The organism is Mycobacterium sp. NGS49 (assembly GCF_059812565.1).
Genome location: NZ_JCALCX010000020.1, coordinates 57,672 through 115,342 on the forward strand (window position 1 = coordinate 57,672; position 57,671 = coordinate 115,342).

At 66.6% G+C, this 57,671-nt stretch carries 47 protein-coding genes and 1 pseudogene (2 of these 48 cut by a window edge); 23 read left to right on the top strand and 25 right to left on the bottom strand.

All coding sequences use genetic code 11. The features are described 5' to 3' along the window. Positions 1-447 carry the beginning of a radical SAM family heme chaperone HemW gene (gene hemW, locus AC5Y7D_RS20665; RefSeq protein ID WP_499927221.1) on the bottom strand. The gene continues 726 nt to the left of window position 1, outside the view, so only the first 447 of its 1,173 coding nucleotides appear in the window; its start codon is at positions 445-447; its stop codon lies off the left edge, out of view. A 365-nt stretch (positions 448-812) separates the two neighbouring features. Here hemW and AC5Y7D_RS20670 point away from each other — a divergent pair, with 365 nt between their 5' ends. From AC5Y7D_RS20670 to AC5Y7D_RS20685, 4 genes are all read left to right on the top strand, one after another. Then, positions 813-2,483: a nitrite/sulfite reductase gene (locus AC5Y7D_RS20670; RefSeq protein WP_499927223.1), complete on the top strand. Its 1,671-nt coding sequence runs from the start codon at positions 813-815 to the stop codon at positions 2,481-2,483. Continuing rightward, positions 2,480-3,220, top strand: a complete 741-nt coding sequence (locus AC5Y7D_RS20675; RefSeq protein WP_499927225.1) for a phosphoadenylyl-sulfate reductase — start codon at positions 2,480-2,482, stop codon at positions 3,218-3,220. The genes AC5Y7D_RS20670 and AC5Y7D_RS20675 overlap by 4 nt, the downstream gene beginning before the upstream one ends. After that, entirely contained in the window at positions 3,199-3,933 is a 735-nt protein-coding gene (locus AC5Y7D_RS20680; protein WP_499927227.1) for a sirohydrochlorin chelatase, read from the top strand. The genes AC5Y7D_RS20675 and AC5Y7D_RS20680 overlap by 22 nt, the downstream gene beginning before the upstream one ends. A 118-nt stretch (positions 3,934-4,051) precedes the next feature. Then, a complete protein-coding gene (locus tag AC5Y7D_RS20685; protein ID WP_499927228.1) occupies positions 4,052-4,288 on the top strand; it encodes a DUF6480 family protein in 237 nt (78 codons plus the stop codon). A gap of 1 nt (position 4,289) precedes the next feature. On the opposite strand, the gene AC5Y7D_RS20690 is transcribed toward AC5Y7D_RS20685, so the two are convergent. The 5 genes from AC5Y7D_RS20690 to AC5Y7D_RS20710 all read right to left on the bottom strand — a co-directional run bounded on the left by AC5Y7D_RS20690 (position 4,290) and on the right by AC5Y7D_RS20710 (position 8,620). Further along, positions 4,290-5,342 carry a sulfate/molybdate ABC transporter ATP-binding protein gene (locus tag AC5Y7D_RS20690; protein ID WP_499927230.1) on the bottom strand — a complete coding sequence of 351 codons (1,053 nt, stop codon included), beginning with the start codon at positions 5,340-5,342 and terminating at the stop codon, positions 4,290-4,292. A gap of 22 nt (positions 5,343-5,364) precedes the next feature. Further along, positions 5,365-6,177: a sulfate ABC transporter permease subunit CysW gene (cysW, locus tag AC5Y7D_RS20695; RefSeq protein WP_499927232.1), complete on the bottom strand. Its 813-nt coding sequence runs from the start codon at positions 6,175-6,177 to the stop codon at positions 5,365-5,367. Then, complete coding sequence (gene cysT, locus AC5Y7D_RS20700; RefSeq protein ID WP_499927234.1) at positions 6,174-7,043, bottom strand: sulfate ABC transporter permease subunit CysT; 870 nt, start codon at positions 7,041-7,043, stop codon at positions 6,174-6,176. Before cysT ends, cysW begins: the two co-directional genes overlap by 4 nt. Then, a complete protein-coding gene (locus AC5Y7D_RS20705) occupies positions 7,040-8,077 on the bottom strand; it encodes a sulfate ABC transporter substrate-binding protein (RefSeq protein ID WP_499927236.1) in 1,038 nt (345 codons plus the stop codon). Before AC5Y7D_RS20705 ends, cysT begins: the two co-directional genes overlap by 4 nt. A 348-nt stretch (positions 8,078-8,425) precedes the next feature. After that, entirely contained in the window at positions 8,426-8,620 is a 195-nt protein-coding gene (locus AC5Y7D_RS20710) for a hypothetical protein (protein WP_499927238.1), read from the bottom strand. A 254-nt stretch (positions 8,621-8,874) separates the two neighbouring features. Between AC5Y7D_RS20710 and AC5Y7D_RS20715 the strand changes: the two are divergent. Further along, positions 8,875-10,782, top strand: a pseudogene (locus AC5Y7D_RS20715) (glycoside hydrolase family 15 protein); the annotation flags it as partial. 2 nt (positions 10,783-10,784) lie between these two features. Here the strand turns inward: AC5Y7D_RS20715 and AC5Y7D_RS20720 are convergent. The 3 genes from AC5Y7D_RS20720 to lepA are packed head-to-tail and all read right to left on the bottom strand — an operon-like array spanning position 10,785 to position 14,272. After that, on the bottom strand, positions 10,785-11,537 hold the full coding sequence (locus tag AC5Y7D_RS20720; protein WP_499927240.1) for a sensor domain-containing protein: 753 nt from the start codon (positions 11,535-11,537) through the stop codon (positions 10,785-10,787). An 18-nt stretch (positions 11,538-11,555) separates the two neighbouring features. Continuing rightward, positions 11,556-12,296 (bottom strand): sensor domain-containing protein, encoded by a 741-nt coding sequence (locus tag AC5Y7D_RS20725; RefSeq protein ID WP_499927241.1) that lies wholly within the window; start codon positions 12,294-12,296, stop codon positions 11,556-11,558. Positions 12,297-12,298: 2 nt separating this feature from the next. Beyond that, a complete protein-coding gene (lepA, locus tag AC5Y7D_RS20730) occupies positions 12,299-14,272 on the bottom strand; it encodes a translation elongation factor 4 (RefSeq protein ID WP_499927243.1) in 1,974 nt (657 codons plus the stop codon). Between lepA and AC5Y7D_RS20735 the strand changes: the two genes are divergently transcribed. Beyond that, entirely contained in the window at positions 14,239-14,850 is a 612-nt protein-coding gene (locus tag AC5Y7D_RS20735) for a type II toxin-antitoxin system PemK/MazF family toxin (protein ID WP_499927245.1), read from the top strand. The genes lepA and AC5Y7D_RS20735 overlap by 34 nt on opposite strands. A gap of 99 nt (positions 14,851-14,949) precedes the next feature. Here the strand turns inward: AC5Y7D_RS20735 and AC5Y7D_RS20740 are convergent, their stop codons facing one another. After that, a complete protein-coding gene (locus AC5Y7D_RS20740) occupies positions 14,950-15,378 on the bottom strand; it encodes a CBS domain-containing protein (protein WP_499927247.1) in 429 nt (142 codons plus the stop codon). Positions 15,379-15,515: 137 nt separating this feature from the next. Here AC5Y7D_RS20740 and AC5Y7D_RS20745 point away from each other — a divergent pair, with 137 nt between their 5' ends. From AC5Y7D_RS20745 to AC5Y7D_RS20755, 3 genes are all read left to right on the top strand, one after another. Beyond that, entirely contained in the window at positions 15,516-16,358 is an 843-nt protein-coding gene (locus AC5Y7D_RS20745; protein ID WP_499927249.1) for a ribonuclease Z, read from the top strand. Positions 16,359-16,479: 121 nt separating this feature from the next. Beyond that, positions 16,480-16,791 carry a PE family protein gene (locus tag AC5Y7D_RS20750; RefSeq protein WP_499927251.1) on the top strand — a complete coding sequence of 104 codons (312 nt, stop codon included), beginning with the start codon at positions 16,480-16,482 and terminating at the stop codon, positions 16,789-16,791. Between the two features lie 152 nt (positions 16,792-16,943). Next, positions 16,944-17,297: a PE family protein gene (locus tag AC5Y7D_RS20755; protein ID WP_499927253.1), complete on the top strand. Its 354-nt coding sequence runs from the start codon at positions 16,944-16,946 to the stop codon at positions 17,295-17,297. A 7-nt stretch (positions 17,298-17,304) separates the two neighbouring features. Here the strand turns inward: AC5Y7D_RS20755 and AC5Y7D_RS20760 are convergent, their stop codons facing one another. Genes AC5Y7D_RS20760 through AC5Y7D_RS20770 form a run of 3 tightly spaced genes read right to left on the bottom strand, consistent with a single transcriptional unit; the run spans position 17,305 to position 20,824 of the window. Beyond that, positions 17,305-18,144, bottom strand: a complete 840-nt coding sequence (locus AC5Y7D_RS20760; protein WP_499927255.1) for a transglutaminase family protein — start codon at positions 18,142-18,144, stop codon at positions 17,305-17,307. Then, entirely contained in the window at positions 18,144-19,130 is a 987-nt protein-coding gene (locus AC5Y7D_RS20765; RefSeq protein WP_499927257.1) for an alpha-E domain-containing protein, read from the bottom strand. The genes AC5Y7D_RS20760 and AC5Y7D_RS20765 overlap by 1 nt, the downstream gene beginning before the upstream one ends. Beyond that, positions 19,130-20,824 (bottom strand): circularly permuted type 2 ATP-grasp protein, encoded by a 1,695-nt coding sequence (locus AC5Y7D_RS20770; protein ID WP_499927258.1) that lies wholly within the window; start codon positions 20,822-20,824, stop codon positions 19,130-19,132. Before AC5Y7D_RS20770 ends, AC5Y7D_RS20765 begins: the two co-directional genes overlap by 1 nt. 141 nt (positions 20,825-20,965) lie before the next feature. On the opposite strand from AC5Y7D_RS20770, the gene rpsT reads away from it, so the two are divergent. Next, positions 20,966-21,229, top strand: coding sequence for a 30S ribosomal protein S20 (gene rpsT / locus AC5Y7D_RS20775; protein WP_499927260.1), 264 nt, complete (start codon positions 20,966-20,968; stop codon positions 21,227-21,229). Positions 21,230-21,255: 26 nt separating this feature from the next. Here rpsT and holA read toward each other — a convergent pair whose 3' ends face one another. The 3 genes from holA to AC5Y7D_RS20790 are packed head-to-tail and all read right to left on the bottom strand — an operon-like array spanning position 21,256 to position 24,668. Next, positions 21,256-22,221: a DNA polymerase III subunit delta gene (gene holA, locus AC5Y7D_RS20780; protein WP_499927314.1), complete on the bottom strand. Its 966-nt coding sequence runs from the start codon at positions 22,219-22,221 to the stop codon at positions 21,256-21,258. 30 nt (positions 22,222-22,251) lie between these two features. Next, on the bottom strand, positions 22,252-23,820 hold the full coding sequence (locus AC5Y7D_RS20785) for a ComEC/Rec2 family competence protein (protein WP_499927262.1): 1,569 nt from the start codon (positions 23,818-23,820) through the stop codon (positions 22,252-22,254). A gap of 5 nt (positions 23,821-23,825) precedes the next feature. Beyond that, positions 23,826-24,668, bottom strand: coding sequence for a helix-hairpin-helix domain-containing protein (locus AC5Y7D_RS20790; protein WP_499927263.1), 843 nt, complete (start codon positions 24,666-24,668; stop codon positions 23,826-23,828). 141 nt (positions 24,669-24,809) lie between these two features. On the opposite strand from AC5Y7D_RS20790, the gene AC5Y7D_RS20795 reads away from it, so the two are divergent. The 5 genes from AC5Y7D_RS20795 to AC5Y7D_RS20815 all read left to right on the top strand — a co-directional run bounded on the left by AC5Y7D_RS20795 (position 24,810) and on the right by AC5Y7D_RS20815 (position 28,678). Then, the gene (locus AC5Y7D_RS20795; RefSeq protein ID WP_499927315.1) at positions 24,810-25,583 is read left to right on the top strand and encodes an SDR family NAD(P)-dependent oxidoreductase; all 774 of its coding nucleotides are present in this window, start codon (positions 24,810-24,812) and stop codon (positions 25,581-25,583) included. Between the two features lie 19 nt (positions 25,584-25,602). Then, the gene (locus AC5Y7D_RS20800; RefSeq protein ID WP_499927264.1) at positions 25,603-26,013 is read left to right on the top strand and encodes a phage holin family protein; all 411 of its coding nucleotides are present in this window, start codon (positions 25,603-25,605) and stop codon (positions 26,011-26,013) included. Next, positions 26,000-26,266, top strand: a complete 267-nt coding sequence (locus tag AC5Y7D_RS20805; RefSeq protein ID WP_499927266.1) for a DUF3618 domain-containing protein — start codon at positions 26,000-26,002, stop codon at positions 26,264-26,266. Before AC5Y7D_RS20800 ends, AC5Y7D_RS20805 begins: the two co-directional genes overlap by 14 nt. Positions 26,267-26,403: 137 nt before the next feature. Then, positions 26,404-27,561, top strand: coding sequence for an acyl-CoA dehydrogenase family protein (locus AC5Y7D_RS20810; RefSeq protein ID WP_499927268.1), 1,158 nt, complete (start codon positions 26,404-26,406; stop codon positions 27,559-27,561). A gap of 7 nt (positions 27,562-27,568) precedes the next feature. After that, positions 27,569-28,678: an acyl-CoA dehydrogenase family protein gene (locus tag AC5Y7D_RS20815; protein ID WP_499927270.1), complete on the top strand. Its 1,110-nt coding sequence runs from the start codon at positions 27,569-27,571 to the stop codon at positions 28,676-28,678. 89 nt (positions 28,679-28,767) lie between these two features. On the opposite strand, the gene AC5Y7D_RS20820 is transcribed toward AC5Y7D_RS20815, so the two are convergent. The 3 genes from AC5Y7D_RS20820 to AC5Y7D_RS20830 form a co-directional block, all read right to left on the bottom strand. Beyond that, positions 28,768-30,417 (bottom strand): PPE family protein, encoded by a 1,650-nt coding sequence (locus tag AC5Y7D_RS20820; RefSeq protein WP_499927317.1) that lies wholly within the window; start codon positions 30,415-30,417, stop codon positions 28,768-28,770. A 334-nt stretch (positions 30,418-30,751) separates the two neighbouring features. Then, positions 30,752-31,978: a GNAT family N-acetyltransferase gene (locus AC5Y7D_RS20825; protein WP_499927272.1), complete on the bottom strand. Its 1,227-nt coding sequence runs from the start codon at positions 31,976-31,978 to the stop codon at positions 30,752-30,754. 111 nt (positions 31,979-32,089) lie between these two features. Then, entirely contained in the window at positions 32,090-43,108 is an 11,019-nt protein-coding gene (locus AC5Y7D_RS20830; protein WP_499927274.1) for an SDR family NAD(P)-dependent oxidoreductase, read from the bottom strand. A 328-nt stretch (positions 43,109-43,436) separates the two neighbouring features. On the opposite strand from AC5Y7D_RS20830, the gene AC5Y7D_RS20835 reads away from it, so the two are divergent. The 7 genes from AC5Y7D_RS20835 to AC5Y7D_RS20865 all read left to right on the top strand — a co-directional run bounded on the left by AC5Y7D_RS20835 (position 43,437) and on the right by AC5Y7D_RS20865 (position 52,894). Then, positions 43,437-44,858 (top strand): condensation domain-containing protein, encoded by a 1,422-nt coding sequence (locus AC5Y7D_RS20835; protein WP_499927276.1) that lies wholly within the window; start codon positions 43,437-43,439, stop codon positions 44,856-44,858. A 150-nt stretch (positions 44,859-45,008) separates the two neighbouring features. Next, positions 45,009-47,990: an MMPL/RND family transporter gene (locus AC5Y7D_RS20840; protein WP_499927277.1), complete on the top strand. Its 2,982-nt coding sequence runs from the start codon at positions 45,009-45,011 to the stop codon at positions 47,988-47,990. Between the two features lie 71 nt (positions 47,991-48,061). After that, the gene (gene pe / locus AC5Y7D_RS20845; RefSeq protein ID WP_499927279.1) at positions 48,062-49,162 is read left to right on the top strand and encodes an acyltransferase PE; all 1,101 of its coding nucleotides are present in this window, start codon (positions 48,062-48,064) and stop codon (positions 49,160-49,162) included. 54 nt (positions 49,163-49,216) lie between these two features. Beyond that, entirely contained in the window at positions 49,217-50,269 is a 1,053-nt protein-coding gene (locus AC5Y7D_RS20850; protein ID WP_499927281.1) for an NAD(P)H-dependent amine dehydrogenase family protein, read from the top strand. Between the two features lie 216 nt (positions 50,270-50,485). Beyond that, on the top strand, positions 50,486-50,740 hold the full coding sequence (locus AC5Y7D_RS20855; RefSeq protein ID WP_499927319.1) for an MmpS family transport accessory protein: 255 nt from the start codon (positions 50,486-50,488) through the stop codon (positions 50,738-50,740). Positions 50,741-50,788: 48 nt separating this feature from the next. Next, the gene (locus tag AC5Y7D_RS20860; protein WP_499927283.1) at positions 50,789-50,968 is read left to right on the top strand and encodes a hypothetical protein; all 180 of its coding nucleotides are present in this window, start codon (positions 50,789-50,791) and stop codon (positions 50,966-50,968) included. A 399-nt stretch (positions 50,969-51,367) separates the two neighbouring features. Then, positions 51,368-52,894: a PecA family PE domain-processing aspartic protease gene (locus tag AC5Y7D_RS20865; protein ID WP_499927285.1), complete on the top strand. Its 1,527-nt coding sequence runs from the start codon at positions 51,368-51,370 to the stop codon at positions 52,892-52,894. A gap of 10 nt (positions 52,895-52,904) precedes the next feature. Here the strand turns inward: AC5Y7D_RS20865 and AC5Y7D_RS20870 are convergent, their stop codons facing one another. The 5 genes from AC5Y7D_RS20870 to nadD are packed head-to-tail and all read right to left on the bottom strand — an operon-like array spanning position 52,905 to position 56,196. Beyond that, positions 52,905-53,735: a DegV family protein gene (locus tag AC5Y7D_RS20870; protein WP_499927287.1), complete on the bottom strand. Its 831-nt coding sequence runs from the start codon at positions 53,733-53,735 to the stop codon at positions 52,905-52,907. Positions 53,736-53,737: 2 nt separating this feature from the next. After that, a complete protein-coding gene (gene octT / locus AC5Y7D_RS20875) occupies positions 53,738-54,484 on the bottom strand; it encodes a diglucosylglycerate octanoyltransferase (protein WP_499927289.1) in 747 nt (248 codons plus the stop codon). Then, positions 54,471-55,154, bottom strand: a complete 684-nt coding sequence (gene gpgP, locus AC5Y7D_RS20880; protein WP_499927290.1) for a glucosyl-3-phosphoglycerate phosphatase — start codon at positions 55,152-55,154, stop codon at positions 54,471-54,473. Before gpgP ends, octT begins: the two co-directional genes overlap by 14 nt. After that, positions 55,151-55,534: a ribosome silencing factor gene (rsfS, locus tag AC5Y7D_RS20885; protein ID WP_499927292.1), complete on the bottom strand. Its 384-nt coding sequence runs from the start codon at positions 55,532-55,534 to the stop codon at positions 55,151-55,153. Before rsfS ends, gpgP begins: the two co-directional genes overlap by 4 nt. Next, positions 55,531-56,196, bottom strand: a complete 666-nt coding sequence (gene nadD / locus AC5Y7D_RS20890) for a nicotinate-nucleotide adenylyltransferase (protein WP_499927294.1) — start codon at positions 56,194-56,196, stop codon at positions 55,531-55,533. The genes rsfS and nadD overlap by 4 nt, the downstream gene beginning before the upstream one ends. 215 nt (positions 56,197-56,411) lie before the next feature. Between nadD and AC5Y7D_RS20895 the strand changes: the two genes are divergently transcribed. Further along, complete coding sequence (locus tag AC5Y7D_RS20895; protein ID WP_499927320.1) at positions 56,412-57,404, top strand: class I SAM-dependent methyltransferase; 993 nt, start codon at positions 56,412-56,414, stop codon at positions 57,402-57,404. 77 nt (positions 57,405-57,481) lie between these two features. On the opposite strand, the gene AC5Y7D_RS20900 is transcribed toward AC5Y7D_RS20895, so the two are convergent. Beyond that, positions 57,482-57,671, bottom strand: partial view of a vWA domain-containing protein gene (locus tag AC5Y7D_RS20900; protein ID WP_499927296.1) — the end only. Its footprint extends 1,253 nt past the window's final position; the window shows 190 of its 1,443 coding nt (coding positions 1,254-1,443); its start codon lies beyond the right edge, outside the window — the gene reads right to left on this strand; the stop codon is at positions 57,482-57,484.

Below are 57,671 nucleotides of genomic sequence, written 5' to 3' on the forward strand. Positions count from 1 at the left end.
CAACAGCCGGGGCACCACCGACTGCATGCCCAGCGACACCCGCGTATATCCGGCCGCCCGGATCGCCTCGAAGAACTCCGGCCACGTCGACTCGGGGTTGGCTTCGGTGGTGATCTCGGCGCCGGGCGCCAGCGTGAAGTGGTCACGCACCATGTCCAGCAACGTCGTCAGGCGCGCACCGCCCAGTAGGGACGGAGTACCGCCGCCGACGAACACAGTGTCCACTGCCGGGCCGCCTAGCCGTTCGGCGGCCCGTTCCAGCTCGGAGCGCAGCGCCATCAGCCAGGCGTCCGGGTTGACACCGCCCAGTTCCGCCGGTGTGTAGGTGTTGAAGTCGCAGTAACCGCACCGGGTGATGCAGAACGGGACGTGCACGTAGAGGCCGAACGGTCGTCCGGGGGTGGGCTGGATGGCCGGCAGATCCACCGGCACCTCGACGGGAGCCATGCCAAATCTTGGCACGGCGGGCAGAGCCGGGTCGTTTCCCAGGCTGTTCCCGGCTTCGTTTACCGAATCACCCAGCTTCGGCCCGTAGTTTTAATCACTGTGAGAAGAAATTTGACCTGGTAGCGATGGCGCACGGGTTTCATGGCAGAATGGCAGCCGTGACCGTCGCCAAGTCGAACCTGCGAGTAGCACTGGTGGTGCGACGGCATATCGACCTCAAGCGCGTTTGCAGCTGTTGCTGTCTGCGTTGATGTCGTAGACCCAGCCCACCCGTACCACCCGCTGGCTGCCGGATCTGCGCCGCCGGAATCAACGGTGAGCTGCGCGCGTTCCAGTCGCCATCGTTCGCGAAGGAGAACTGCCCCATGACCACAGCACGCCCCGCAAAGGCACCCCGCAATGAGGGCCAGTGGGCGCTGGGCAATCGCGAGCCGCTGAACCCCAACGAGGAGATGAAGAAGGCCGGCGCGCCGCTCGAGGTGCGGGAACGCATCGAGAACGTCTACGCCAAGGGCGGATTCGACAGCATCGACAAGAGCGACCTGCGTGGGCGCTTCCGGTGGTGGGGTCTCTACACCCAACGCGAGCAGGGCTACGACGGCTCGTTCACCGGTGACGACAACGCGGATCTGCTCGAGGCCAAGTACTTCATGATGCGGGTGCGGTGCGACGGCGGGGCGATCTCGACGGCCGCCTTGCGCACGCTGGGCGAGATTTCGACCGAGTTCGCGCGCGACACCGCCGACATCTCGGACCGGGAGAACGTCCAGTACCACTGGATCCGGGTGGAGGACGTCCCGGAGATCTGGCGACGGCTGGATGAGGTGGGGCTGCACACGACGGAGGCCTGCGGTGACTGCCCCCGCGTGGTGCTGGGCTCGCCGCTGGCCGGCGAGTCGCTCGACGAGGTGATCGACCCGACCTGGGCCATCGACGAGATCGTCAAGCGCTACATCGGCAAACCCGAATACGCCGACCTGCCCCGCAAGTACAAGACCGCGATCTCGGGGCTGCAGGACGTCGCGCACGAGATCAACGACATCGCGTTCATCGGCGTCAACCACCCCGAGCACGGACCGGGCCTGGACCTGTGGGTCGGCGGTGGGCTGTCCACCAACCCGATGCTGGCCCAGCGGCTCGGTGTCTGGGTTCCGCTGCAGGAAGTGCCCGAGGTCTGGGAGGCCGTGACCTCGATCTTTCGGGACTACGGCTACCGGCGGCTGCGGGCCAAGGCGCGGCTGAAGTTCCTGGTCAAGGATTGGGGTGTAGAAAAGTTTCGGGAAATTCTCGAGACCGAATACCTCAAGCGCCCGTTGATCGACGGCCCGGCGCCCGACCCGATCGCGCATCCGATCGACCACGTCGGCGTGCAGCGCACGAAGAACGGACTCAATGCCATCGGGGCCGCGCCGATCGCCGGGCGGGTGTCCGGCACCATCCTCACCGCGGTCGCCGAGCTTGCCGGGCAGGCCGGCTCCGACCGGATCCGTTTCACCCCCTATCAGAAGCTGGTCATCCTCGACGTCCCCGACGAGAAGGTCGAGCAGACGGTTGCGGGGCTGGAAAACCTTGGCCTGCAAGTGCAGCCGTCGCAGTGGCGCCGGAACCTGATGGCATGCAGCGGAATCGAGTACTGCAAGTTGTCGTTCGCCGAAACCCGGGTGCGCGCACAGTCTTTGGTGCCGGAGCTGGAGAGCCGGCTGCAAGACACCAACTCCCGTCTGGATGTGCCGATCACCGTCAACATCAATGGCTGCCCCAACTCGTGTGCCCGTATTCAAATCGCCGACATCGGGTTCAAGGGCCAGATGGTCGACGACGGCGAAGGTGGATCGGTCGAGGGATTCCAGGTGCATCTGGGTGGCGGCCTCGGTCTGGACAGTGGGTTCGGACGGAAACTGCGTCAGCACAAGGTCACCAGCGAGGAGCTGGGTGACTACATCGAAAGGGTGACCCGCAACTTCCTCAAGCACCGCACCGAGGGCGAGCGCTTCGCGCAGTGGGCCGTCCGGGCCGAGGAGGACGACCTGCGATGAGTGAGGCGACCAAACCGACCGAAGAGGAGTTGCGGCGGTTGGCGGCGCGCGGCGCGGCCGAACTCGACGGTGCCGACGCCATCGAGCTGCTGCGGTGGACCGAAGAGAACTTCGGTGGCGTGAACGGGCCCCGCGGCTGGGCGACGTGCAACTACGTGGTGGCCTCCAACATGCAGGACGCCGTGCTGGTGGATATGGCGGCCAAGGTGCGACCCGGCGTGCCGGTGCTGTTCCTGGACACCGGTTATCACTTCGTGGAGACGATCGGCACCCGTGATGCGGTCGAATCCGTGTACGACATCCGCGTTGTCAACGTCAGCCCGGAGCATACGGTCGCCGAGCAGGACAAGTTGCTGGGCAAGGACCTGTTCGCCAGCGATCCCGGCGAATGCTGCCGATTGCGCAAAGTGGTCCCGCTCGGCAAGGCCTTGCGTGGTTACTCGGCGTGGGTGACGGGCATCCGCCGGGTGGAGGCACCGACCCGTGCCAACGCCCCGCTGGTGAGCTTCGACGAGGCGTTCAAGCTGGTGAAAATCAATCCACTGGCGGCGTGGTCGGACCAGGACATGCAGGACTACATCGACGAGCACGACGTGTTGGTGAATCCCCTTGTCTACGAAGGCTATCCGTCAATCGGATGCGCTCCGTGCACCGCCAAGCCGGTGGAGGGCGCCGACCCGCGCAGCGGTCGCTGGCAGGGCTTGGCCAAGACCGAATGCGGTTTGCACGCCTCGTGATCGCCCACCTGGTGCTGACCGCGCACGGCAGCGCGGACCCTCGCTCGGCGGCCAACGCGCGGGCCGTAGCGGGTCAGGTGGCGCGGCTGCGGCCGGGCCTGGATGTGCGGGTGGCCTTCTGTGAACACAATGCGCCGGGCCTGGTCGACGTGCTGAACGAATGCCCCGGCGTGGCCGTGGTCACTCCCCTGCTGCTGGCCGATGCCTACCACGCCCGCGTCGACATCCCGGGCCAGATCGGGCACAGCGATGCCGGTGACCGGGTGCGGCAAGCCGGCGTCCTAGGTGAGGACGACCGCCTGATCTCGGTGACCCGCGAGCGCGTGCAGGAGTCTGGGGTTTCCCTGCTCGACGACACCGTTGGTGTGCTGGTGGTGGCTATCGGGTCGTCCAACCCGGCGGCCAATGCCCGCACCGCGCAGGTGGCGCCCCGGCTGGCGGCCGGAACCCGTTGGGCCGCAGTCGCGACGGCGTTCGCCACCCACCGGGATCCTTCGATGGCCGAGCAGGTGCAACGGTTGCGCACGGCGGGAGCCCGCCGGGTGGTCATCGCGCCGTGGTTCCTGGCACCGGGACGCATACCGGACCGGGTGCAGCGCTTCGCCGCCGAGGCCGGCGTCGCCATGGCCGCCCCGCTGGGCGCACACCCACTGGTTGCGCAGACCGTGCTGGACCGCTTCGAGCGGGCCATGGCCGAGCGCGCCGCCGCCTGAGGGGCCGCCCAGCCTGCAAGGCTGCAGACAACGTGCGATTACACCCCGCCACAACACAGGCTCAACGAAGCACGGCGACGTCGGTGTGACGCGCGCGTGACCGGGTACCCGCGCACCCATGACGGCAACGCCACCCGATCCCGATCCCTCCCGAGTGCCGGGCCTGGAGCCGGGCGGAGGTGTCCCGCCCGGCTCGACACCCCCCGACTCGGCGCAGACTTCCGGCGTGTCCGACCCGCAACCACGCCCGCAGCGGGTGCTCACACCTGTGGTGCTGACCAGCATCATCGCTGTGATCGTGTTCGCGCTGATGTTCGTGGCGGTCGCGCTGTGGATGCTGGCCGGCATCCCCTAGATCACGCCGAGGTGAGCGTCGACTCCTCCCGAACCTCGTTGGCGATCGGTGGCACCCGGGTGGCGCGCACGTAGACCACATCACCCTCTTTCAGGGCGAGTGCCTCGGCGTCACCGCGGGTGATCTGGGCGGTGAACGGGCCACCGGAGGCAGCGCTGGTCAGCTCCACCCGGACCTCGAACCCCAATGTCACAACCCGGTCGACCGTGGCGCGAACGACGCCGATCGACTCCGCAGTCCCGTCACCGCCGGCAACCGCCATCTCGGGGTTGCGGCCCACCCGGATGTCGTGCGGGCGGACCAGGGCACCGTTCAGTGCCGACACCGCGCCCAGGAAGGACATGACGAAGGCGTTCTCGGGTGCGTCGTACACATCGGTCGGGGAGCCGATCTGCTCGATGCGGCCCTTGTTGAGTACGGCGATCCGATCGGCCACGTCCAGCGCCTCGGCCTGGTCGTGGGTCACCAGCACGGTCGTGACATGCACCTCGTCGTGCAGGCGCCGCAACCACGACCGCAGATCCTCGCGGACCTTGGCGTCCAGAGCGCCGAACGGCTCGTCCAGTAGCAGCACCTCAGGGTCGACCGCCAGCGCCCGGGCCAGCGCCATGCGCTGGCGTTGGCCACCGGACAGCTGGTTGGGATAGCGATTCTGAAACCCGCTGAGCCCCACCACCTCCAGTAGATGGTCGACCTTGTCGTTGATCTCGGCCTTCGGCCGCTTGCGGATCTTCAGCCCGAAGGCGACGTTGTTGCGCACGGTCAAGTGCTTGAACGCCGCGTAGTGCTGGAAGACGAAGCCGATGCCCCGGCGTTGCGGCGGCACCCGAGTGACATCGCGGCCGTTGATGGTGACGGTTCCCGAGTCCGGGTGGTCGAGACCGGCGATGGTGCGCAACAGCGTCGACTTGCCGGACCCACTCGGGCCCAGCAGCGCGGTCAGCGATCCCGCGGGCACCACGAAGTCCACATGGTCTAGTGCGACGAAGTCGCCGTAATGCTTGAAGGCGTCCCGCACCACGATCGCGTTCTTGCCCTGGTCGGTCCCGGTCATCTCTGAATCTCCTTGTTCCGGCCTACTTGCTTGCCTTCGCCCGACGGGCATCGAGCACCACTTGAACGATCAGCACCAACACGGCCACCCCCATCAGCAGCGTCGACAAGGCGTACGCGCCGTACTCCGAACCACGGTTGTAGCGGTCTGACACCAACAGCGTCAGCGTCTGCGACTGCCCGGGCAGGTTGGACGACACCATGATGACCGCGCCGTACTCGCCGAGGGTGCGCGCGATGGTCAACACGATGCCGTAGGTCAGCCCCCATCGGATGGACGGCAGCGTGATCCGCCAAAAGGTCTGCCACCAGCCCGAACCGAGTGTCGCGGCGGCTTGCTCCTGATCGGTTCCCAGCTCGTGCAACACCGGTTCGACCTCGCGCACCACGAACGGCAGGGTGACGAAGATACTGGCCAGCACGATCCCGGGAAGGCCGAAGATGATCTTGGCGCCCAGATCACGCTCGACGAAGCCCAGGGCGCCGGCACTGCCCCACAGCACGATCAAGGCCACGCCCACGATCACCGGCGACACCGCAAACGGCAGATCGATGACCGCCTGCAGAATGCCCTTGCCGCGGAAACGGTTGCGCGCGAGCACCAGTGCCGTCGGGATACCGAACACCACGTTCAGCGGTACTACGATCGCGACCACCAACAGGGACAGATTCAGTGCCGACACGGCCGCCGGGGTACTGACCCAGTCGTAGAACTGGCTCAGACCGGGCTGGAAGGTGCGCCACAGGATCAGCAGCACCGGAACAAGCAGCAGCACAGCGATGTATGCCAGCGCGGTGTATCGGAGCAGATAACGGACCGTGCGCGACGACGTCATTCCGACATCTCCTCACGCTTGGCCGCCCGCGCACCTATGATCCGCAGGACCAGCAGCACGATGAACGAGATCGACAGCAGCACAATGGATATCGCGGCGGCCCCGGTGCGGTCGTCGTTCTCGATCAGCGTCCGGATCCACTGCGACGACACTTCCGTCTTACCCGGAACCGCACCACCGATCAGCACCACCGAACCGAACTCGCCGATGGCGCGGGAAAAGGCCAGGCCCGCACCGGACAACAAGGCGGGCAACAACGACGGCAGCACGACGGCGGTGAAGATCTTCGGTCCGCTGGCTCCCAGTGACGCCGCGGCTTCCTCGGATTCCTTGTCTACCTCCAACAGCACCGGCTGAACGGCGCGCACCACGAACGGCAGCGTGACGAAGGCCAGCGCGACCCCGACGCCCCACTCCGTGTGCTGCAGGTGCAGGCCGACCGGGCTGTGGTTGCCGTACAGCGCAAGCATCACCAGGCTGGCGACGATGGTCGGCAAAGCAAAGGGCAGGTCGATTACCGCATCGACGATGCGCTTACCGAAGAAGTTGTCGCGCACCAGAACCCAGGCGATGAGCAGACCGAACACCGTGTTGAGCAGCGTCACCCCCGCGGAAATGGTCAGCGTCACCCGCAACGACTCCAGCGCCGCATTGGAGGTGACTGCGAGCCGGAAGGCATCCCAGCCACCGCCGACCGCCTGCCAGACGATGGCGGCCAGCGGCAGCAGCACGATCACCGACAGCCAGATGGTCGCCACGCCGACCCGCAGTGGGGTGCTGCCCGCGCGTCCCCCGGCGGGAAGCTGCGTGTCGGGCTCGAGCTCGGGCCGGATCGCCTCGGGATTGGGAGTTGTCGTCACGGTCATCCGGTGGCCTGCGTGTAGATCTTGGTGATGCTGCCCGAGTTCTTGTCGAACAGTTGCGGATCGACGGTCCCCCATCCGCCCAGGTCTGCGATGGTCCACAATTTCAGCGGGACCGGGAACTGATCCCTGAACGAGGCCGCGACGGACGGGTCGACTGGCCGGAAACCCGCCTTCGCCCACAGCGTTTGCGCTGCCGCCGTGTACTGGAAATTCTTGAATGCGACGGCTGCCGCGAGGTGAGTACTGTTGCTCAGCACAGCGATCGGGTTCTCGATCTTGAAGGTCTGTGGCGGCGTGACGTGTTCGACCGGCTTGCCCGCCCGCTCGGCGGCAATGGCCTCATTCTCATAGCTGATCAGAACATCTCCACTGCCCTGGACGAAAACGTCCGTCGCCTCTCGTCCCGAGCCCGGACGCATTTTGACGTGTTCCCTCACCAATCGGTTGACAAACTCGATGCCTGCCTCGCCGTGCCTGCCGCCTTCACTCTTGACCGCATACGGGGCCAATAAATTCCATTTCGCCGAACCGGAACTGAGCGGGCTGGGTGTCACCACCTCCACGCCCGATCGCAGCAGGTCATCCCAGTCCCGGATGTTCTTCGGATTTCCCTTGCGCACCATCAACGTCACCACCGAGCCGAACGGAATACCCTTGGTGGCGCCGGTATCCCAGTCCTTGGCGACCTTGCCGCCCTTGACCAGCCGGGTGATGTCCGGTTCGACCGAGAAATTCACCAGATCCGCCGGCTTACCCTCGGCTACGCCGCGGGACTGGTCCCCGGACGCGCCGAAGGAGGTGATGACCTGAATGCCCTTGCCTTCTGTTGAGGCGTTGAACGCCGGGATCACTTTGCTCCAGCCCGGTTCGGCGACCGAGTAGGCCACCAGCGTGATGCTCGACTTGGCATCGGCCAGTCCGCCACCGCCCACGACATCGCTGGGACCGCCGCTGCAGGCGGCAACGAGACCGGTGATCAGCACCAGCGCCGCAAACCGCCAGCTCCGGCTGGTGTCGAAGAAGCTCTGCGACATTGATGACCTTTCGGTACGGGACATAGGTAGCGGGGTCCCGTGGCTGCGGAAAGGCGTTTAGTCAGGAATGACGGAGATCACGAACTCCATACCAGACCGCGCACGGGTTTGGAGTCAGCGACAACAGCGGGCGTCGACCGCGGCACGACTGGCCACGGCGACGCGAGCGCAGCAGAGCGCCGCAGCCCGGCGCTGCAAGACGGTGGCTGCGGCGTGCATGTCGCGAAGCCTAACAGAGTTCTCCCAGCCGGCAATTCGGCGGGCGAGATCAGCGGGTGACCAGCCAGGTGACGATGACCAGGGCCAGGAGCGCCACCAGGACGAGTGTGACGTGCGAACGCGGCATGGTTATCCCGCGGTCTCATCGGAGCGGCGGACGCGACGCAGCAGTTGGATTCCCTTCCCGAGCAGCGCATCCAGCAACGTCGCCAGCAGGTACGCCAGTGCGAGTACCACCGGCATCACCGCCAGCGTCTGGAGCACGAACGGCAGCCCGGAGAGCCACAACTCAACGCCGTCCCACCAACTCAGGAACCCGTTCACCGTGACAACCCTAGTCCTGGCTCGCGGCGGCTCGCGTCCACGTAACACCTCGGTTGCAGTGGTGGACGCGAAGCGGGTCGACGGTCGATGATGTCGTGATGGTTCTGCACGCCGATACCGCTGATTCAGCTAACGACGACGTGGTCGCTCTGGTCGAGGAGTCCCCCACGGTCTCCAAGTCAACTGAACTTCAAGCGTTCGACCCCTCAATGCCCGTTGAAGTCGACTCGGCCGCCGCCTACCTGCCCAGTTCGTCGTCGCGCAACCCTTTTCCGCCGATCGCCGACTATGCCTTCTTGTCCGACTGGGAGACGACCTGTCTGATCTCGCCGGCCGGTTCGGTGGAGTGGCTGTGCGTGCCCCGGCCGGACTCCCCCAGCGTGTTCGGCGCCATCCTGGACCGCAGTGCCGGCCACTTCCGGCTGGGCCCGTACGGCGTCGCGGTGCCATCGGCGCGGCGCTACCTGCCGGGCAGTCTGATCATGGAGACCACCTGGCAGACCCATACCGGCTGGCTCATCGTGCGCGACGCGCTGGTGATGGGACCGTGGCACGACATCGAACGGCGTTCCCGGACGCACCGCCGCACCCCGATGGACTGGGACGCCGAACATATTCTGCTTCGGACAGTGCGCTGCGTCAGCGGCACCGTCGAACTGATGATGAGCTGCGAACCTGCCTTCGACTACCACCGCCTCGGCGCCACCTGGGAGTATTCGTCCAACGCGTACGGCGAAGCCATCGCCCGGGCCACCAAGCAACCCGACGCACATCCGACACTGCGGCTCACCACCAATCTGCGCATTGGGCTGGAGGGTCGCGAGGCGCGCGCCCGTACCCGGATGAAAGAGGGCGACGACGTGTTCGTCGCGTTGAGCTGGACCAAGCATCCGCCGCCGCAGACCTATCAAGAGGCGGCCGACAAGATGTGGCAGACCACCGAATGCTGGCGGCAGTGGATCAACATCGGCAACTTCCCGGACCACCCGTGGCGGGCCTACCTGCAGCGCAGCGCGCTGACCCTGAAGGGGTTGACGTACTCGCCGACCGGCGCGCTGCTGGCGGCCAGCACCACCTCGCTGCCCGAAACGCCACAAGGGGAACGCAACTGGGACTACCGCTACTCCTGGATCCGCGACTCGACGTTCGCCTTGTGGGGCCTCTACACCCTGGGCCTGGATCGCGAGGCCGACGACTTCTTCGCGTTCATCGCCGACGTGTCGGGCGCCAACAGCAACGAACGCCACCCTCTGCAGGTGATGTACGGGGTCGGTGGCGAACGCAGCCTGGTCGAAGAAGAACTCAATCACCTCTCCGGCTACGACCACGCGCGCCCGGTCCGGATCGGCAACGGCGCCTACGACCAGGTGCAACACGACATCTGGGGTTCGGTGCTCGACTCGTTCTACCTGCACGCCAGATCGCGCGAACAGGTCCCCGAGACACTGTGGCCGGTGCTGAAAAAGCAGGTCGAGGAGGCGATGAAGCACTGGCGGGAGCCCGACCGCGGGATCTGGGAGGTGCGTGGCGAGCCGCAGCACTTCACGTCGTCGAAGGTGATGTGCTGGGTGGCGCTGGACCGTGGGGCCAAGCTGGCCGAGAAGCAGGGCGAACTGAGCTACGCCCAGCAGTGGCACGAGATCGCCGACGAGATCAAGGCCGACATTCTCGAGCACGGCGTGGACGCCCGCGGTGTATTCACCCAGCGCTACGGCAGCGACGCTCTCGACGCCTCGCTGCTGCTGGTGGTGCTGACCCGGTTCCTGCCGCCGGACGACCCGCGGGTGCGCGCGACGGTGCTGGCCATCGCCGACGAACTCACCGAGGAGGGCCTGGTGCTGCGGTACCGCGTCGAGGAGACCGACGATGGGCTGTCCGGCGAAGAGGGCACGTTCACCATCTGCTCGTTCTGGCTGGTGTCTGCGTTGGTGGAGATCGGCGAGGTGGCTCGCGCCAAGCGGCTGTGCGAGAAGCTGTTGTCCTATGCCAGCCCGCTGCATCTCTACGCCGAGGAGATCGAGCCGCGCACCGGCCGGCACCTGGGCAACTTCCCTCAGGCGTTCACCCACCTGGCGCTGATCAACGCGGTGGTGCACGTGATCAGGGCCGAGGAGGAAGCCGACGGCTCGGGGGCGTTCCAGCCCGCCAACGCGCCGGTGTGAGGTCAGCTGCGCGCACTCACCTTGTCCATCATCGCGCGCGCGATGTCGATGGCGGTGGTGTTGATGTCCGCCGTGCCGGAGTCCGCCGGGCGCGGCACGCTGAAGAACGAGACCTCCACCTCGACAAGGCAATTCACCCTGACTCCGATGGCCCGCGCTTCGGGCCGGCGCCCGCCTGAGGCGCCGGTCGCCTGCACGTACACCGTCGACGCGAGCACGGAATTGTTCACCCGCACGTCGGCGACTTCGTCGGTGTAGCTGAGCGCCCCGCCCGAGATCTGCACGGTGGTGCCCTTACAGTTGTTCCACTGTTCGGTGAATTCGGCGAACAGCTCCGCAGCGTCGGCGGCGGTGGGCAATGCCACCACCGCCTCGGCCACGTCGATCACCTTTCCGGAACTGCCCGCGGCCCACCATGTCTCGCGAGCGACGTGCCGCACATCCGCGGGGTCGTACGCACTTCTGACCGTCATCGTCGTGACGCCGGCACAGTCGACGGGCGAGATCTCGCCGAAACCCGATTGCAGTTTCTCCCGACCGCCGAAGCGTGCCGGCAGGCTCGCGTCGCTCTTGAAAGGCTGATTGAGCATGCTGCTCAGAGCCGCGCCGTCGAGCAGCACCGCCTTGATGACTTCCCCGATCAGTGGATTGGGCTTCAGTCCCGGCGCGGGGCGGGCCGTGCCGCCGACGGCGCGCGTGCAACCCGCGACCATGATGGCGACCACCGCGATGACAACACACCAGCGGGATTTCATCGGAAGTCTTGCCGTCCGTCAGTTCGTGCCGGACAGCTTGCGCAACATCGCCTTGACGAGATCGGTTGCCCTACTCCCGGTTTGCACGTTCGGATAGACGTCGACGCCGACGTCGGCAATGACGTCGGACTCCAGACCTACCGCCCGTTCGACCAGGGCTGGCCGAGTCTGGTTCGTGTCCCACGTCTCCAGGGTGGCCCAGAGCACACCTGCGTGGAATTCAACGTGCGTTACCTTCGAAAACCACTGGCTCTTACTGGAGTCCAGGGTGCGCATGGTGACCGTGGTGCCCGCGCACTGCTGCCACTGCGCGACGAAGGAGGTGAACAGGCGTTGCGCCCCGGCAGCCGACGACAGCCGTACCACCGCTGCCGACGCGTCCGACACCATCACATCGAGATCGTAGTTCCAGTAGTTCTGCACGGCCACCTCGCGGACCGGGCCCTTCTCGTAGACGACCCGCAGTCCCGGGTAAGTCGGCCCGATACAGTCGATGGGCGACGCTTCCTGGTTGCTGCGGTATCCGTCGGGCAGCATGTCGATTTCGCCCGCCAGCGGTGGCAGATTCTGGTCCAGCTCGTTTCCCATCGTGGCGCGGAGCTCCTCGTCGCTGGGCAGCAGCTGCTCGAGTGGCATCGTCGTCGTACCGGCCCGTGGCGATGTGCGCGCTGCCGTGCCATCGACCGTGCTGACGCAACCGGTTCCCAGCATGCCCACGCCCAACACCGTGAAGACGCGCGCAAGGCCGGCGAAAACCATTGCTATTTCTTGCCCTTGTCCCCCGGAGCTTCGGTGGATAAGGCAGCCACAAACGCCTCCTGCGGCACGTCGACCCGCCCGATGGTCTTCATCCGCTTCTTGCCTTCCTTCTGCTTTTCCAGCAGCTTGCGCTTGCGGGTGATATCACCGCCGTAGCACTTGGACAGCACATCCTTGCGGATCGCCCGGATGTTCTCGCGCGCAATGATTTTCGATCCGATAGCGGCCTGTACCGGCACTTCGAACTGCTGGCGCGGAATCAGCTCTTTGAGCTTGGTGGTCATCTTCGATCCGTACGCCGAAGCCCCGTCTTTGTGGACGATAGCGCTGAACGCGTCGACCGCCTCGCCCTGCAACAGGATGTCCACCTTGACCAGCTGGGCCTCCTGTTCGCCGGCCTCCTCGTAGTCGAGGCTGGCATAACCGCGGGTACGTGACTTGAGCGAGTCGAAGAAGTCGAAGATGATCTCCCCCAACGGCATTGTGTAGCGCAGTTCCACCCGCTCGGGGGACAGGTAGTCCATGCCGCCGAGCTCACCCCGGCGCGACTGGCACAGCTCCATGATCGTGCCGATGAATTCGCTGGGAGCGATGATGGTGGTCTTCACCACGGGTTCGTAGACGGTGCGGACCTTGCCCTCCGGCCAGTCCGACGGGTTGGTCACCACGATCTCGGTGTTGTCCTCTTTTTCGACGCGGTACACGACATTCGGCGACGTCGAGATCAGGTCGAGGTCGAATTCGCGCTCGAGACGTTCGCGGGTGATCTCCATGTGCAGCAGGCCCAGGAAGCCGCACCGGAAGCCAAAGCCCAGCGCCACCGAGGTTTCCGGCTCGTAGGTCAGGGCGGCGTCGTTGAGTTGCAGCTTGTCCAGGGCGTCGCGCAGGTTCGGGTAGTCCGAGCCGTCAACGGGATACAGACCGGAGTAGACCATTGGCTTGGGTTCGCGGTAGCCGGTCAGCGCTTCCTTGGCAGCCCCGCGGGCCCGGGAGAGGCTGGTCACGGTGTCGCCCACTTTGGACTGGCGGACGTCCTTGACCCCGGTAATCAGGTAGCCCACCTCCCCCACCCCGAGGCCGGCCGAGGGCTTCGGTTCGGGCGAGACGATGCCGACCTCGAGAAGTTCGTGGGTGGCGCCGGTGGACATCATCGCGATGCGCTCGCGCGGGGTGATCCTTCCGTCGACCACGCGGACATAGGTGACCACACCGCGGTAGATGTCGTATACCGAGTCGAAGATCATCGCGCGGGTGGGCGCGTCCGCGTCGCCCTGCGGAGGCGGCACCTCGCGCACCACGTGGTCGAGGAGGTCGGCGACGCCCTCGCCCGTCTTGCCGGAGACTCGCAGCACATCGCTCGGTTCGCAGCCGATGATGTGGGCGATCTCACCTGCATAGCGATCCGGGTCGGCGGCGGGCAGGTCGATCTTGTTGAGCACCGGGATGATGTGCAGGTCGCGATCCAGCGCCAGGTAGAGGTTGGCCAGCGTCTGCGCTTCGATGCCCTGTGCGGCATCGACCAGCAGGACCGCACCCTCGCAAGCCTCCAGGGCACGCGACACCTCGTAGGTGAAGTCGACGTGGCCGGGGGTGTCGATGAGGTGCAGGACGTACTCGTTGCCGTCCACCACCCAGGGCAACCGCACGTTCTGCGCCTTGATGGTGATGCCGCGCTCCCGCTCGATGTCCATCCGGTCCAGGTACTGAGCCCGCATCGAGCGCTCGTCGACCACCCCGGTCAGTTGCAGCATCCGGTCGGCCAGCGTCGACTTGCCGTGGTCGATGTGAGCGATGATGCAGAAGTTCCGAATCCGCGCCGGCGGGGTGAAGGTCTTGTCGGCGAAACTGGCGATGGGAAATCTCCTGGTTGAGCGGTCAGCGAGTATGCCCAGCGTATCCGTGCAGAACAGTCGGGACACAATCACACGGTTATGCTGCGAACATGGCACCGGGTAAGAAGTCGTCCGGCAAGTCACAGTGGAAGACGTTTCAGCGGTTCGCGGAGAACTTGGTCAGCGAGGCTCCGAAGGTAGTTCAGCGTCTGCAGAACACGCAGGAGACGCTGAAGACCATCCAGCAGGCGGTGAAGATCACCGCGAACATCGTCGCGATGGGTCTGCCGGCTGCGCCCGCCGAGATCACCGCCGGCCGGCCGGTGACCAAGACGAGCTTCCCGACTGCGCAGCGGGCCCGCAAAGTGACGTACGCGCCCGACCTCGACGGTCGGGCCGATCCGGGCGAGATCGTGTGGACCTGGGTCGTCTACGAGGACGATCCGACACGCGGCAAAGACCGGCCGGTGCTGGTGGTGGGCCGGGAGCGCAGCGTGCTGCTCGGACTGATGCTGTCCAGCCAGGAACGTCGCGCCGACGACCGGGACTGGGTGGCGATCGGTTCGGGTGACTGGGATTACGAGGGCAAGACGAGCTGGGTGCGGCTGGACCGGGTGCTTGACGTGCCCGAGGAAGGTATCCGTCGCGAGGGCGCAATCCTGGACCGCGAAACTTTCGAGGTAGTGGCCACGCGACTGCGCGCCGAGTACGCCTGGCGCTGAGCCAACGCCGGGCCGACGCGCCTTTCGTCGAGCGTGTAACCACGGCGGCGTTCCGGCAACTTTTCCGCCGTCAGCTCACGTTCGGCGAGGGCTGCCCGGTCAGCCCTGCGTGATGTAGGACTGCAACTGCTGCTGCTCGGCCTCGAGCTCCCCCATGCGCGTCTTGACCACGTCGCCGATGCTCACGATGCCGATCAGCTTCCTACCGTCGAGCACCGGCACGTGACGTACCCGGTTCTCGGTCATCAGCATGCTGATGCTGTCCACCGTGTCGGCCTTGGTGCAGGTGGCCACGGCGTTGGTCATGATCTTGGAGACCGGGCGCGACAACACGCTGGCGCCGTGGATGTGCAGTTGCCGCACAACGTCACGTTCCGAGACGATGCCCACCACACCTTCGTCGCCCATCACCACCATGGCGCCGATGTTCTGTTCGGCCAGGCCGGCGAGCAGTTCCCGGACCGTCGCGTCGGGGTTGATCGTCGTCACCGCCGCACCCTTGTTCCGCAGGACGTCCGCGATCCGCATCAAAGCCTCCCGTCGGTTGTGATCCGATTCACACAGGCTACGGCTAACCGGCGCGGCGGGAAAGCAAACGCCGCAACACGGGCTCAGTCGCGGCCAAATCGTCACGTCAGCTCGCCCGCCTTGCGAGGATGGGCGACATGATCGAGGTCACTCTGCTCGGAACCGGAAGCCCCATCCCAGATCCAAACCGCGCCGGACCCGCCACCCTGGTGCGCGCGGGTGGCCAGGTATTCCTGGTCGATTGCGGCCGGGGAGTGTTACAGCGCGCCGCCGCCGTGGGCGTGGGCGCCGCCGGCCTGTCCGCGCTGCTGCTCACCCACCTGCACAGCGACCACATCGCCGAACTCGGGGATGTTCTCATCACGAGCTGGGTGACCAACTTCCTGCCCGATCCCCCGCCGCTGCAGATCATCGGGCCGCCCGGAACCTCGGAGGTGGTGGAAGCGACGCTCAAGGCGTTCGGCCATGACATCGGCTACCGCATCGCCCACCACGCGGATCTGAATGCCCCACCGCCGATCGAGGTTCATGAGCACACCGAGGGGCCGGTGTGGGACCGCGACGGCGTGACGATTCGGGTGGCCCCCACCGATCACCGGCCGGTAGCGCCGACGATCGGGTTCCGGATCGGATTCGACGGCGCCTCGGTGGTGCTGGCAGGCGACACGGTGCCCTGCGCCGGCCTGGACGAATTGGCCTCCGGCGCCGACGCGCTGGTGCACACCGTCATCCGCAAAGACATCTTGAGCCACGTCCCCCAGCAGCGGGTCAAGGACGTCTGCGACTATCACTCGTCGGTACAGGAGGCAGCCGCGACCGCCGCTCGTGCGGGAGTCGGCACTCTGATCATGACGCACTATGTGCCCGCCATCGTGCCGGGTCAGGAGGAACAGTGGCGAGCATTGGCAGCCGCTGAGTTCGGCGGACGCATCGAGGTCGGCGACGATCTGCACCGGGTGGAGGTCTCGGCACGCGACTGAGATTCCGCGTTCGTCAACTCGCTGGACACACGCCAGCAGAGATCAATGCAGGTCAAAACGACCGAATCCACACTGCCATCGCGGTACGATCCGCTCCTGCCGATCGATGGAAAGGTGCCGCATGTCCTGGTTCGCGGTGGGGCCGGAGGTGGTGGCCGCTGCCGCCACCAACCTGACCGGCGTCGGCGATGCGATCAGTGAGGCAAACGACAAAGGAGCTGCTCAGACGGCCGGCATGCCGGCGGCCGCGGCCGACCAGGTCTCGGCGGCCGTTGCGGCGTTCTGGGGGTCGCATGCACAGGGTTACCAGAACATCAGCGCCCAGATGTCGGCGTTTCACCACCAGTTCGCGCAGATCCTCTCGGGTAGCGGCGCCGCATACGCGAATACGGAGGCGGCTGCCGCGTCGCCCCTCAAGGAACTGCCCGGCTGATCGGCCCACCGGCCCAGATGACCGCCTCCGGCGCGGCGTCCTGCCCGAATTACCAACTCGTGCGCCCGCGGGGGCCCGGAAGGGGTAATAATGATGAGCGAGGCGTAAGCTTTTGGCCTCGTGACCGTAGCTCACTGACTTGAGGTTTCCCGATGTCATGGTTTGTCGCAGGGCCGGAGGCAATGGCCGCTGCGGCGAACAACCTCGCGGGCATCGGATCGACCATCGCCGAGTCCAATACAGCCGCGGCGCAGCAGACCGCAGGAGTGCCTGCTTCTGCCGCCGACCAGGTCTCGTCGGCCGTCGCGAACTTCTGGAATGCGCACGCCCAGGGCTACCGGGACATCAGCGCCCAGATGTCATCGTTCCACGACCAGTTCGTCCGGGCGCTGACCGCCGGGGGTGCCTCCTACGCCAATGCCGAGCAGGCCGCCGCGTCCGCGCTCCAAACCGGCTCTTCCGCCCTCAACGCGCCCGCGCGAGACCTGCTGGGCCCGCCGGCCTGACCGAGGACTACGCGAGGCGAGTGATTTCGACTTCCACGTCGAGGTCGGTCGCCCCCAGCCCCGAGTAGATACCCTTCAACGGCGACACGTCGGCATAATCCCGGCCGACACCCACGCTGATGTACTGCTCGGTGATTTCGGTGTCGTTGGTCGGGTCGTAGTTCAGCCACCCCCCGACCCACGCCTGGATCCAGGCGTGGCTGCGGCCGGCAACGGTCTTGCCGATCTCGGCGTCATGTTTCGGGTGCAGATACCCGGACACGTAGCGCCCAGGAATCCCCATGCTGCGCAACAAGATCAGCGTCAGATGCGCGAAGTCCTGGCACACGCCCTTGCCCTTTTCCAGCGCATCCAGACCGGAGGAATGTACGCCGGTGGTGCCGGGCAGATAGTCGAGTTCACTGCGCGCCCACCGGGCGGCCGCAACGACGGCCCCGCCCGGATCGTGGTTCTTGGTGATCCGTTTGCCTACGGCCGCAACACGTCTGCTGTTCGGCGTGTAGTCGGTGGGGCGCAGCACCTCGTCGAAGCGGTCGATGATGGGTTTCGATTGCAGCTCTTCCCACGTGGTTTTCGCCGTCGGCGGCTCCGGACGCTCAGTCTCCACCACCGACGAGGACGTCACCGTCAATTCGGTGTGCGGCGCATGCAGGTCGAACGCCGTGACCGCCGTCCCCCAGTAGTCGATGTAGCGGTAGGACCGGGTGGCCGGGATGGTCTCCACCCGGTTCAATACGACGTTCTGACGTGTGTTCGAGCGCGGGGTCAGCCGCGCCTCGTTGTAGGACGCCGTCACCGGCGACCGGTACGCATACCCGGTGGTGTGCACCACCCGCATCCGCCACATCAGGATTCTCCTCGACTGTCCAGCGTGTCGGCCAACACGTCACGCTGCCGGGCATCCGTCCAGGCCACCCACGGTGCGGCATGAAAGTACTGCAGCGCCAACGCATCTCCGACGTCTCGGCAGGTGCGCTGCAGGCTCGCCAGGCGGTTCTCCAGCGTCTCGAGCAACACCCCGGGCTGGACGAACTCCAGCTCGCTGCGCGCCTGACCGAGCAGCCGCTGAGCTTCGGTGGTCGCCCCGATCCGGCTCTGCGGGTTGTGCAGCAACTCCTCGAGATTGTGTTCGGCCAGCCTCAGCGAATAGAAGACCGAGCGCGGAAACAGCCGGTCCAACAGCATGAACTCGACCACCCGGCCGGCGTCGAGTGCACCGCGGTAGGTACGCAGATAGGTGTCGTGCGCACCGGCCGATCGGAGCAGTGTCACCCAGGCCGGTGACGACGCGCTGTCCCCCACCCGCGACAGCAACAGCCGTACCGTCATGTCCACCCGCTCGATCGCGCGGCCCAGCACCATGAACCGATAACCGTCGTCGCGGGAGAGGGTGGAGTCGGCCAACCCGGCGAACATCGCCGCGCGGCCCTCGATGAATGACAGAAACTCGTGTGGCCCAAGGCGTTTGGCTGCGCGCTCGCGCTCCGGTAATGCATGGTAGGTGGTGTTGATGCACTCCCAGATCTCGCTGGAGGTGACCTCCCGGGCCGACCGCGCGTTCTCCCGGGCGGCCGAAATGGCATCGACGATGGAGCAGCCGCCTTCGGTGTTGGGGCTGAACGCCACCAGGTCGGTCAACGACCAGACGTCGAGGCGGTGGTCGGGCGGTTCGATGCCGAGCACCTTGAGCAGCAGTCGGGACGCCTGATCGGGGTCGACGCTGGAATCCTCGAGCAGTTGGTGCACCGCGACATCCAGAATGCGCGCCGTGTCGTCGGCACGCTCCACGTAACGGCCGATCCAGTACAGCGCCTCGGCATTGCGGGCAAGCATCAGTCGATCGCCTTCTGCTGTTGCTGCTGCTGCTGTTGTCCCTGCTTAGGTTGACCGTCGACCGGCTGACGCGGCTGCTGCTGATGCTGGGTCTGCGCCGGCCGCCCATCCTCCGGGTGCTGTTCGGGCATCGGGCGCGGAAGCGAACGCACCACCTGCCCGCGCCCCAGCTCGCGGGCGGCCACCGAGGTACGCGGTGCCAGCACCCAGGTGTCTTTCGACCCGCCGCCCTGGCTGGAATTGACCACCCGCGATCCTTCGACCAGCGCCGTGCGGGTCAGTCCGCCCGGTAGCACCCACACTTCGTTGCCGTCGTTGACGGCGAACGGCCGCAAGTCGACGTACCGCGGCGCCAAGTTGCCTTCGACCCGGGTGGGCACGGTGGAGAGTTCCATCATGGGCTGGGCGATCCAGGCTCGCGGGTCGTCGCGGATCTTCTTGCTGATGGCGGCGAGTTCCTTCTCGGTGGCTTCGGGCCCGAACACGATGCCGTAACCGCCGGAGCCCTCGACCGGCTTGATGACCAGCTCACGGATTCGGTCCAACACCTCTTCGCGTTCGTCCTCCAGCCAGCAGCGGTAGGTGTCCACGTTGGCCAGCAGCGGTTTCTCGCCCAGGTAGTACTCGATGATGGTGGGCACGTAGGTGTAGACCAGCTTGTCGTCGCCGACACCGTTGCCGATCGAACTGGAAATGACCACGTTGCCGGCGCGGGCGGCGTTGACCAGCCCGGCCACCCCGAGCACCGAGTCGGCGCGGAACTGCAGCGGGTCCAGGAACGCGTCGTCGATACGCCGGTAGATGACGTCGACCTGGCGCTCTCCCTCGGTGGTGCGCATGTACACCTGGTTGTCACGGCAGAACAGGTCGCGACCCTCGACCAGTTCGACACCCATCTGGCGAGCCAGCAGCGAATGCTCGAAGTAGGCCGAGTTGTAGACGCCCGGCGTCAGCACCACGACGGTGGGGTCGGCCTCGTTGGTGGCCGCCGAGTTGCGAAGTGCCCGCAACAGGTGCGAGGAGTAGTCGTCGACCGTGCGCACCCGGTGGGTGGCGAACAGGTTGGGGAACACGCGCGCCATCGTGCGGCGGTTTTCCATGACGTAGGACACACCCGAGGGCGAGCGCAGATTGTCCTCGAGGACCCGGAAGTCGCCCTTGTCGTCGCGGATCAGGTCGATGCCGGCCACGTGGATTCGCACCCCGTTGGGCGGCACGATTCCCACGGCCTCGCGGTGGAAATGCTCACAGGACGTGATCAGCCGGCGCGGGATCACCCCGTCCCGCAGGATCTCCTGGTCGCCGTAGATGTCGTCGAGGTACATCTCGAGCGCTTTGACGCGCTGGGTGATGCCGCGCTCCAGCCGGGTCCACTCGGCGGCCGAAATCACCCGCGGGACCAGATCCAGCGGGAAAGGTCGTTCCTGGCCGGACAGGGAGAAGGTGATGCCCTGGTCGATGAAGGCACGGCCCAGCGCGTCAGCCCTGGCCTTGAGTTCGGAGGCGTCGGTGGGGGCAAGCTCGGCGTAGATGCCCTTGTACGGGCCGCGCACGTTGCCCTGAGCGTCGAACATCTCGTCGAAGGCCTTGAGGTAGGCGTCGGAGGTGTTGTAGCCCTCGAAGATGCGCTCGGAACGGACGCGCGACCGCCGCGGGGTTGCCTCGATCTGGTTCGGAACACTCACCTGTGACATGCTGCCTCAATTCCCCCATCCCGGCAGACCGAGCGTTCCGCTTTTGGGCGAAAACGTAACCGACTGATAACCTGAGCAGTCGCTATCGGGGTGCAGGTACCCCGAGCAAAGCCAAATCGAAACGGAATAAGGAACTGACGCGTGGCCAACATCAAGTCGCAGCAGAAGCGCAACCGTACTAACGAGCGTGCGCGGCTGCGCAACAAGTCGGTGAAGTCTTCGCTGCGCACGGCCATTCGCGCGTTTCGCGAGGCCACTCACGCAGGTGAGAAGGAGAAGGCCGCCGAGCTGCTGGTGGTGACCAGCCGCAAGCTGGACAAGGCGGCGAGCAAGGGCGTGATCCACAAGAACCAGGCCGCCAACAAGAAGTCTGCGCTGGCGCGCTCCCTCAACAAGCTCGGCTGAGTCGGCTCCGGCTAACTCCGGGGCCGTCAACTCGCGGCCAGCTCGGCCACCCGTCGCACCGCGGACTCCAGCGCATAATCGGCGTCCACGACAGCCCCTTTCACGTTCGCATTCAACGTCGCCACCACGCGCGACGCGACGGCCAGCCGGTCACGTGACCAGCGCCGGGCCTGTTTCTGGGCCTTCTGCACCCGCCAAGGCGGCATCTTCAGCTGCCCGGCCAGCCGGTAAGGGTCCCCGGAGAGCGGCATGACCACGCCGATCGTGTGGATCGCCTCGGCTAATGCATCAGCCAGCACCACCCGCGGCTCGCCGCGCATCATCGCCCACCGCAATGCCTCCGCAGCCCCGGCGATGTCGCCGGCCACGGCCTTGTCGGCGATGTCGAAGCCCTTCACCTCGGCCTTGCCGCTGTGGTAGCGCCGTACCGCGGCGGCGTCGACGGCTCCGCCGGTATCGGCGACCAGCTGCGAACAGGCCGACGCGAGCTCGCGGGTGTCAGAGCCCACGGCTTCCAACAGGGCCGTCACCGTCTCGTCGTCGACCCTGACCTTCAGCGCACGGAACTCGCCCCGGACGAAGTCGATGCGCTCGCCGGCCTTGGTGATGCGAGCACACGGATGCACCTGGGCACCCAACGACCGCAACTCGCCGGCCAGCGCCTTGGCCCGACCTCCGCCGGAGTGCACCACCACCAGCACGGTGCCCGCCGGAAGGTCGGCGGCGGCCGACGCGACCAGTGCGGCCGCGTCCTTGCCCGCCTCGCCGGCGGCTTCGAGCACCACGATCCGCTCCTCGGCGAACAACGACGGGCTCAACAACTCGGCGAGCTCGTAGGTGCTGACATCGCCTGCCCGCATCCGGTTGACCGGGACGTCGCCGATGGACGAGTCCGCGATCGGGCCGGCCCCGGCCCGCTGCCGGGCGGAGCGCAGGATCTGCGCGACGGCCCGCTCGATCAGCAGTTCTTCTTCGCCCAGGACCAGGTGCAACGACGAAACCTCGCTCACCCCAAGATGGTGTCACGTGGGTCCGACGGCTCCTGACACCGACCAGGCCACGGCGCAGGCGACGGCGGCAGCGGTCACCCAGGCCAGTGCCACGTGAAACCCCCGCCACCGCGAGAGCGCGACCACCAGCGCAGTGACACCACCGACCACCACCAGACCGGCAATGCCGGTCGGCACCGGCACGCTCGCCCCCGGCACGCCGGCCGCCCAGTGCGCCACTTTCAGCACCCACCACACCTCGGGCCCGGTGAACCGGATCAGCAGCTGCGCACCGGCCGGCCACCAGAGCGCCAGTGCCGCCGCCGCGGTACCCAGCACGGTGATCGGCGCGATCACGGGAGCCGCCGCGAGGTTGGCGAGGACGGCCACCGGGCTGAAGCGGCCGGAGATCGCGGCGACCAGCGGCGCGGTCACCGCCTGGGCGGCCCCGGCGACGGCGACGGCGTCGGCAAGCGGCTTCGGCCAGCCCCGCCGGACCAGCCGACGGGACCAGTCCGGGGCAACGATCACCAGTGCACCGGTTGCGGTGACCGACAGCGCGAAGCCCATGTCAACTGCCAGCTGCGGAGCCACGGCCAGCAGCAGCAGAACGGTCGCCGACAGCGCCGGAATCGCTTGGCGGGTACGCGAAGTCAGCATTGCCAGCAGCGCGATGGCGCCCATCACGGCCGCCCGCAACACGCTGGCCGTCGGCTGCACGATGAACACGAAGACGATCAGCGCCAGCGTGGCCAGCAGTACGGCCGCCCGCGGCCCGGCCAGCCGCGCCGACAACAGCATCGCCCCGCACACGATCGTGACGTTGGCGCCCGACACTGCCGTCAGGTGCGTCATTCCGGCTGCCCGAAACTCGGCACTGGTGCCCGCGGCCACCAGCGAGGTGTCGCCGAGCACCAGGGCGGGCAGCATCGCGGCCTGCTCGGTGGGCAGCACCTGGTGCACCGCCGCGGTGAACCGGGTGCGGACGGTGTCCGCTGCCCGGTACACCGGCTCGGCACGGCCCAGCTGCGGCTGGCCCACCACGGTGAGCACCGCCACCGTCAGGTCCCGGCGGACCGGCCGGGTGATGCGCGCAGTGAACCGCATCGGCCGGCCTACCATCAGCCCGTCGGTCCCCTCGCCGAAATCCGCGGCGCGCGCGAAAACCATTACGCGGCCCGAGCTTTCGTCGTCACGTAGTCGCCGCAGGGAGGCCCGGATCAGCAACCGGCCACGGCCGATCGGCCGTGCGCTCTCGCTGGGAACGACGGTCACCGGTGCGGCGGTGCCGAAGGCCGCGGCAATGGGGTGGCGAGCGACCGCGTCCGCGCGCACCCCGATCGCCAATCCGTATCCGGTGCCGACGACGCCGACCGCCACCAAGCCGGCGCCGATCGCAGCCAGCCGCGCGTCCGGCCCGGACCACGCCCGGCGCCACAGCGCGCCCGCGGTTACGGCCACCACCGCGCAGCATCCGGCCAGGGCGCCACCGATCGGCCACGCCGTTCCGGCCGCTGTCACCAGCCACGCGGTCAGCGCGGCGGGGACCAGCCGCACATCCAGGCGCGCCGCCGGGCCGACCGCGGGCACAGGACGGTGCATCCCGCTCAGACACGGACCAGCAGGCGCAGCTTGTCCAACCGCGCCGCTCCTATGCCGTCCACCTCGGCGAGCTGGTCCACGCTGGTGAACCTGCCGTGGGCCTGGCGCCATGCCACGATCGCCGCGGCCGTTACCGGACCCACGCCGGGCAGTTCGTCCAGCTGCTCGGCGGTGGCGGTGTTCAAGTCGATCGCCTCCCTGGGACCGGCCTTCGGCTTTCCCGACGTGCTGGGCCCGTTGGAGGGCGGCGGTGCGGCGGGGCCGCCGGTCCCGACGGAGCTACCCAGCACTGCCGGTTTGCCGGAGGGCGGCGCCAGCCCGACGACGATCTGCTCGCCGTCACCGAGCGGGCGCGCCATGTTGAGTCCGATGGTGTCGGCTCCGTCGATCGGTCCGCCGGCCGCCTGCAGCGCATCGGCGATTCGAGCGCCCGGTGCCAGGGTGACCAGTCCCGGCTTGTGCACCAGGCCCACGACGCTGACCACCACCGGCCGGTCGGGTGCGGTGGCGGTCGAGGGCTTCGGGCCGGCGGACGAAACCCGTTCCACCGGTGGCAGTTTGGCGGTGGTGACGGGTGCCGGGCGATCGCGGACCACGGTGAAGATCGTGATCAGCACCGCGAGTGCGGCAATGGCCGCCAGTGCAATGGTCCCGGCACGGCCGGGGTCGGCACGCAACCGGGCCGGCCAGGGTTGCTGCGCGGAACCGTCGGGAAGCCACCGCGGCAGCAACGAATTCGGGTCGTCCCGGCCGTCTTCGTCTGAATCGCCGTCGTCTGAATCGCATTGGGGATCTGCGTCGGTGCCCAGCCGTCGGTGCAGTCGCTGCGCGGGTAGTTCGGTTCGCATGTGGCGACGGTATGTCGTGCTGCCGCCACAACCGGCTTGCACCGCCGGGCCGGCCGGGGAGCCTGTGGATCAGTCCCGAGTTGTGGAAGAGCCGCTCACCAAACAGGTTTGGCCACCCATCCCGCGGGTAGCCACGACGCCATGGGTTTGGCATTGATCACCGGCGCATCGAGTGGCATCGGCCTGGAGCTGGCCAAGCGGTTCACCGAGCACGGTTACGACCTGGTGATCGTCGCCGACGAAGCCGGCATCCAGGACACCGCAGGGCAACTAGGGCGCCCGGGCGTCGACGTCAAAGCGATCCGGCTGGACCTGCGCACCGGGGTGGACGAGCTCCATCGGCAGATCGAGGCGGACGGCCGACCGCTGGACGCGGCGGCATTGAACGCCGGCGTCGGCCTCGGCGGGTCGTTTCTGGACAGCACGCTGGAAGACGTCTTGGCGCTCGTCGACTTGAACGTGCGGTCCACCGTGCACCTGGCCAAACTGATCCTGCCCGAGATGGTGCGACGCAACAGCGGCAAAGTGCTGTTGACCTCGTCCATCGCCGCGACGATGCCCGGCTCCTACCAGGCGGTCTACAACGCGTCGAAGTCGTTCATCCAGTCGTTTTCCGAGGCACTGCACGACGAACTGCGCGACACCGGCGTCACCGTCACCGCATTGATGCCGGGTGTGACCGACACCAATTTCTTCCGACGCGCGGGAATGGCAGACACCCTTGTCGGACGGATGAGCATGAAGGACGACCCCGCTCAGGTTGCCCGGCAGGGCATCGAAGCGTTGATGAACGGTGACCGCAAAGTCGTCGCGGAGTCGCTGCTGACCAAGGCGATGGGGATCGGCAACCGGCTGCTGCCCGACTCGGTCAAAGCCGCGGCCAGCCGGGTGATCTCGGTTCCGGCGCGTAACTGACATCAGAAAGGTGGAACCGATGAGCCCGAACGCAACGCCCAACGCCGACGCTTCGATCGGCGAGCTGGTCTCCCAACTATCCGCGCAAACCTCACGGCTGGTGCGTGACGAGATGCGGTTGGCGCAGCAGGAACTGGTGCGATCGGCCAAGCACGCCGGTGCCGGTGCGGGGCTGATCGGCGCGGCCGGACTGTTGGCATTCTTCGGTCTGGCGAGCGCGATCACCGCCGCCATCGCGGGGCTGGCGCTGGCTCTGCCGACCTGGGCGGCCGCGTTGATCGTGGGTGCCGCGCTGTTCACCCTGGCCGCAGTGGCGGCCCTGATCAGCCGGCAGCAGACCAAAGAGGTAACACCCGCTGCTCCCCAGACGGTCGCCAGCGTGAAGAAGGACATCCAGGAAGTGAAGGACGCCCGCCATGGCCGAAGCTGACCCCACCCCGAGCCCGTCGGGTGCGCAACCGCCCGAACCGGGGCCGGACGCGGACATGCGCGACATTCAGCACGACATCGAGCAGACCCGGCAGGAATTGGGTCACACCGTCGAAGCCCTCTCGGCCAAGATGAACGTTGCAGAGCGGGCGAAAGAAACCGCCCGCGCTGCACAACCGACGCTGGTGCCGGCCGCTACCGCCGCCGGGGTCACCCTCGTCGCCGTCCTCTGGTGGCGGCGCCGCCGGCGTTGAGGAGCCGCTGCCGGTTACTGTGCACCACCCGGTTGTCGACCCGGTTTACCCAAGCCGCCGCCCAGCGCCTAACGTGCACTGCAGGACTGCCGAAAGCCCTGTAGCCGGCGGTCACCCCGGACTACAGGAGGCTGCCGATGAAGCTAGCGCTCACCCCCGACGAGGCCGCATTCCGCGACGAGTTGCGAACCTTCTTCACCACCGAGATTCCGGCGGAGATCCGCGACCGGGTCCGCGAGGGTGGTTCGCTGACGCGCGAGGAGATCGTCGCCAACCACAAGCTGCTGCACGAGCACGGCCTGGCGGTGCCGAACTGGCCGGCCGAATGGGGCGGAAAAGACTGGACGGCCACCCAGTTCCAGCTCTGGAGCGATGAGATGCAGTTGGCCAGCGTCCCCGAGCCACTGAACTTCAACACCAAGATGGTGGGACCGGTGATCGCGGAGTTCGGGTCTCAGGAGATCAAAGAACGGTTCCTGCCACCGACGGCCAACCTGGATATCTGGTGGTGCCAGGGCTTCTCCGAGCCCGAAGCCGGATCGGACCTGGCCTCGCTGCGCACCACCGCCGTCCGCGACGGCGACAGCTACGTCGTCAACGGGCAGAAGACATGGACGACGCTCGGCCAGTACGCCGACTGGATCTTCTGCCTGGTTCGCACCGATCCGCAGGCGCCCAAACGGCAGGCCGGCATCTCGTTCCTGCTGATGTCCATGGACACCCCGGGCATCACGCTGCGGCCGATCAAATTGATCGACGGCGGCGTCGAAGTCAACGAGGTGTTCTTCTCTGATGTCCGGGTACCGGCCAATCAGCTTGTCGGAGAAGAGAATCAGGGCTGGACCTACGCAAAGTTCCTGCTGGGCAACGAACGCACCGGCATCGCCCAGGTGGGGCGCACCAAGGTGCGGCTCGCCGAGGTGAAGCGCCGCGCCGCCGAGACCGGGTTGCTCGACGATCCGCTGTTCGCGGCGCGGCTGGCCGAGGCCGAGAACGAGGTGCTGGCACTGGAACTCACGCAGGCCCGGGTGGTGTCGAGTTCGGTGGGCGGCAAACCCAATCCGGCGTCGTCGGTGCTGAAGCTGCGCGGCAGCCAACTCCAGCAGACCGCCACCGAGCTGCTGGTCGAGGTGGCCGGTCCCGACGCCCTGCCCGTCGGCGGCGACGGCATCGCCTCTCCGGAATGGGCGCAGTCCAGTGCGCCGCATTACCTGAACTACCGCAAGACCTCGATCTACGGCGGTAGCAACGAAGTTCAGCGCAACATCATCGCGTCGACCATTCTCGGATTGTGAGGCAGTCATGGACTTTCAGTTGAGCGAAGAGCAGGCCCTGCTGCGCGACACAACCCGCGAATTGCTGTCGCGCAGCTACGACGCGGAAAGCCGCAACAAGGTGATCGACACCGATCTCGGCTGGAGCCGCGAGGTGTGGAATCAGCTGGCGGAGATCGGGATTCTGGGTCTCGGGTTCGAACCGGAGGAAGCGGGGCAGCTCGAGATCATGGCGGTGCTCATCGAGGTAGGACGCCGGTTGGCGCCCGAACCCATCGTGCACGCCGCATTGGCACCCGGGTCACTGATCGCCGAACTGGGCAACGACGCACAGCGCGAGTTGTTGGACGAGGTGGCTGCGGGCCGGCGCCTGCTGGCCTTTGCCCACCTGGAACCGGGTCAGCGGGTAACCTCCGCTGAGCTCGCCACTAGCGCTGTGCGACAAGGTGATTCGTGGACGATCAGTGGGCGCAAGAACCCGGTGCTGGCGGGCGACAGCGCCGAAACGCTGGTGGTCAGTGCCGCGTTGCCGGACGGTGGCACCGGTTTGTTCCTGGTCGACGCGTCAGCCGTCACCCGCAAACCGTACGCCACCTTCGACGGCCAGCGGGGTGCCCAGATCGACCTGGACGAGACGGCCGCCGAACCGCTGGGCGGCGACGCGGCCGATTGCTCGCGGGCCATTGCCAACGCCGTCATCCGGATCCAGTCCGCGCTGTGCGCCGAGGCGCTCGGGGCCATGGAGGAGGCGCTGCGCCTGACCACCGATTACCTCAAGACTCGCAAGCAGTTCGGGGTGACGCTCAACAAGTTCCAGACGCTCACCCAACGGGCGGCCGACATGTATGTGTCCCTGGAATTGGCACGCAGCATGAATCTGTACGCCGCGATGTCGATCGCCGACGGGAACTACGACCCGGTGATCGCCGCGCGCGCCAAGCTGCAGATCGCCCGCTCGGGCCGGCACATCGGGCAAGAGGCGATCCAGTTGCACGGCGGCATCGGCATGACAGCCGAGTACCCGGTGGGTCACTACATGGCCCGGCTCACCGCCATCGACCACACGCTGGGCTCCGCTGGGGATCAGCTGCGGGTGCTTATCGACCACATCGGCGACAACGACTTGGCCAGACTCTGACGGCGAACGCGGGGCGCGGCGCTACGAGGTGACTCCGGGTGCTGAGCAGGATGACGATCGGACCGTCTGCCTGTTTTGCCTACGCATGGCTACGACAACACCCGCCTGAGGCCGAATAGACCCGACACGGCGGTTCCGGTGTTCAGCAATCCCGAGTTGAGGCCGCTTATGGTGGGACCGAACACGCCCGGGACGCCGGTGTTGCCCACGCCGGAGGTCGAGCCGTTACTGGCTGAACCCCCGGTGACTGTGTTGAAGAAACCGGAGATGCTGCCGTTGGTGGTGCCGCCGGTGGCCGAATTGCCGAAGCCCGAGTTTCCCGTACCGGTGTTGCCGAAGCCCGAATTCGGCAGGCCGGTGTTGGTCGTGGCGGCAACGCCCGTGTTCACGTTGCCCGAATTCCAGAACCCGGTGTTGGTGCTGCCCGAATTCGCATTTCCGGTGTTGAAGTCGCCCGAATTCCAGAACCCGGTGTTGCCGTCGCCCGCGTTTCCGCCGCCGGTGTTCAGGTCGCCCGAGTTGCCGACGCCGGTGTTCAAGCTGCCCGAGTTGAAAAGGCCCGTGTTTCCCAGACCCGAGTTGAACAAGCCGATGTTGCCGCTGCCCGAGTTGCCCACGCCGAAACTGTTGAGTTGGCCAGGTGCCACAGCGTTGGTGCCGGTACTGAAGACGCCGATGTTGCGGTCGCCCGAATTGAAGAAGCCGATGTTGCCGTTGCCCGAGTTTCCGAAACCGATGTTGCCGCTACCCGAGTTCAGGCCGCCGATGCCCACTTGGTTGTCGCCGGTGAGCCCGATCCCGATGTTGTTGTTGCCGCGGTTTCCGAAGCCGAAGTTTCCGTTGCCGGTGTTTCCGGCACCGATATTGGAGTTGCCGGTGTTTCCGCCGCCGAAGTTGCCGCTCCCGGTGTTGCCGAAGCCGATGTTGTTGTTGCCGGTGTTACCCAAACCCAGGGCGAACTGGCTGGTAAAGATATTTCCGTTCCCGCTGCCGGTGTTTCCGAAGCCATAATTGTTGCTGCCTTTGTTACCGGCGCCGATGTTATTGATGCCGTTATTTCCGGCGCCCATGTTGGCGCCTTGGCCAACGCTATCGCCGATGTTTCCGCCGCCCAGATTGAACTCACCGTTATTGCCGACGCCCAGATTCTGTGAACCGGTGTTCCCGTTGCCGATGTTGATGCTGCCCTTATTGCCGAAGCCGAAATTGGGCAGGGCTTGCAGCACCTGCTGCCAGGGCGTCAACGCCGCCGCCGCCGATGACGCTCCGACGTAATAGTCCGCCATCGCCGTCACATTCTGGGCCCACATCGCTTCGTACTGGGCCTCAGCAGCCATGATCGCCGGCGCGTTGAACCCAAACCAATTGCACCGCAACAATTGCCTAAACACGTCACGGTTGCCCGTCACTGCGCCCGGGTGCACCGTGGCTGCCTTGGCGACCTCAAACACACCCGCGACCGCTCGGGCCTGCCCGGCCGCTCCCGCAGCCTGAGCACACGCCATGGCCAAGAACCCAGAATATGGGGCGGCCGCGGCCGCCATCGCCACCGCCGCGGGGCCTTGCCAGGCCTGATCCGCCAGCCCCGCGATCGCCGAGGCAAACGACTGCTGCGCCGATCCCAACTCAGCGGCCAGCCCCCGCCAGGCCGCCGCGGCGCCCAGCATCGGCGCAGAACCCGCGCCGGTGTACATCCGCAATGAATTGATCTCCGGCGGCAGTACCGCGAAATTCACCATGCTGCTGACACCCTCGATCACCGGAATATGTTTGGCGGGAGACACAATACAGCGCGGCCGAAGTGCACAAGTCGCGAATTGAAGAAGCCGGACGGAGCGGGACGCAGGGCCGACCACTGCTCTGTCTAAACCCGGGGCGCTGGCACCCCCGTTGCCGAAAACCGAGGCAGGGCGCAGCCGTTGGGACGGAATGCGACGCCGACGTTTTGGTGATCCCGCACTTGCAATCCGGCGCGCCGGCCCGAGATCCCCCGGGAATCGCCCGGGCACGCAAACACGGCCGTCCCGTTCACGACACGGGCGAGACGGAAGTAACCATCATGGCGGCGCAACGCTAGAACTCAAAGGCGGTCTCGGCCGGAACATCGCTGACGAACGCCGCGTCGAACCGGCCGATCAAGTCGGCGTCCCTGGTGCGTATCCGGTTCGCCGCGGCCAGCGTCGAGGCTCGGTGTACGCCCAGGTATACGGTGCCCAGAGCGTCACGCGCCATCTCGATGTCGGCCGGCGCGTCAGTCGCGGTGCACCGCGCCCGGCCGTCACGGATTTCCAGCGCGAATCGTCCCTGGCCGCGCACCGCCAGCACGCAGTTCAGATCGGCAGCGTAGGAGCGCGCCTCGAGGACGGTCTGCACATGCGCAATCCGGACCCACAAGCCGTCCTGCCGCCAGGTGGTCTTGGCCAGCCGCGGGTCGGTGAGCAGGAAGGGCAGCGGGTCCTGCGGATGGGTGAGGATGCTGACGCGCTCGACCGAATCCAGCCCCAGCAAGGCCCGCCACAACCCGCCGCGAGCGTCAGCGGTGACCGCCCTGAGTTCATCGACGCGCGCCAGCCTGGGATCGAGAGTGTCGAGTCGATACACCGCGTAGCCGTCCGGATGCAGCAGCCCGAAGCACTTCGCTGACCCGTTCGGCGCGGGCCGGTCGGCCCCCAACTGTTCCCAAAGCGCTTGCGGGCGAGCCATTCCGCCAGGCACCAGCCGTCGCCAACGCTCGTAGATTTCCTCGAATGCGCCGCGATGCTCGCTCGGCGGGACGAGTCTGACGTCTTGCGGATCGGCGCCCGGAGCGTCGGCGTGCAGGCGCGCGAAGCGCCGGTCAACGGTCAGCTCGTGCAAGAGGGTGGCCGGCCCGTAGCCGAACCGCCCATAGATGCCGCCCTCACTCGCGTGCAGGGCCGCCAACGGATAACCCGAAGCGGCCATCCGCCGGTGCAACTCGGTGCACATCGCGCGCAGCAGTCCCCGTCGTCGGTGCGTCGGTGCCACCGCTACCAGGCTCATACCCGCGGTTGGCAACACGGCTCCCCCGGGCACCGTCAGCCGCAGATCGAAGTACACGGCCATCCCCACTACGTCCTCGCCGGCTCGCACCACGACTGCGCCGTCCTCGGCTATCAAGTCCCGCAAGCTGTCGGTCGCATCCGGCCCGATGAAGTCGGAGAAACTTTGGGCCGCCAGGAAGTACATCCTCGGCCAGTCGTCCTCGCCCGGGCTGCACAGCCGCATCGACGCCGGGAGAGAAGGTGGGGGCGACACAGTCACGGAATGCGACTGTGGCACATCCTCCCCCCGACCGCACCTGAATATCTGCGGAGACCACGATCGCCAGCGCACGGCGCGGACAAACGCGCTGCCCACCAACCGGGCCGTGCCCGGCTTCGGCGTCGACGACTAGGTTTCGGCCGGTTCGGCCGGTTCGGCCGCTTCTGCCGATTCGGCCGGGGCGGGACCGGACTGGGCGATCAGCTCTGGCACCTGTTCGGCCAGGTACTCGGCGAGCGACCTGATCGTCGGATAGTCGAACACCGCGGTGGCGCTGATCGTCAATGCCCCACCGAATTGTCCGAGCAACCGGTTGCGCAGTTCGACCGCCATCAGTGAATCGGTTCCGAGGTCCAGGAACCGGCTGCTGGCGGCGGGCGGTTGCGCTAGTCGCAGGAAGCTCTGTACCTCTTGCTGCAAATATTCGGTGAGGAAATCGGCAAACTGCGCCTCGGGTATCTCGTGCAATTGCCGCAGCAGCGCGCTGTCGCCTTGCGTGGCCGCCGCCGCGCTCGGCAGCACGTGATCGAGGATCGCCGGCCGGGCACCCCCCAGTACCTTGGCCGTACGCTGCCAGTTGGCCTTGATCACCGTCGCCTGTCCGGTGCCCTCGACGAAGATCGCGCCCAGCGCGCTCAGCGCGGCGGTGGGGTCCAGCGGAACCAGCCCCTGCGCACCCAGATTGACCCGCGCCGCGTGCGACGCGGCCATGCCGCCCTTCGCCCACGGACCCCAGTTCACCCCGGTCGCGGTCAGGCCCTGCGCATTGCGGTCGGCCACGAGCCCGTCCAGCACCGCATTGGCGGCCGCGTAGTTGGCCTGACCCGGTGAACCCAGGACGCTGGACACCGAGGAGTACACGATGAAGAAATCCAGCTCGTCGTTCTTGGTCAGCCGGTGCAGGTGCCAGGCCGCAAAAGCCTTGGGAGCCAAAGTCATCCGGAACCGCTCCAGGCTCTGTTGCGACAGCAGCCCGTCATCCAGCAGGCCCGCCAGATGCGCCACACCCGCCAGCGGCGGCAACTCCGCTCGGATGCGCTCCAGCAGATCGGCGACCTGAGACTCGTCCCCGACGTCGGCGCCGAAGACGTGGATCCGGCACCGGTAGCGATCGGTGATGTTGTCGATGGCCTGTTGCGCTTCCGCGTCCGGCAGGTGCCGGCTGGTCAGCACGATGTCGCCCGCGCCCAATTGGGCCAAATATGCGGCGGTGTGCAGGCCGAGTGCGCCCAGACCGCCGGTGACCAGATAGGTCCGATCACCGCGCGGCTGAAGCGGATTCGGCATCTGCAGCACGATTTTGCCGATATGCCGCGCCTGCTGCATTCGGCGGAACGCCGTCTTGGCCTCCGTCAGCGGATAGATCTCGGCATGCAGCGGTGTCCACTCCCCGCTGCCCAATCCCTCCGACACCTCCGACAGCAGGCGTTGAATGTGCTCCGGGTCCGCCATGATGGTGCCGTCGAGCGCGACGATCTCGTATTCGATGTCAGGTCGAACCGCCGCCATCTGCTCGGCTGTCCAGATGTCGCGCTTGGCGATCTCGGCGAATCGGCCGTTCCTGGCGGTCGCGCGAACGGTCGCCTCGACGAAACCCTCGTTGGTCAGGCTGTTGAGCACCACGTCGACGCCGGCGCCGTCGGTGTCGGTCAGGATCTGGTCCGCGAAATCCGTTGTGCGGGAATCGTATACATAGTCGACACCCAGCTTGCGCAGAGCGGCACGTTTGTAGGTGCTGGCGGTGGCGAACACGGTCGCACCGCGATGGCGTGCCAACTGGATGGCCGCCAGTCCGACCCCGCCGCTGGCGGCGTGCACCAGCACCCGATCGCCAGGGCGCAGCTTCGCCCAGTCGAAGGCCAGCCGGGCCGTGAGTGCCGCCGCGGGTATGCTCGCCGCCGCTACCGCGCCGAGGCCTTTCGGCACCGGCGCGAGCAACTGCGCCGGCACGTTCACCCGGCTGGCGAAGGCCCCCTGCATGAAGCCGAAGACGCGCTGGCCGACTTCGAACCCGGTGACCCCGGGCCCCAACTCGGTGACCAGGCCGGAGAAATCACCCCCGATCGGACCGGGGTCGCCCGGGTAGAGACCCAGCACGTTGAGCACATCCCGGAAGTTGAGACCGGCGGCCTCCACCCGGATCTGCACCTGACCGGCGACCGGTGCCGGCACTTCGGCTTCGGCCAGACGAAGGTTGTCGATGGCACCGCGTTCGGTGGGGGCCAGGACGTAGTCGGCCGCATGCGGTACGGCGAGATGCCCGCCGCGCGCCCACGGCAGCAGCCGCGATACCAGGAACTTCCCCTGGCGCAACGCCAGTTCGGGTTCGACGACGGCGGAAGCCGGCATGCCGAGCAATGCCGTCAGCCAGTGCACGGCGTCGTCGGACCCGTCGTGGTCGACCAGCCTGCAGCGCAGCGGCGGCTGCTCCGCGATGACGGTGCGCCCGAGCCCCCACAGCGCCGCCTGGACGGGGTCGACCGGCTCGCCCGGTTCGGCCGCCACCGCCCGCTCGGTGACAATCCACAGTCCGCCGGGCAGTTTCAGGTCGTGTTGTGCCAACAGCGAGCGCACCAGGGTGAGCAGCCGCTCGACCTCGCCCTCCAGCCGCCGGCAGAATTCTGCGCTCGGCTCTTCGGTGTCCGGTCGCCGATTGCTACGCCAGACGATGCCGGAAATCGGCTCACCGCGTCCCTGCGCTTCGGCGAGTAGCCGCAGCCAGTGCTCTTGATCGACAGTCCCGTTGATGCGCAGGCAATCTGGCACCACCGACGCCAGCTCGTCGAACCCGGCGATCAACCACCTGCCACCGGCGTCCTCAGCCGCCCCGGCGTCCGTGCCCGGCGCCGGCGGGGGCACCTCATGCCAGCCAAGGGTGTACAGCAGCCGGGTGGCGTCGCCGCCGAGTCCACGCAACAACGCCTCACGAGGAGCACGCTTGACCGTGAATTCGCGGATTCCACCCAGCAATCGGCCATCCCGATCAATGAAATCGAGGTCGAACACTTGTGTTTCGCTGTTCAATCCGCCTGCGTGCCATCGGGCGCGGCAGTAGAACCGCCGCGGCATCCGGTCGCGCAGCGTCACCCGCCCGTACCGCAGCGGCAGGAACAGATCCGCAACCCCGTGTTCGGCGGCCGCGAGAAGCGCCGGGAATGCCGGGAAGGCGACACCCGTGCACAGGTCCAATAGCACCGGGTGGATCGGCTCGCTGCCGAGTTGCTCGGCGAGTTCGTCACCGATGGCGACATCGCCGATCGCCTCACCGTCGCCGACCCACAACGATTTCAGCGACGTCGACCAGGTGGGGCCCCACGCCAGCTCCATGTCGGCGAAGGTGTCGAACAACTGCTGCGTCTGGGTGCGGCTCAACCGCTCGATCGCCGCATCGATGGAATCCGGCTCCCCGGCTACCGGCTCATCCTCGACACTGCTGACCAGGGTGCCGTCGGCATTGAGCGCCCAGTCCGCCTCCCGCACACCGTACGGGCGGCTGTGCACCCGGAACGTCCAGCCGCCACCGTCTTCGAGCGGATGCAGCGTAAGCTGCACTTCGCGGGAACTCTTGTCGGGCAGGATGATCGGTTCATAGAAGAAGACGTCTCGCACGTGCGCCGGCGTACCGGCGGCGGCCAGTGCCATCGCCGCGTACGTCGCGCCCGGAACGACGACCGTGCCGTAGATGACGTGATCGGCCAGCCAGGGTTGTGACTTGACCGACAGCCGGCTGGTGTAGACGGCGTCGCCGGACGCGAGATCTTTTGCGCTGCCCAGGATTCCGCCTACCACCGCACCGCCGCCGGCGGCGATGCCGGAACTCTTCGGCCAGAAGTGCCGGCGCTGGAAGGGGTAGGTGGGCAGTTCGAGTCGCCGGGGCGGGCGCTGGTAGCGCGCGCCGAAATCGGGCCGATGGCCGGCGACGTAGGCCGCGGCCAGCGCTTCGGAGATCTGACGGCGGGCATCGGCGCCCTTGCGCAGCGAGACGATGGCGCGCGGGGCGGCCGAGTGTTCCGGCCACACCTGCACCGCAGCCGCGGTCAGGATGGGCTGCGGCCCGATCTCCATCAGCACCGAGCACCCCAGCGCCGCCACGGTATTCACACTGTCGGCGAACTGCACCGGCTGGCGGGAATGCTTGCGCCAGTATTGGCCGTCCAGTGCGGTTTCCGCGCTGAGGACCGCGCCGGTGCGGTTGCAGACCAGTGGCAGCGCAGGAACAGCGAACTGCAGCCGCTCCGCGTACGCCTGGAACTCGTCCAGCACCGGGTCCAGCAACGCCGAGTGGAAGGCGTGGCTGGTCTCGAGCCAGGTGCAGCGGATTCCCTCGTTGTTGCAGGTGGCCACGATTTGTTCCAGATCCGTTCCGGGACCTGCCAACACGGTGTTGGGACCGTTGTAGGCGGCGACGGAGACCTGGGGGAACCTGGTTGCGGCTTCCTCAACGTGCCGGGCTTCGGCAAAGACCGCCACCATTCGACCGCCCTCGGGCAGGCTGCCGAACAGCCGGCCCCGTTCGGCCATCAGGCGTGCCCCGTCCTCCAGGCTGAACACCCCGGCCACGCATGCCGCCGCGTACTGACCCACGCTGTGTCCGAGGACCACGTCGGGTTCGATGCCCCACGACTGCCACAGCCGGGCCAGGCCCATCTCGATTGCGAAGAGGGCGGGCTGAGCAAAGGAGGTGTGCCGCAGGGTGTCCCCCGCTTCGCGGTCGGTGCCGAGCAGCACCTCGACCAACGGACGCGGCAGCGTACCGTTGATCGCCTCCGCGCACCGCTGCACGGTGTCGGCGAAAACCCGCTCGCTGTCGAACAATTCGCGTGCCATGCCCGGGTACTGGCTGCCCTGCCCGGTGAACAACCACGCCGTCGTCGGCCGGTCCGCGCACACGCCACGTACCACGCCCGGTCGCAACCGATTCTGCGACAGATCTAACATCAGGTCGCGGGCGCACTGTACCGAAGCGGCACCGGCTTCGAGGACCAGCGCACCCCGGTGCTCGAAATGCGAACGTCCTACTCCGGCGGTGTAACAGACGTCGTTGATGTCGATCTGCGGGTTGACGTCCAGCCACGCCGCGTATCGCTGTGCCAACGACACCAGCGCCTGTTCGGACCGCGCAGACAGCGGCAGCACGCCGACCGGCCGGACGTCGGGCTCGTCCGACGTGATCGCCGCTCGCTTCGGCGCCTCTTCGATGAGCACGTGCGCATTGGTGCCGGTGAAACCGAAGGAACTCACACCCGCGCGGCGCGGCCGTCCGTTGGTCGGCCACGGCATCGCTTTGTCCACCACCCGGACCGGCAGCGACTCCCACGGAATATGGGGCGACGGATTGTCGAAATGCAGGTTCCGCGGCAGGGTTTCGTGCTGCAGTGACAGCACGATCTTTATCAGACCGGCCACCCCGGCAGCCGACTCCAGGTGGCCGATGTTGGTCTTCACCGATCCCAGGAGCAGCGGGTGGTTCGCGTCTCGCCCGGTGCCGTAGGCGGCAGCGGCGGCCTGCACCTCGATCGGGTCACCCAGCGACGTGCCCGTCCCATGGGCCTCGAGGTAGTCGACGTCGCTACCGGCAACGTGGGCCCGCGCCAACGCTGCGGCGATAAGCCGTTGCTGCGCTCCGCCGTTGGGTACCGTCAGGCCGCTGGAAGCACCGTCCTGATTGACCGCGCTGCCCCGGATGACCGCTTGGATCCGATCGCCGTCGCGCACCGCATCGCTGAGCCTCTTGAGTACCAGAATGCCGCAGCCCTCACTGCGCACGTAGCCGTCCGCGGCGGCGTCGAATGTCTTGCACCGGCCATCAGGTGACAGCATCCTGGCGCGTGAGGCGGCGATCAGGGATGCCGGGCTCAGCAGCACGTTCACTCCACCGGCCAGCACCAGATCGCAGTCCCCGGAACGCAAGGCCTGGCAGGCCTCGTGGACCGCCACCAGCGACGAGCTGCAGGCGGTATCCACCGCCACCGCCGGCCCCTCCAGTCCGAGCGCGAAGGCGACCCTGCCCGCGATGGCATTGAGCGCATTGCCGGTGATGAAGTGGGCTTCGATGCTGTCGACCGACTCGGCCGTCAACAGATGCGAGTACTCGTTGGCGGCCACCCCGACGAAGATGCCGCTGCGGCTGCCCCGCAACGACGCCGGCGAATAGCCGGCACGCTCCAGACCCTCCCAGGCGATCTCCAGCATCAACCGCTGCTGGGGATCCATCCACACGGCCTCGCGAGGTGAGATGCCGAAGAATTCGGGGTCGAATCCGTCGATGCCGTCGAGGTACCCGCCACAGCGGCTGTAGATCTTGCCCGGCGTCTCCGGATCCGGGTCGTAGTACTCATCGACGTCGAATCGGTCGTCGGGAATTTCCCGGATCGCATCGACCCCGTCAGCCAACAGATCCCAATACGCCTCGGGGTCCGCGGCACCCGGAAAGCGGCAGGCCACTGCGACGATCGCGATCGGCTCATCGACCGGGCCGGGCGTCACCGGTGCAGACGCCGTCGGTGGTTTGGCCGGTGCCGGAGCGCTCAGGTGCAGCACGTCGCTGAGTAGATAGTCCGCCACGTCGACCAGCCGCGGATAGTCCATCGCCAGGGTCGCCGGCAAAGCCTTGCCGACGCCGCGCTCGACCCGGCGCCGTAGTTCGACCGCCATCAGCGAATCCATGCCGAGATCGAAAAAGCCTGCCTCGTCGCGGATCTCCGCCGCGTCGACCCTCGTCACCTCCGCGACGACATCGCGCAGATAGTCCACAACGAGCTTCTTGCGTTGTTGCACCGGGGCAACGGTGAGCTGCTCGACGAGCCGGGTGGTCCCTGCGGCCCCGACCGGCGCGGCGGTCAGGGACTCGGGCAGCTCCCGCTCGAGTTCGGCCAGGAATGCCCGCTTGCCGGCCTGCTGGTAGAGCGGCAGGAAGCGGGACCAGTCGATCCGGGCCACCAGCCCCTGGACCGACGACGCGGCCATCAGCTCGGCCATCCCGGCCAGTGCGTCGCCCGGCGCCAGGGTCACCACTCCGCGCCGGCTCAGCTGCGCCCGTGCCTGTTCGTCGGCCATGCCCGCCGACCCCGAGTTCCACGGACCGAAGTTGACGCTCAGGTAGCCCTGTTCGCGCAGGCGCCAGGCCAACCCGTCGAGGAAGGCGTTGGCCGCGCTGTAGGCCGTCTGGCCGAAGCTGCCCCATACCGAGGCGATCGAAGAGGTACTGAGGAAGAAGTCCAGCGCCAGGTCCGCTGTCGCCTCACTCAAATTCCATGCGCCCCAAACTTTTCCGGCAAAAACCCGATCGACCTCGGCGTCGTCGAGGGCACGCAGCGGGGTGGTGCCGATCTCGCCTGCGGCATGCACAATGCCTGCCAGCGGGGGCAGCTCGGTCCGCAGGGTGGCCAGTAGCCTGTCGACGTCGTGAGGGTTCGCGACGTCGGCCGCGATGGTCCGGATGCGGCAGCCACCGTCGTGCTCGAGCGCGGCAATACGCTGTTGCACAGCGCTGTCAGGGGAGCGGCGGCCGGTCAGCACCAGATGCCGGGCACCGTGCGCGGCAAGGTAGCCGGCGATTTCCAGCCCCACCGAACCCAGCCCGCCGGTCACCAGATAGGTCGCGTCGGCACGAAAGTCCGGCGGTGTCGCACTCGGCAGGCCGGCACGCCGCACCAGACGCGGCACATAGACGTCCCGATTCCGCAGCGCGAGCTGATCTTCGGTGCCCGAGCTGTGCGGTGCCGCGGCAATCGCGTCGATCATCCGCGACCACTCGTCGACGCTGCCCGCCGACAGGTCCGCCAGCCCACCCCACACCTGCGGATGCTCCAGCGAGGCGGACTTGCCGAAGCCCCACAGGCAGCTCTGCACCGGCGATACCAGGTCCGTATCGGTAACGCGTTGTGCGCCGGCGGTGATCAGCCAGATCGGGGCGCGCAGCTCGGCGGCGACCACACCCCGGAAGAGCCGCCGTGCACCGCCCAGCACCCGGTGCTGCATCCGCAGCAGTGAGCGCATCGAAGTCGCGGTGTCTGATTCTAGGGCGGACAGAACCAGGATGCGCAGCGTCGCTTCGTCTGCCACCGTCTCGCGCAGCACGCTCTCGAGCTGTTGCTCGTCGGCGTCGGACGCCGGTAGCCCGACAACCCGGTGCCGGTGCCCGCGTGCCGTCAACACCTCGATCAGGGGTTCGACCACGTCACCGTTATCCGCGACGACGAGCCAAGCGGCGTTATCGTCGGCTGCCGCGACAATTGACTTCTGCCACCGAATCTCGTAGCGGTCCTGGGCGATGGACTGGGTCTGGCGCTGTTGGTTGTGTTGGGCGGCAAGCTTTTTCAGTACCTCGACGGTCTGCCCGTTGGCACCGGCACCGTCGAGCAACGCCGCGAGTTCGTCGATCCGGCCGTCCTCGAGCAGTCGGACGGCCTCGGTGCGCACGGCAGTTGTCTGGCCGGCCTCCTGGGTAGGCCGGCTGCGGTTGTCGCGGAACCAGTACTGGCGATGCTGGAAGGGATAGGTGGGCAGATCGAGCTTGCGCCGCGATCCCCGCTGCAGTGCGCCGAAGTCGGGCAGGTGGCCGGCGATGTACGCGTCGGCGACCGCTTCGATGATCTGGCGTCGGCCGGCGCCGTTGCGGCGCATCGAGGCAATCGCTCGCGGCGCGGTCACCGGGTCGGGCCAGGCCCGCAACGCCGCGGCGGTCAGAATCGGTTGCGGGCCGACCTCCAGCAGCACCTTGCAGCCGAGCTCGGCAAGGGTGGTGACGCTCTTGGCGAACTCGATCGGCTGCCGGGCGTGCCGGCGCCAGTACAGGCCATCGAGCTTCACCTGCCTGCCCAGCGCCGCCCCTGTCCGGTTGCACACCAAAATCCTTCGCGGCGTAGCGAACTCGAAGCGGTTCGCGTACGACTCGAACTCGTCGAGGGCGGGATCCAACAACGCCGAATGGAATGCGTGGCTGGTGTCCAGCCATTCGCAGCGGACACCGTCAGCCGTCAACCCGGCCACCGCGCGGTCCAGATCCTGGCCGGGTCCGGACAGCACGGTGTTGGCGCCGTTGTAGGCGGCCACCGACAGACTCGGAAATTCCTCGGTGATGCTCTCGACCTGCTCGCTGCCGGCGAACACCGCCACCATCCGCCCGCCGGCCGGCAGATCGCCGAACAGCCGGCCGCGGTGCGCCAGCAACAACGCCCCGTCCTCGAGGCTGAACACCCCGGCGACACACGCCGCCGAATACTGGCCGACGCTGTGGCCCAGCACCACGTCGGGTTCCAGACCCCACGACTGCCACAGCCGCGCCAGCCCCATCTCCACCGCGAACAACGCGGGCTGCGCGTAGGCGGTCTGCCGCAGCATGTCTTGGCCGTCCGGGCAGTCCGTGTCGAAAATGACGTCGAGCAGCGGTCTTTCGAGCACATCGGCAACCACCGTCGCGCACCGGCTCAGCGTCTCGGCGAACACCGGCTCGCTGTCGAACAGTTCCCGCGCCATACCGGGGAACTGGCTGCCCTGTCCGGGGAACAACCAGGCGGTCTTGGGCGGGTCGGCGCATTCTCCGCGCACCAAGCCCGGCGCCGGGCGGTCGTCGGCGAGCGCGGCGAGTAACTCGCGGGCCTTTTCGGTGGAATTGGCCACGAGCGCAGCGCGGTGCTCGAAGTGCGACCGCCCCACCCCGGCGGAGAAGCTGACATCTGCCAGGGCTGCCTCCGGGTGCTCGCTCAACCAGCTCTGGTAGTGCTCGGCGAGTTGAACCAACGCCGCCGGAGTGCGCGCCGAGAGCGGCAGCACGCTGAACCGCTGCTCGACGGGATCGGTTGTCGCCTCCACCTCGCTGATCGCGGCGGGCGCCTCTTCGAGGATGACGTGCGCGTTGGTTCCGGAGAATCCGAACGAACTGACTCCCGCCAGCCGCGGCCGACCGTTACGTTCCCACACGGTGGCCTCTTTCACGACCTGCACGGGCAGCCGGTCCCACGGGATGTGCGGGGACGGATCCCGGAAGTTCAGGTGCGGCGGCAACAACTCGTGCTCGAGCGACAGGACGACCTTCATGACGCCGGCAATCCCCGCGGCCGCTTCCAGGTGTCCGATGTTGGTCTTCGCGGACCCGATCAGGAGTGGTTTGTCACTGGCGCGCCCCTTGCCGAGCACCGCTCCGGCGGCCTGCACTTCGATCGGATCACCCAGCGACGTTCCGGTGCCGTGTGCCTCCAGGTATCCGACGTCGGCGGGTGCGACACCGGCACGCTGCAGCGCCTCGGCGATGACCCGCTGCTGAGCGATGCCGTTGGGCACCGTCAAACCGCCGGAGGCGCCGTCCTGGTTGACCGCGCTGCCGCGGATCACGGCCCGAATCCGGTCGCCGTCCCGGATCGCGTCCGCCAGCCGCTTCACCACGATGACTCCGCAGCCCTCGCCGCGCACATAGCCGTCGGCGGCCGCGTCAAAGGTCTTGCAGCGGCCGTCCGGCGCCAACATGTGCGCCTGGGAGAACGTGATCATGGTCGCCGGACTGAGCAGCGCGTTCGCCCCGCCCGCCAACGCGAGGTCGCATTCGCCCAGCCGCAGTGCTTGGCAAGCCTGATGGATCGCCACCAGCGATGAACTGCACGCGGTGTCCACGGTGACCGCCGGGCCCTGCAGGCCCAACCGATAACTGATCCGGCCCGCGGCTGCGGCGGCCGCGGTCCCGATCGCCATATAGGCCTCGATCTCGGAGTAACTCAGCTCGTCGGAGGCCATTCCGAGGTAATCGTGAGTGGACAGGCCGATGAACACACCGGTGCTGGTGTTCGCCAAAGCGGTTGGCGCCGTGCCCGAATGCTCGACGGCCCGCCACGCCGTTTCCAGCAGCAACCGATGCTGCGGGTCCATCAGCCTGACTTCGCGTGCGGACAACCCGAAGAACGGGGCGTCGAACCCGGTCACGTCGTCGATGAAGCCGGCCCGGCGGGTCACCACCTTGCCGGGCGCATCGGGATCCGCGTCGAAGAATTCCTCGGCGTCCCACCGCTCCCGGGGCACTTCCGACACGGCGTCCCGGCCCTGCCGCAACAGCTCCCAGAACTCGTCCGCGTCGCCCGCACCCGGCAAGCGCACCGCGTAGCCGACTATCGCAAACCCGGGTGGCTGCTCCGTCACCCCTGCATCGGCGGTTGCCATGCACTGTCCTCTCTGCCTGAGTCGGCGGAGATTTGGTCCCCCCTGCGCCACGTCCCGGTCGTCGCAGCAGGCGGCCCTCCCCCACGCAATTATTACCAGCCTGAATGCGCCGCGCGCCGACATCCGCAAATTGCCAGGTAAGCCACCATCCGACGGCGACGTCACCCCGCCCCATTACCATAGCCCATGGATGAATGCGAGAGCCCATGGATGAATGCGAGCCGCCGCTCGTATTCGCAGGTGCCCGCTACAGTGATTCCCGAAGCGGTTATCTTTGATATCGGTGCCGGGGTCGCCGAGTACAGCCGCCGGAACCGGGGAGGACATTTTGCAAATCGGGAAAATAACGATCGGGTCGCTGGAAGATTGGACGGTGCGCCCCGGCGCTGTCATTTCCTGGCACCCGACGCCGCTTGCTCGACAAAAGGCCGAAAAGGCACCCGTCAGTTCTGTACCGGTGAGTTACATGCAGGCCCAGCATCTCCGGGGTTATCACGACAGAACGGCGGCGGGCCTCGATTATTCGCGACTACTCATCGCTACCTGCGAAGTGCCCGGTCACTGCGACATAGCGGTCATGAATCACGCTCTCAACACATATCTCCGCCGGCACGATACTTACCGGAGCTGGTTCGCGTACACCGATGCCGGTGAGATAATCAGGCATACGATGACCGATCCTGCGGATATCGAATTCGCGCCGACAAACCACGGCGAAATGACCGTGGCGGAAATACATGAGCACGTCGTGTCCACACCGGATCCGCTGCAGTGGGGTTGCTTCACGTTCGGGATCATCCAGGGCGAAGACCACTTCACCTTCTACGCCAGTATCGACCACGTCCACGGCGACGCGACGCTCATCGGCATCACCATGTTCGAATCCAACGCCATGTATGCGGCGATGGCGGGCGGGGGCGGTCTTTTGGCGTTACCCGACACCGGCAGCTACGACGAATACTGCGTTCGGGAGCGCCAACGCACGTCAGCGTTGACGCTGGAGTCGCCGCAGGTCCGGAAATGGATCGACTTCGCCGAGAATAACAATCGCAGCCTGCCCGAATTCCCGCTTCCGCTGGGCAACCCGCTGGAGCCGACCGACAGCGACATGGTCACCGAAAACCTCATGGACGCCGAACAGTCGGCCAGATTCGAATCCGCCTGCACCGCGGCCGGCGCCCGCTTCGTCGGCGGCCTGTTCGCGTGCATGGCCTTGGTGGATCACGAGTTCACCGGAGCCGCCACATATTATGCGCTCACTCCCCGTGATGCCCGAAATAGTTCCGAGAACTTCATGACGCAAGGCTGGTTTACCGGTTTGGTGCCGATCACCATTCCCATCGCCGCCGCGTCTTTCAGTGAAGCCGCATGGGCGGCACAAGATTCCTTCGATTCCAGCCTGGACATGGCAAAGGTGCCGTATTACCGGGTACTGGAATTAGCCCCCTGGCTGCACTGGCCGCGACCGAACTTTCCCGTGTCGAATTTCCTACACGGTGGCGCCGCTCCGCTGAACACCGTCCTCGCCGCGGCCGAGATGAGCGCCGCAAACAGCATCGGAATTTATTCCGACGGCAGGTATTCCTACCAATTGACTATCTATATCTTCCGGTATGAGCAGGGTACCGCAATGGCGGTCATGTTCCCCGACAATCCGATCGCCCAAAAGTCGGTCGCACGATATGTCGAGGCAATGAAATCCGTGTGCACGCGGGTTGCTGATAGCGGACATTGGGGAAGAGTCACGTAGTCTGGGTTACCGGGGAGTTTCGATGCCGGCTATTTCGGTGAAATGCCCGAAGTCGCGGCGGGCGCGACACATAATTGAGCAGTCGGATCGGGCGGCGGTGACGACGGTGGCCCGCGGGCGCGGACCTCGAGAACCGGAGGTGGGGGCAATTTGCGACGGTTAGCCGAAATCGTGGTGCGGTGGCCCTGGGTGGTGATCGGACTCTGGGTCGCCATTGCCGTTGCCCTGCCGCTGACTTTGCCGTCGCTGAACGAGATGGCCCAGAAGTATCCGCTAGCCATACTGCCCGACAATGCGCCGTCGGCCATCGCCGCGCGCAAGATGACCGAGGCGTTCCACGAGTCAGGCAGTGAGGACCTGCTGCTGGTGGTGCTGACCAACGAAAGGGGTCTCGGACCCGCCGACGAAGCCGCCTACCGCAAGCTGGTCGCCGCGCTGCGCAACGACACCCGCAACGTCGTGATGGTGCAGGACTTCATCAGTACACCGCCGCTGCGGTCGGTACTGACCAGCAAGGACCACAAGTCTTGGGTGCTGCCGGTCGGTCTCGCCGGCGAGCTGGGCACCCCCCGCTCCTACGCCGCTTTCAACCAGGTGGCCGGGGTCGTCAAACAAAGCATCGCCGGAAGCCCGTTGACGGCGAACCTGACCGGGCCGGCCGCCACGGTCGCCGACCTCACCGTCGCCGGCGAACACGATCGGCTGCCGATCGAGCTCGCCATCGCGGCGCTGGTGCTACTCGTGCTGCTGCTGGTGTACCGCAACCCGGTCACCATGCTGCTGCCGTTGCTGGCGATCGGCGTCTCCATGGTGATCGCGCAAGCCGTGGTCGCCGGATTCTCGCAGGCGAGCGGCCTGGGTGTATCGAACCAGTCGATTGTGTTTCTGAGCGCGATGATCGCGGGTGCCGGAACGGATTACGCGGTCTTCCTCATCAGCCGCTACCACGACTACCTGCGACGCGGCTCCGATTATGACGAAGCCGTCCAACGGGCGCTCACCTCGATCGGCAAGGTGATCACCGCATCCGCCGCGACGGTGGGGATCACCTTTCTCGGAATCAGTTTTTCCCGAATGGGGGTCTTCTCCACGGTCGGCGTGTCGTCGGCGATCGGCGTCGGTGTGGCGTTTCTGGCGGCGGTGTCGCTGCTGCCGGCGATCCTGGTGGTGGCCGGGCCGCGCGGCTGGGTCAAACCGCGGCGGGAACTGACCGCACGGTTCTGGCGGCGTTCGGGCATTCGCATCGTGCGCCGGCCCAAGACCCACCTGGTCGCCAGCGTGCTGGTGTTGATCATCCTGGCCGGCTGTGCAGGCCTGGTGCGCTACAACTACGACGACCGCAAGGCCGTGCCGGCGTCGGCCCCGAGTTCGCTGGGCTACGCCGCACTGGACCGGCATTTCCCGGTGAACCAGTCCATACCCGAATACATCCTGGTCCAGTCCCCGCACGACCTGCGCACGCCGCGGGCCCTGGCGGACCTGGAGCAGATGGCGGACCGGGTCAGCCAGCTGCCGAACATCGCCGCGGTCAGCGGCATCACCCGGCCTACCGGAGTGGTCCCGGAGGAGTTCCGGGCGACCTATCAAGCGGGCGCGATCGGCGCGCGGTTGGGCGAGGGGTCGTCCCAGATCAGCGACCACAAAGATGACCTGAACAGGCTGGTCAGCGGGGCCGACACACTGGCCGACAATCTCGGCGACGTGCGCGGACAGGTCAGCCAGATGGTTTCCGGCATGCAGGGTCTGATCGACTCGTTCTCGTCGATGAGGAGTCAGTACGGCGGCGACAAGCTGGTCCGAGAAGTCGCGACCGCGGCGAAGCTGGTCAACCGGATCAATTCGCTCGGCAACTCCATGGGGTTGAGCTTCACCGCCGTCAAGGACATGTTCGCCTGGGTGGGGCCGGTGCTGATTGCCCTGCAGGGCAATCCGGTTTGCGACCTTGACACCTCTTGCAGTGCCACCCGTGCGCAATTCGAACGGGTGGTCGCCGCGCGCAACGACGGGAGCCTCGACGAGATCAATGATCTGGCTCGCCAACTGGAGACCTTTCAGGACCGGCAGACCCTGAACGCGACGGTGGACCGGCTACGCAACGCGCTCAGCAGCCTCAACAAGGCGATGCACGCCATGGGCCTGGACCAGCCCGGTGGCGTACAAGCGGGTCTCAACAATCTCCAGCACGGCGCCGACCGCGCGGCCGGCGGGAGCCGGCAGGTGGCCGACGGCGTGGAACAGCTCGTCGGCCAGGTCAAGGAGCTGGGAGCCGGCCTGGGTGAGGCGGCGGCGTTCCTGCTGTCGTTGAAAAACGACGCCGCAGAACCGTCGATGGCGGGCTTCAATATTCCGGCGCAGCTGCTGCGCATGGACGAATTCAAGAGGGCGGCCAGAATATTCATTTCACCGGACGGTCACTCGGTGCGGTACCTGGTGCAGACCAAACTGAATCCGTTCAGCGCCGAAGCGATGGATCAGGTCAATGCCATCACCGAGACGGTCCGGGGCGCCCAGCCCAACACCGCCTTGTCCGATGCCTCCATTTCAATGGCCGGATATCCCGTCACACTGCGCGACACCCGCGACTATTACCAGCACGACATTCGGTTCATCATCGTCGTCACGCTCATCGTTGTATTGCTTACCTTGATGGCGCTGCTGCGTGCGGTGGTCGCGCCGCTGTACCTGGTTGGCTCTGTGGTCGTTTCGTTCTTGTCAGCGGTCGGGGTCGGTGTCCTGGTCTTCCAATTCCTGCTCGGTCAGCAATTGCACTGGACGGTACCGCCGTTGGCATTTGTGGTGTTGGTCGCGGTGAGCGCCGATTACAACATGCTTTTCGTCTCGCGAATGCGGGACGAGTCACCGAACAGCATGCGTTACGGCGTCATTCGGGCGCTGAGTTCGACCGGTGGGGTGATCACCGCGGCGGGTTTGATCTTCGCGGCCTCGATGGGTGGGTTGTTGTTCTCCAGCATCGGCACGGTGGTTCAGGGCGGTTTCGTCATCGGCGTCGGAATTCTGCTGGACACCTTCCTGGTACGGACCATCACGGTGCCCGCCGTGGCCACGCTGATCGGACGGGCGAGCTGGTGGCCGTCCCGGCTGAGCACGGCGCGGCCGGGGCGTCCCGGGTGAACAGCGAATTAGCGGGACATCCTGATGTGTGGAAGACTCGCGGAACCAAGCCGAATAGGCGAGGAGTGGGGATGAAGAAGCTACTCGCGGGACTTTCCGCGCTGGGAATCGTTGCTGCCACAGGATGTTTCGGCGGCCCGGCCGCGACAGCCGACGAGACCCCGGGTGAGCCGGCCCCGGGCGGCGGGACGGCCTACGCCCTGGGCGGCGCCCACGTGCTGGGCATCCCCTATGACGAGTACATCCGCCGTGAGGGTGCCGAATGGTTCCCCGGCATGCGGCGCCAGATCGTCGACTACCCCGCCGGTCAGGTTCAGGGCCACGTACTGGGACGCCTGTTCCCGGGCATCGGTCAATTGGACGAGATGTTTCCCGGTCTGGGCGTAGACGGACCCAGCGTCGGCGAATCGGTCGCGGTCGGCGCCGACAACCTGGATGCGGCGATCCGCAGTGGCGGCCCCGGCACGGCGATCGGCTTGTCCGAGGGCGCACTCGTCCTCAACGCGCTGCAGGCCCGGCTCGCCACCGATCCGACCGCTCCCCCGCCGGATCACCTGACGTTCGCCACCTTTGGCGATCCCGTCGCGCGCCACGCGTTCGGTGAGAGTTTCCTGACCGCCATGTTTCCCGTCGGCAGCGTGGTACCCGCACTCGACTACCCCGTACCGCCTCCTCTCGAGAGCCAGTACGACACCAAAATGTTCATCTCCGCGTACGACTCGATTGCCGACTTCCCCGATCGCCCGGACAACCTGATAGCCCTGGCCAATACGCTGGTGGGCCTTGCGACCGGCCATACCGCGGTGGCTTTCACCAACCCGAGCATGGTCCCGCCGCAGAACATCAGGACGACCGTCAACTCGCGCGGCGCGACGACGACCACGTATCTGATTCCCGAACGGCATCTGCCGCTGGTGCTGCCGTTCCAATATGCGGGCGTGCCGGAGCAGACCCTGAACGAGCTCGATGCGGTGCTGCTGCCCTTCGTCAACGCGGGATATTCGCGCAACGACGACCCGCTGACCGCGCCGATCCAGGTGGACCCGGTGAACGGCTACGACCCGGCGGCCGTCACCGCACCGGCCACCCAGGCCACCTTCGGTGGTGGGGCCGACCCGATTTCGCAGATCCTCTCGGGTGCCATGGCCGTGCTGAACCGGGGCGCTCGCTGACCCAGGCCCGCTGCGGCGATAATGGCTCCCGTCAACCGGCGCAAAGGAGCCCCGATGAGCACGACCAGCCGTCCCCTGCGCATCATCCAGTGGACCACCGGCAACATCGGGCGACGTTCGTTGCACGCCATCATCGGACGGCCCGACATGGAACTGGTCGGGGTGTACGCGCACGGCGCGGACAAAGTAGGGCTGGATGCCGCCGACCTGGCGGGCCGGCCGGAGCCGACCGGGGTGCGGGCTACCAACGACATCGACGCGCTGATCGCATTGGGTGCCGATGCGTGTTGCTATAACCCCTTGTGGCCCAACGTCGATGAGCTGGTGCGCCTGTTGGAATCGGGAGTCAACGTGTGCACCAGCGCGGCGTGGATCACCGGCGGCAAGCAGACGCCCGAGGACCGCGAGCGGATCGTCGCGGCCTGCGAACGCGGCGGTTCGACCATCTTCGGCAGCGGTGCACATCCGGGCATGACGAACATGGTCGGCATGGTCCTCAGTGCCTCCTGCGAGCGGGTTGACGAGATCCGCATCACCGAGTCGGTCGACTGTTCCACCTACGAGTCGGCGGGCACGCAGACCGCGATGGGCTTCTCTCAAGACCCCGACACCCCGGGCCTGGCCGAGAGCGTGCGACGGGAAAGTGAGGTGTTTGCCGAGTCCGCCGCGATGATGGCCGATGCTATCGGCGCAAGGTTGGACCGAATGACCTTCGACGTCACTTTCACCGCCGCCACCGGCGACACGGACCTGGGTTTCATGAAGATTCCCGCCGGGACAGTCGGCGGAGTGTACGGATACCACCGCGGCTGGGAGGGCGACCGCAACGTCGTCAGCGTCGGATTCAACTGGACCATGGGCGATCACGTCGTCCCCCCGAAGCCGCTCGAGCACGGGCACGTCATCCAGGTGTTCGGCCTGCCGAACATGCGCACTGTCCTGCACTGCCTACCGCCCAAGGACTGGTCCGAGCCGGGCTTCATGGGCTTGGGAATGATCTATACCGCGATGCCGGTCACCAACGCCGTCCCCGCGGTGGTCGCCGCGCCGCCGGGCATCGTCACGCTTGCCGACCTGCCACCCGTCACCGGCAAGGTGGCACGCTAGCTGTGTCGTTCGGCATACCACCGCCACCCCACGGAACGCTGGCGTCCACAGGGCTAACATACTTAGCCGAACAAATATGTTGCCGGCATGCCGGGGAAGCTAGCTCGCCCGTGGGGCGTTACAACCCTTCAGTCGTGGCTGAAGCCTCGTAAAGGCGGTGGCGATGAACGGTGGTCCGATCCCGGTCCCGCGACCCGCTTTCTCAGGAAGGCGTGGATACCACTGATCCTGGTGGTCGTGCTGGCCGTCGCGGCTCTGGTCGTGTCCCGGTTGCCCAAGATCTTCGGATCCGGGGACCTCAATGCCAACGCCGGTGCGGGCAGCGAGATCGTGCAGTTCAGCGCCAACATCATTGCGCAAAGCGACGGCAGCCAGATCGGCTGTCGCATCACCGTCGACAACGTCGTGCAGGAAGAGAAGAGGTCTGACGGGGTCAACCCCCAGACCTTCTGCCTCATGAAGTCGGCATGAGCGATCTGCCGCGCAGACCCTGAGAACGCCAACCGCCCGAACCGCCAAGTGACCCCCCACATCATCCGCACCTCTGCCGTACCGATCGTCATCGGCTCGGTGGTGTTGACGGTGTCGGTGAATGTCATCGTGTGGAATTCGATCCAACAGCACCGTCATGATCGTGCTGCAGAGCAAGCAGTCCCTTGGCGAGGACGCCACCGCTACTACGACAGCCTGATCCTTTAACTGCGGCAGGATCGCGCGCACATTCAGCGAATCCAGGATTTCTGAGGCGGCCGGCCGACCGCAGCCGGGGCCCAGAGGTGATGTTGAACCTGGCGGGCAACCAGGGCACACCGCCGGAAAACGACTCAGTGGAAACAGCAGAAAGGCGTCGGGGCGCAGGCCAGCACCGCACGGGGCCAATTCTTACGTTACCGGACCCGCGGCCGGTTCTATTTCACCGTGTGCATGGCCTGTCGCCCTAAACCCAAACACCGGCAACAGACCTTGGATCAGATGCAAGCGAACCACACAATTTCTTCACGATTGCCACATCGCTCTTCACAAGCCTGATCTAATTGCAATTGCCCGATGATTCAGCCGGAACATGTCAAGTCCGGCGAGAGGTGACATATGTCGTCTATGAGACTAGCACCCGAGATCATGACTTCGGTCGTCGATGATCTGATCGGCGTCGAGTCGGCAATCCGTACCGCCAACGCGACGGCCGCGGGCTCGATTGTCGTCTTGCTGCCAGCGAGCACGGACGAAATCTCGGCTGCAGTGGCCACGTTCTTTGCCGAACACGGCAGGCAATACCACGCCGTGGCAGGGCAGTTCGCCACCGCCTACGATCAATTCCTGCTGCGGCTGGTGGAATCTACGCGTGAATATGTGGCCGCCGAGATCGCGATCGCCAACCACCTGGCCTCGACCGCGTCACAAATCATCAACGACCCCGTCCTGGCGGTGACCGGGCGCCCGCTGTACGGTGACGGCGCCAACGGGTACACCACCGCTCAAGGCGTGGGCACGCCCGGCAGACCCGGTGGTTGGATTTACGGCACCGGCGGTACCGGCGGCGTCAGCGTCCGGTTCGGGGTAGCCGGGGGGTCGGGGGGCGCCGGCGGCTTTCTGTTGGGCAACGGTGGCACCGGAGGCGGTAACCTCTACGGCGGCATGCCCGGGGGCGCCGGCGGGTCGGCCGGTTTAATCGGCATCGGCGGTACCGGCGGGTTCAGCGGCCCTGGCGGAATCGGTGGCCCTGGCGGTCGCGCCGGCCTATTGGGACTGCCCGGTACCGCAGGAATCAGCACCGCCCTGGGGCCCAACCAAGCACTGATCTATCCGGGCCAGTGGGGCAGCCCGATGCTCAATATCTCGGTGGGTGGCGGACCAATGGTGCCCGTGACCGTCGATTCCGGCGCCTCCGGTTTGATAATCCCGCCGCAGTACGTCGACACCGCGACTCTCACCCCATTGAACAACCCTGGCAGCGTCACCTACGGTGGCAGCCTTCTCGTCAATTACGAAACGTATCAAGCGACAGTTAGCTTCGGGAACGGTATCGTCACCGATCCGACCATCGTGGGCGTCGCCACTTCTGCGTCCGTCAACGGCAATCCGGTTGACCTTTCTCGATTGCCCATTTATCTCGGCGTAGGCCAGAACAACACATTCCCGTTGGGCGAGTCCGTGATCGAGGCCTTACCGGACCATCTGGACGACGGAGTGTTGGTCAACCTGCCTCGCGGCCTGGTCGAGTTCGGGCCCAGTTCGCTGCCAACTCATGTCAGTCTCAATGGAAGTCCGAGAACCGTGGTTCAGGTGCAGATCAACAACGAATTACCACACACGGTCGGTGCCTTTATCGATTCCGGTGGTGAATTGGGAGCGGTCCCCCAATCGTTGGTGCCGGGCCTCAATGTCGGTAACCGCCTGCCGGCGGGAACGGTCATCACCGTCTCCACGATCAACGGTGTACCGCTCTACACTCAGACGGTCACAGCGGACCACACCCCATTCGTAGTGCCCTCTGCGACGGCCCCCCTTCCGCAAGCCGGCGCCTACGTCTTCAATACCGGTTCCCACCCATTCTCTGTGCTGCCCGTCTACTTCCAGAACACCGCTAACGGAATTGGCAACGTGATCTTCGTCAGACAGATCTGACGGCTCGAGGTCACCCGCCGAGCTGCAGGCAGACGGCCAACGCCTTATCGCCGACGTGCAGCGCGAGCACCGGACCCAACGGCGTCACGATCGCCGGTTCGCACGCCGGCAGCCGGTCGGCCAGTGCACCGGCGACGTCACGGGCGCCGTCGGCGTTGGCGACGTGGTGTACGGCCAGGGCGGCACGGCGCTCTCCCACCGTCTCGCAGACCTGGTCGACCATCGCGGCGATCGCGCCTTTGGCGGTCCGGATGCGTTGCGCCAGAACGAGTTTTCCATCGTCGATGTGCAGTAGCGGCTTGAGTGCGAGCGCGGTGCCCAACCGGGCCTTGGCGCCGCTGATGCGTCCGCTGCGGCGCAGGTTGTCCAATCGGTGCACCACCATGTACGCGTGGGTACGCGGCACCGCCGCGGCCGCGGCGCGGGCGACCGTATCCAGGTCGGCTCCGTCGGCGGCGGCCCGCGCCGCGGTCAACGCGATGAAGCCGGTGCCCATCGCCGTCGACTTGGAGTCGATCACCGCAACCGGGCCGCCGAACTCGCCGGCGACCCGTTCGGCGGCGCGGCATGTCCCGGACAGCCCGGACGAAATGTGCACGGCCACAACACCGTCGCCGTCGCTGTCGGCCAAGGCTTGCCGATAGGCGGCACACAACTCGGCCGGAGTGGCAGCCGCGGTCGTGGCCTGGCGCTTGTGGATGTCACCGGGAACGTCGTCCACACCGTCGCGCAGATCGGCACCGTTGAGCAGAATATGCAGCGGCACCTCGCGGATCGCCCAGCGATCCCGCAATTCAACCGGCAGGCGCGACGAGCTGTCGGTAACCACCACGACTGTCACGTTCAGCCGCGGGCTTTCTCGTTCGACACTGTGGCTTTCTGTAAGGCTTCGGCGAGCGCCTCGAGCATCAGGTCCGCGACCGACTGATGGGCCTCGAAGTTCCAGTGGATGCCGTCCGGGTTACCACGTCCGCTCCGAATCTCCTCGGCGACAGCCTCTTTGAGATCGACCAACGGAATATTCTGCTGCTCAGCCCATTGCGTGATCGCCGCGACGGTGCGCGCACGGCCATGGTGGGCCTTGCCATAGGTTTCGGCGATGTGCACCGACGGCAACGACGCCACCACCGGGATACCGGGCCGGTTGAAATCGATTGCGCCACGTGTCCGTTCGAGATAATAGGCAGTGAGTCGCGGTGGCAGAGCCGACCTGGCCACCGGTGAGAGCCGGGGCTGCAGCCAGCCGTAGCAGTCGCGCACCCAGCGCCGCAACCAGGGTGGCCGGACATAGCGGATCAGCTCACGAACCGCGGTGGGCCACACCGACGGTAGTGAATCCATGCCGCTGGTGGCGAAGATCACGGCGCCTGCCTTCGGCAGCGCCGCCCACGCCCGTGGGTCCTGGGTGGCCGCCCACCACACGTCTCGACAGGTCCAGCCGATGCGGCCGATCAGTTCGACATCCCAACCTAGCTGAGCCGCAACGATATTCGGCCAGATGCGCGGATCGTCGGCGGGCAGACCACCGGTGGGGCCGTAATAGGAAAGCGAGTCGGCGAAGATCAGCAGCACGGGCCTAGAGGACGTCATTGGACACCTGCGCCGAAGCGTTCCACACGTCCAGGCGCCACCGGATGTCGTCGAAACCGGCGGGGCAACCGGCGGGGTCCTCCGAGTGACCACTCAATTGCACCCAACTGCAGTTGCCCATGCCCCCCAGGATCGGCCAGTTCGCCACCGGGATCTTCAGCAGCGCCGCCGACAACGCGGCGATCAGACCGCCATGCGCTACCAGCACGATCGGCCGCTCGGGTTGTCCCGCGCCACCCCACTCCGGCGAACCGGCCACCAGTTCGGCCACCAAGGGCACGCTTCGGGCGGCCACATCGACCCTGCTTTCGCCACCGTGCGGCGCCCAGCCGGCGTTCTCGCGCCAGGCCAGCCTGGCGCCGGGGACCTCAGCGTCAATCTGGGTGTGTGTCATCCCCTGCCAGTCACCCAAATGCGTTTCGCGCAGCCGCGCGTCCACCCGAACGTCCAGGCCGGTCTGCTCGCCCAGCTTGGTGGCCGTGTCGAAGGCCCGCCGCAGGTCCGAGGACACGATCAGCAGTGGCCGCAATTTGCCGAGCACTTCAGCGGCCGCGACAGCCTGGGCGCGGCCCAGCTCGCTCAGGTCCGTGTCGAGCTGGCCCTGCATGCGGGCGCCGAGGTTGTAGTCGGTCTGCCCGTGCCGCAGCATCACCAGACGCCGCGCCCTCATTCCGCGGTCCCGTCGGGCCCGTCCCCCAGGTCGACCGGCACCAGCGGGCAGTCGCTCCACAACCGGTCCAGCGCGTAGAAATTGCGGTCGTCCTGGTGCTGGATGTGCACGACGATGTCGCGGTAGTCCAGCAGCGTCCAGCGGCCCTCGCGGGCGCCCTCCCGGCGGGCAGGCTTGTAACCGGCCCGGCGCATCTTCTCCTCGACCTCGTCGACGATCGCGTTGACCTGCCGTTCGTTGGATGCCGAGGCGATGACGAAGCAGTCGGTGATGACCAGCTGGCCGGACACGTCGATGACGAGGACGTCGTCGGCCAGTTTCGATGCCGCGGCGGCCGCGGCCACCGTGGCCATGTCGATCGCTTCCTGAGTTGCGCTCATGTGCTGTTCCCGGTCGTCAAGATGGGCGCTGCCGGGTTCTCGCTCCTCTCGGGTGTGAGGTAGAGGCGTCGTTTGGAGACGTACTGGACGACGCCGTCGGGCATCAGGTACCACAGCGGCCGGCGCTCCTGCGCGCGGCGCCGGCAGTCGGTCGAGGAGATCGCCAGCGCGGGGATCTCGACCAGGGTCAACGCGTCCTGGGGCAGCTCGCCCAAGACCTCGGTGATGTGGTCGTGGCGCAGCTCGTAGCCAGGCCGGCTGACACCGATGAAACGCGCCAGTTGGAACATTTCTTCCCAGCCGTGCCAGGTCAGAATGGACGCCAGCGCGTCGGCGCCGGTGATGAAGTACAGCTCGGAGTCTGCGTTGAGGGTGTGCAGGTCCCGCAGCGTGTCCTTGGTGTACGTGGGGCCACCGCGGTCGATGTCGACCCGGCTCACCGAGAAGCGGGGGTTGGAGGCGGTGGCGATCACCGTCATCAGGTACCGGTCCTCGGCCGCCGACACCTGGCGTTCCTTCTGCCACGGCTGCCCGCTGGGCACGAACACGACTTCGTCGAGCGAGAACTTGTTCGCGACCTCGCTGGCAGCAACCAGGTGGCCGTAATGGATGGGATCGAACGTCCCACCCATCACCCCCAGCCTGCGCTGCTGCTTTTGCATGGTTTGCCAGCTTACTTGAGCCCGCGATCAGGCCTTCCCGGCCGCGGGAGGCATCGGTGAGGCATCGGAGTTGCGCAACGCGGCACGACCGGTTCGCAAAACATCTGATGTCTTTTTGCCCATAGCCCGATACCGAAGCCGACTCATACTGTAGAAGAAGTTCTGTGGACACTTCGCTACCGGCGGTAGATCAGGCGCAAGAGTGGAAAGACGCCATGACCCGGCGGTTCTACAGCCGATCCGTGGTCGCCGGCGAGATTTCGTTGCCGGCCGTGCCGAGCATGCTGGACGAATACGTGCAGATGTGCAACCGCATCTTCGCGGCGGTGGGCAGGCAGTTCAACGACGAGGAACTCGCCCACCTGCGAACCGTGCTGCAGAGTCAGTTGGCCGAGGCCTACTCGATTTCGCAGCGATCCAACATCGTCATCACCTACAACGCGCCGGTGGGACCCACCCTGCACTACCAGGTCAATGCCCGGTGGTTCACTATCGCCGAAACCTACGAGAACTGGATCAGCACCCGCGAACCACCGCTGTTCGGCACCGAGCCCGACGCCCGGGTCTGGGCGCTGGCCAACGAAGCCGCCGATCCCCGCTTCCACTCGGTGCTCGACATCGGTGCGGGAACCGGGCGCAACGCCCTCCCCCTGGCGCGACGCGGACACCCCGTCGACGTGGTGGAGCTGACCCCGAAGTTCGCCGAAATCATCCGGTCGCAAGCCCGGCAGGAGGGTCTCGACCTGCGGGTGATCGTGCGCAACGTCTTCGAGACCACCGACGACCTGCGCCAGGACTATCAGTTGATCGTGGCCTCGGAAGTGGTGCCGGATTTCCGGTCGACGCAGCAGTTGCGCAGGCTCTTCGAACTGGCCGCTGCCTGCCTGGCGCCCAGTGCGCAATTGGTGTTGAACACCTTCGTGCCGCGCCACGGCTACGAGATCGACAACGCAGCGCGCGAATTCGGACAGCAGGCGTACTCGTGCATGTTCTCCCGGGATGAGCTTTCGGCCGCCGCGGCCGGATTGCCCCTGGAACTGGTCGCCGACGACTCGGCCTACGAATACGAGCAGGCGCACCTGCCGCCGGGCGCGTGGCCGCAGACCAGTTGGTACGCCGACTGGGCCAGCGGCCTGGATGTTTTCCCCGTCGGTCGGGAGAAGAGCCCGATCGACCTGCGCTGGCTGGTGTTCCGCAAGACCCGCTGAAGCCCGCCGAGCAGACGCAAAATCACCCCGGGAGCGCATGCTCCACGGTGATTTTGCGTCTGCTCGGCCAGGAAAAGCTACACCGGCAGCAGCGCGTCGATCACGCCGGCCAGCTGTTTGGCTGACCGGCACTCGTGCATCGTGATGACTTCCTCGTACCGCGGCACCGCTGAATCCCCGCTGCCCCACAGGTGTCTGGGCTCCGGGTTCAGCCAGTGCGCGTGCCGGGCGGCGTTGACCATGTCGGCGAGCACGTCGACGGCCGGG

Bases quoted from the DNA above. Each gene is read 5' to 3' on its own strand.
- AC5Y7D_RS20670 (WP_499927223.1), top strand. From the start codon at position 813: ATGACCACAGCACGCCCCGCAAAGGCACCCCGCAATGAGGGCCAGTGG.
- AC5Y7D_RS20675 (WP_499927225.1), top strand. From the start codon at position 2,480: ATGAGTGAGGCGACCAAACCGACCGAAGAGGAGTTGCGGCGGTTGGCG.
- AC5Y7D_RS20680 (WP_499927227.1), top strand. From the start codon at position 3,199: ATGCGGTTTGCACGCCTCGTGATCGCCCACCTGGTGCTGACCGCGCAC.
- AC5Y7D_RS20685 (WP_499927228.1), top strand. From the start codon at position 4,052: ATGACGGCAACGCCACCCGATCCCGATCCCTCCCGAGTGCCGGGCCTG.
- AC5Y7D_RS20690 (WP_499927230.1), bottom strand. From the start codon at position 5,342: ATGACCGGGACCGACCAGGGCAAGAACGCGATCGTGGTGCGGGACGCC.
- cysW (WP_499927232.1), bottom strand. From the start codon at position 6,177: ATGACGTCGTCGCGCACGGTCCGTTATCTGCTCCGATACACCGCGCTG.
- cysT (WP_499927234.1), bottom strand. From the start codon at position 7,043: ATGACCGTGACGACAACTCCCAATCCCGAGGCGATCCGGCCCGAGCTC.
- AC5Y7D_RS20705 (WP_499927236.1), bottom strand. From the start codon at position 8,077: ATGTCGCAGAGCTTCTTCGACACCAGCCGGAGCTGGCGGTTTGCGGCG.
- AC5Y7D_RS20720 (WP_499927240.1), bottom strand. From the start codon at position 11,537: ATGAAATCCCGCTGGTGTGTTGTCATCGCGGTGGTCGCCATCATGGTC.
- AC5Y7D_RS20725 (WP_499927241.1), bottom strand. From the start codon at position 12,296: ATGGTTTTCGCCGGCCTTGCGCGCGTCTTCACGGTGTTGGGCGTGGGC.
- AC5Y7D_RS20735 (WP_499927245.1), top strand. From the start codon at position 14,239: ATGGCACCGGGTAAGAAGTCGTCCGGCAAGTCACAGTGGAAGACGTTT.
- AC5Y7D_RS20740 (WP_499927247.1), bottom strand. From the start codon at position 15,378: ATGCGGATCGCGGACGTCCTGCGGAACAAGGGTGCGGCGGTGACGACG.
- AC5Y7D_RS20745 (WP_499927249.1), top strand. From the start codon at position 15,516: ATGATCGAGGTCACTCTGCTCGGAACCGGAAGCCCCATCCCAGATCCA.
- AC5Y7D_RS20750 (WP_499927251.1), top strand. From the start codon at position 16,480: ATGTCCTGGTTCGCGGTGGGGCCGGAGGTGGTGGCCGCTGCCGCCACC.
- AC5Y7D_RS20755 (WP_499927253.1), top strand. From the start codon at position 16,944: ATGTCATGGTTTGTCGCAGGGCCGGAGGCAATGGCCGCTGCGGCGAAC.
- AC5Y7D_RS20760 (WP_499927255.1), bottom strand. From the start codon at position 18,144: ATGTGGCGGATGCGGGTGGTGCACACCACCGGGTATGCGTACCGGTCG.
- AC5Y7D_RS20765 (WP_499927257.1), bottom strand. From the start codon at position 19,130: ATGCTTGCCCGCAATGCCGAGGCGCTGTACTGGATCGGCCGTTACGTG.
- AC5Y7D_RS20770 (WP_499927258.1), bottom strand. From the start codon at position 20,824: ATGTCACAGGTGAGTGTTCCGAACCAGATCGAGGCAACCCCGCGGCGG.
- AC5Y7D_RS20785 (WP_499927262.1), bottom strand. From the start codon at position 23,820: ATGCACCGTCCTGTGCCCGCGGTCGGCCCGGCGGCGCGCCTGGATGTG.
- AC5Y7D_RS20790 (WP_499927263.1), bottom strand. From the start codon at position 24,668: ATGCGAACCGAACTACCCGCGCAGCGACTGCACCGACGGCTGGGCACC.
- AC5Y7D_RS20795 (WP_499927315.1), top strand. From the start codon at position 24,810: ATGGGTTTGGCATTGATCACCGGCGCATCGAGTGGCATCGGCCTGGAG.
- AC5Y7D_RS20800 (WP_499927264.1), top strand. From the start codon at position 25,603: ATGAGCCCGAACGCAACGCCCAACGCCGACGCTTCGATCGGCGAGCTG.
- AC5Y7D_RS20805 (WP_499927266.1), top strand. From the start codon at position 26,000: ATGGCCGAAGCTGACCCCACCCCGAGCCCGTCGGGTGCGCAACCGCCC.
- AC5Y7D_RS20810 (WP_499927268.1), top strand. From the start codon at position 26,404: ATGAAGCTAGCGCTCACCCCCGACGAGGCCGCATTCCGCGACGAGTTG.
- AC5Y7D_RS20815 (WP_499927270.1), top strand. From the start codon at position 27,569: ATGGACTTTCAGTTGAGCGAAGAGCAGGCCCTGCTGCGCGACACAACC.
- AC5Y7D_RS20820 (WP_499927317.1), bottom strand. From the start codon at position 30,417: ATGGTGAATTTCGCGGTACTGCCGCCGGAGATCAATTCATTGCGGATG.
- AC5Y7D_RS20830 (WP_499927274.1), bottom strand. From the start codon at position 43,108: ATGGCAACCGCCGATGCAGGGGTGACGGAGCAGCCACCCGGGTTTGCG.
- pe (WP_499927279.1), top strand. From the start codon at position 48,062: ATGAAGAAGCTACTCGCGGGACTTTCCGCGCTGGGAATCGTTGCTGCC.
- AC5Y7D_RS20850 (WP_499927281.1), top strand. From the start codon at position 49,217: ATGAGCACGACCAGCCGTCCCCTGCGCATCATCCAGTGGACCACCGGC.
- AC5Y7D_RS20865 (WP_499927285.1), top strand. From the start codon at position 51,368: ATGAGACTAGCACCCGAGATCATGACTTCGGTCGTCGATGATCTGATC.
- octT (WP_499927289.1), bottom strand. From the start codon at position 54,484: ATGACGTCCTCTAGGCCCGTGCTGCTGATCTTCGCCGACTCGCTTTCC.
- gpgP (WP_499927290.1), bottom strand. From the start codon at position 55,154: ATGAGGGCGCGGCGTCTGGTGATGCTGCGGCACGGGCAGACCGACTAC.
- rsfS (WP_499927292.1), bottom strand. From the start codon at position 55,534: ATGAGCGCAACTCAGGAAGCGATCGACATGGCCACGGTGGCCGCGGCC.
- nadD (WP_499927294.1), bottom strand. From the start codon at position 56,196: ATGCAAAAGCAGCAGCGCAGGCTGGGGGTGATGGGTGGGACGTTCGAT.
- AC5Y7D_RS20895 (WP_499927320.1), top strand. From the start codon at position 56,412: ATGACCCGGCGGTTCTACAGCCGATCCGTGGTCGCCGGCGAGATTTCG.